This is a genomic window from Nocardioides nitrophenolicus (assembly GCF_016907515.1).
In the GTDB taxonomy this organism is placed as follows: Bacteria; Actinomycetota; Actinomycetes; order Propionibacteriales; family Nocardioidaceae; genus Nocardioides; species Nocardioides nitrophenolicus.
In genome coordinates this window covers 4,277,080-4,332,815 of record NZ_JAFBBY010000001.1, presented here as the reverse complement: position 1 = coordinate 4,332,815, position 55,736 = coordinate 4,277,080, and the positions used below count along the sequence as shown (strand labels likewise).

The 55,736-nt window shown below is 72.5% G+C and carries 53 protein-coding genes (2 of these 53 only partly in view); 29 read left to right on the top strand and 24 right to left on the bottom strand.

The genetic code is table 11. The features are described 5' to 3' along the window. Nucleotides 1–877 carry the 3' portion of a helix-turn-helix transcriptional regulator gene (locus tag JOD66_RS20840; protein WP_204838721.1) on the top strand. The gene continues 83 nt to the left of window position 1, outside the view, so the window shows 877 of its 960 coding nt (coding positions 84–960); the start codon falls outside the window, past its left edge; it ends in the stop codon at nt 875–877. On the opposite strand, the gene JOD66_RS20835 is transcribed toward JOD66_RS20840, so the two are convergent. Further along, nucleotides 858–4,481: an HtaA domain-containing protein gene (locus JOD66_RS20835; protein ID WP_204838720.1), complete on the bottom strand. Its 3,624-nt coding sequence runs from the start codon at nt 4,479–4,481 to the stop codon at nt 858–860. The two genes, JOD66_RS20840 and JOD66_RS20835, sit on opposite strands and share 20 nt — an antisense overlap. Before the next feature lie 79 nt (nt 4,482–4,560). After that, entirely contained in the window at nt 4,561–5,061 is a 501-nt protein-coding gene (locus JOD66_RS20830; RefSeq protein ID WP_204838719.1) for a hypothetical protein, read from the bottom strand. A 409-nt stretch (nt 5,062–5,470) separates the two neighbouring features. Between JOD66_RS20830 and JOD66_RS20825 the strand changes: the two genes are divergently transcribed. The 8 genes from JOD66_RS20825 (at nt 5,471) to JOD66_RS20790 (ending at nt 14,216) form a co-directional block, all read left to right on the top strand. Next, nucleotides 5,471–6,598, top strand: a complete 1,128-nt coding sequence (locus tag JOD66_RS20825; protein ID WP_204838718.1) for a heme/hemin ABC transporter substrate-binding protein — start codon at nt 5,471–5,473, stop codon at nt 6,596–6,598. Beyond that, nucleotides 6,595–7,716, top strand: coding sequence for a FecCD family ABC transporter permease (locus JOD66_RS20820; protein WP_307823633.1), 1,122 nt, complete (start codon nt 6,595–6,597; stop codon nt 7,714–7,716). The genes JOD66_RS20825 and JOD66_RS20820 overlap by 4 nt, the downstream gene beginning before the upstream one ends. Further along, nucleotides 7,713–8,513, top strand: coding sequence for a heme ABC transporter ATP-binding protein (locus JOD66_RS20815; RefSeq protein ID WP_204838717.1), 801 nt, complete (start codon nt 7,713–7,715; stop codon nt 8,511–8,513). Before JOD66_RS20820 ends, JOD66_RS20815 begins: the two co-directional genes overlap by 4 nt. After that, complete coding sequence (locus JOD66_RS20810; protein ID WP_204838716.1) at nt 8,510–9,682, top strand: hypothetical protein; 1,173 nt, start codon at nt 8,510–8,512, stop codon at nt 9,680–9,682. The genes JOD66_RS20815 and JOD66_RS20810 overlap by 4 nt, the downstream gene beginning before the upstream one ends. After that, nucleotides 9,679–11,037 (top strand): hypothetical protein, encoded by a 1,359-nt coding sequence (locus JOD66_RS20805; protein WP_204838715.1) that lies wholly within the window; start codon nt 9,679–9,681, stop codon nt 11,035–11,037. Before JOD66_RS20810 ends, JOD66_RS20805 begins: the two co-directional genes overlap by 4 nt. Next, nucleotides 11,034–12,734: a hypothetical protein gene (locus tag JOD66_RS20800; protein ID WP_204838714.1), complete on the top strand. Its 1,701-nt coding sequence runs from the start codon at nt 11,034–11,036 to the stop codon at nt 12,732–12,734. Before JOD66_RS20805 ends, JOD66_RS20800 begins: the two co-directional genes overlap by 4 nt. 93 nt (nt 12,735–12,827) lie before the next feature. Further along, the gene (locus JOD66_RS20795) at nt 12,828–13,394 is read left to right on the top strand and encodes a TetR/AcrR family transcriptional regulator (RefSeq protein ID WP_204838713.1); all 567 of its coding nucleotides are present in this window, start codon (nt 12,828–12,830) and stop codon (nt 13,392–13,394) included. A gap of 147 nt (nt 13,395–13,541) precedes the next feature. Further along, nucleotides 13,542–14,216 carry a biliverdin-producing heme oxygenase gene (locus JOD66_RS20790; RefSeq protein WP_204838712.1) on the top strand — a complete coding sequence of 225 codons (675 nt, stop codon included), beginning with the start codon at nt 13,542–13,544 and terminating at the stop codon, nt 14,214–14,216. 175 nt (nt 14,217–14,391) lie between these two features. On the opposite strand, the gene JOD66_RS20785 is transcribed toward JOD66_RS20790, so the two are convergent. Genes JOD66_RS20785 through JOD66_RS20775 form a run of 3 tightly spaced genes read right to left on the bottom strand, consistent with a single transcriptional unit; the run spans nt 14,392 to nt 17,269 of the window. After that, nucleotides 14,392–15,321 (bottom strand): alpha/beta hydrolase, encoded by a 930-nt coding sequence (locus JOD66_RS20785; protein ID WP_204838711.1) that lies wholly within the window; start codon nt 15,319–15,321, stop codon nt 14,392–14,394. Beyond that, on the bottom strand, nt 15,318–15,947 hold the full coding sequence (locus JOD66_RS20780) for a TetR/AcrR family transcriptional regulator (protein ID WP_204838710.1): 630 nt from the start codon (nt 15,945–15,947) through the stop codon (nt 15,318–15,320). Before JOD66_RS20780 ends, JOD66_RS20785 begins: the two co-directional genes overlap by 4 nt. After that, nucleotides 15,944–17,269: a flavin-containing monooxygenase gene (locus JOD66_RS20775; protein WP_204838709.1), complete on the bottom strand. Its 1,326-nt coding sequence runs from the start codon at nt 17,267–17,269 to the stop codon at nt 15,944–15,946. The genes JOD66_RS20780 and JOD66_RS20775 overlap by 4 nt, the downstream gene beginning before the upstream one ends. Before the next feature lie 97 nt (nt 17,270–17,366). On the opposite strand from JOD66_RS20775, the gene JOD66_RS20770 reads away from it, so the two are divergent. The 3 genes from JOD66_RS20770 to JOD66_RS20760 are packed head-to-tail and all read left to right on the top strand — an operon-like array spanning nt 17,367 to nt 19,498. After that, the gene (locus tag JOD66_RS20770; RefSeq protein ID WP_204838708.1) at nt 17,367–18,095 is read left to right on the top strand and encodes an SDR family NAD(P)-dependent oxidoreductase; all 729 of its coding nucleotides are present in this window, start codon (nt 17,367–17,369) and stop codon (nt 18,093–18,095) included. Beyond that, complete coding sequence (locus tag JOD66_RS20765; protein ID WP_204838707.1) at nt 18,092–18,895, top strand: SDR family NAD(P)-dependent oxidoreductase; 804 nt, start codon at nt 18,092–18,094, stop codon at nt 18,893–18,895. Before JOD66_RS20770 ends, JOD66_RS20765 begins: the two co-directional genes overlap by 4 nt. A gap of 39 nt (nt 18,896–18,934) precedes the next feature. Continuing rightward, on the top strand, nt 18,935–19,498 hold the full coding sequence (locus tag JOD66_RS20760; protein WP_204838706.1) for a VanZ family protein: 564 nt from the start codon (nt 18,935–18,937) through the stop codon (nt 19,496–19,498). 59 nt (nt 19,499–19,557) lie between these two features. Here the strand turns inward: JOD66_RS20760 and JOD66_RS20755 are convergent, their stop codons facing one another. Next, nucleotides 19,558–19,995, bottom strand: coding sequence for an SRPBCC family protein (locus JOD66_RS20755; protein WP_204838705.1), 438 nt, complete (start codon nt 19,993–19,995; stop codon nt 19,558–19,560). A gap of 32 nt (nt 19,996–20,027) precedes the next feature. On the opposite strand from JOD66_RS20755, the gene JOD66_RS20750 reads away from it, so the two are divergent. From JOD66_RS20750 to JOD66_RS20740, 3 genes are read left to right on the top strand one after another with little or no spacing between them, the layout of a single operon-like run. Next, nucleotides 20,028–20,405, top strand: a complete 378-nt coding sequence (locus JOD66_RS20750) for a MerR family transcriptional regulator (protein ID WP_204838704.1) — start codon at nt 20,028–20,030, stop codon at nt 20,403–20,405. A 34-nt stretch (nt 20,406–20,439) separates the two neighbouring features. After that, nucleotides 20,440–21,429, top strand: coding sequence for an aldo/keto reductase (locus tag JOD66_RS20745; RefSeq protein ID WP_204838703.1), 990 nt, complete (start codon nt 20,440–20,442; stop codon nt 21,427–21,429). A gap of 18 nt (nt 21,430–21,447) precedes the next feature. Continuing rightward, nucleotides 21,448–23,118 (top strand): phospho-sugar mutase, encoded by a 1,671-nt coding sequence (locus tag JOD66_RS20740; protein ID WP_204838702.1) that lies wholly within the window; start codon nt 21,448–21,450, stop codon nt 23,116–23,118. A 12-nt stretch (nt 23,119–23,130) separates the two neighbouring features. Here JOD66_RS20740 and JOD66_RS20735 read toward each other — a convergent pair whose 3' ends face one another. Both JOD66_RS20735 and JOD66_RS20730 read right to left on the bottom strand, forming a co-directional pair. After that, on the bottom strand, nt 23,131–23,697 hold the full coding sequence (locus tag JOD66_RS20735) for an FKBP-type peptidyl-prolyl cis-trans isomerase (protein WP_204838701.1): 567 nt from the start codon (nt 23,695–23,697) through the stop codon (nt 23,131–23,133). Between the two features lie 29 nt (nt 23,698–23,726). Continuing rightward, the gene (locus tag JOD66_RS20730) at nt 23,727–24,299 is read right to left on the bottom strand and encodes a hypothetical protein (RefSeq protein ID WP_204838700.1); all 573 of its coding nucleotides are present in this window, start codon (nt 24,297–24,299) and stop codon (nt 23,727–23,729) included. A gap of 24 nt (nt 24,300–24,323) precedes the next feature. On the opposite strand from JOD66_RS20730, the gene deoC reads away from it, so the two are divergent. The 3 genes from deoC to JOD66_RS20715 are packed head-to-tail and all read left to right on the top strand — an operon-like array spanning nt 24,324 to nt 27,615. Then, on the top strand, nt 24,324–25,307 hold the full coding sequence (deoC, locus tag JOD66_RS20725) for a deoxyribose-phosphate aldolase (RefSeq protein WP_204838699.1): 984 nt from the start codon (nt 24,324–24,326) through the stop codon (nt 25,305–25,307). 2 nt (nt 25,308–25,309) lie between these two features. Further along, on the top strand, nt 25,310–26,746 hold the full coding sequence (locus tag JOD66_RS20720; protein ID WP_239545365.1) for an aldehyde dehydrogenase family protein: 1,437 nt from the start codon (nt 25,310–25,312) through the stop codon (nt 26,744–26,746). Then, entirely contained in the window at nt 26,746–27,615 is an 870-nt protein-coding gene (locus JOD66_RS20715) for an aldehyde dehydrogenase family protein (protein ID WP_204838698.1), read from the top strand. Before JOD66_RS20720 ends, JOD66_RS20715 begins: the two co-directional genes overlap by 1 nt. A gap of 174 nt (nt 27,616–27,789) precedes the next feature. Here JOD66_RS20715 and JOD66_RS20710 read toward each other — a convergent pair whose 3' ends face one another. Next, nucleotides 27,790–28,983 carry a dipeptidase gene (locus JOD66_RS20710; RefSeq protein ID WP_204838697.1) on the bottom strand — a complete coding sequence of 398 codons (1,194 nt, stop codon included), beginning with the start codon at nt 28,981–28,983 and terminating at the stop codon, nt 27,790–27,792. A gap of 30 nt (nt 28,984–29,013) precedes the next feature. Between JOD66_RS20710 and JOD66_RS20705 the strand changes: the two genes are divergently transcribed. Next, complete coding sequence (locus JOD66_RS20705; protein WP_204838696.1) at nt 29,014–29,655, top strand: nucleoside/nucleotide kinase family protein; 642 nt, start codon at nt 29,014–29,016, stop codon at nt 29,653–29,655. Next, nucleotides 29,639–30,157: a hypothetical protein gene (locus JOD66_RS20700; RefSeq protein ID WP_204838695.1), complete on the top strand. Its 519-nt coding sequence runs from the start codon at nt 29,639–29,641 to the stop codon at nt 30,155–30,157. Before JOD66_RS20705 ends, JOD66_RS20700 begins: the two co-directional genes overlap by 17 nt. Here JOD66_RS20700 and JOD66_RS20695 read toward each other — a convergent pair. Next, a complete protein-coding gene (locus tag JOD66_RS20695; RefSeq protein WP_204838694.1) occupies nt 30,136–31,227 on the bottom strand; it encodes an adenosine deaminase in 1,092 nt (363 codons plus the stop codon). The genes JOD66_RS20700 and JOD66_RS20695 overlap by 22 nt on opposite strands. 44 nt (nt 31,228–31,271) lie before the next feature. On the opposite strand from JOD66_RS20695, the gene JOD66_RS20690 reads away from it, so the two are divergent. Beyond that, nucleotides 31,272–31,724, top strand: coding sequence for a MaoC family dehydratase (locus JOD66_RS20690; protein ID WP_204838693.1), 453 nt, complete (start codon nt 31,272–31,274; stop codon nt 31,722–31,724). Nucleotides 31,725–31,789: 65 nt separating this feature from the next. Then, complete coding sequence (locus JOD66_RS20685; RefSeq protein WP_204838692.1) at nt 31,790–32,950, top strand: CaiB/BaiF CoA transferase family protein; 1,161 nt, start codon at nt 31,790–31,792, stop codon at nt 32,948–32,950. Between the two features lie 9 nt (nt 32,951–32,959). On the opposite strand, the gene JOD66_RS20680 is transcribed toward JOD66_RS20685, so the two are convergent. The 5 genes from JOD66_RS20680 to JOD66_RS20660 all read right to left on the bottom strand — a co-directional run bounded on the left by JOD66_RS20680 (nt 32,960) and on the right by JOD66_RS20660 (nt 38,000). Next, the gene (locus JOD66_RS20680; RefSeq protein WP_204838691.1) at nt 32,960–34,198 is read right to left on the bottom strand and encodes a sigma-54-dependent transcriptional regulator family protein; all 1,239 of its coding nucleotides are present in this window, start codon (nt 34,196–34,198) and stop codon (nt 32,960–32,962) included. 32 nt (nt 34,199–34,230) lie between these two features. Next, nucleotides 34,231–35,397, bottom strand: a complete 1,167-nt coding sequence (locus tag JOD66_RS20675; RefSeq protein WP_204838690.1) for an XdhC family protein — start codon at nt 35,395–35,397, stop codon at nt 34,231–34,233. Beyond that, nucleotides 35,390–36,511, bottom strand: a complete 1,122-nt coding sequence (locus JOD66_RS20670) for a vWA domain-containing protein (protein WP_204838689.1) — start codon at nt 36,509–36,511, stop codon at nt 35,390–35,392. The genes JOD66_RS20675 and JOD66_RS20670 overlap by 8 nt, the downstream gene beginning before the upstream one ends. Beyond that, nucleotides 36,508–37,386 (bottom strand): AAA family ATPase, encoded by an 879-nt coding sequence (locus JOD66_RS20665; RefSeq protein WP_204838688.1) that lies wholly within the window; start codon nt 37,384–37,386, stop codon nt 36,508–36,510. Before JOD66_RS20665 ends, JOD66_RS20670 begins: the two co-directional genes overlap by 4 nt. Before the next feature lie 65 nt (nt 37,387–37,451). Continuing rightward, a complete protein-coding gene (locus JOD66_RS20660) occupies nt 37,452–38,000 on the bottom strand; it encodes a nucleotidyltransferase family protein (RefSeq protein WP_204838687.1) in 549 nt (182 codons plus the stop codon). 72 nt (nt 38,001–38,072) lie between these two features. Here JOD66_RS20660 and JOD66_RS20655 point away from each other — a divergent pair, with 72 nt between their 5' ends. After that, on the top strand, nt 38,073–38,672 hold the full coding sequence (locus JOD66_RS20655; protein ID WP_204838686.1) for a TetR/AcrR family transcriptional regulator: 600 nt from the start codon (nt 38,073–38,075) through the stop codon (nt 38,670–38,672). Continuing rightward, nucleotides 38,672–40,471 carry an alpha/beta fold hydrolase gene (locus JOD66_RS20650; protein ID WP_204838685.1) on the top strand — a complete coding sequence of 600 codons (1,800 nt, stop codon included), beginning with the start codon at nt 38,672–38,674 and terminating at the stop codon, nt 40,469–40,471. The genes JOD66_RS20655 and JOD66_RS20650 overlap by 1 nt, the downstream gene beginning before the upstream one ends. A 157-nt stretch (nt 40,472–40,628) precedes the next feature. On the opposite strand, the gene JOD66_RS20645 is transcribed toward JOD66_RS20650, so the two are convergent. Continuing rightward, the gene (locus tag JOD66_RS20645; RefSeq protein ID WP_204838684.1) at nt 40,629–41,285 is read right to left on the bottom strand and encodes a response regulator; all 657 of its coding nucleotides are present in this window, start codon (nt 41,283–41,285) and stop codon (nt 40,629–40,631) included. Then, nucleotides 41,282–42,433 (bottom strand): sensor histidine kinase, encoded by a 1,152-nt coding sequence (locus JOD66_RS20640; protein ID WP_204838683.1) that lies wholly within the window; start codon nt 42,431–42,433, stop codon nt 41,282–41,284. The genes JOD66_RS20645 and JOD66_RS20640 overlap by 4 nt, the downstream gene beginning before the upstream one ends. 168 nt (nt 42,434–42,601) lie before the next feature. Here JOD66_RS20640 and JOD66_RS20635 point away from each other — a divergent pair, with 168 nt between their 5' ends. Then, nucleotides 42,602–43,030, top strand: a complete 429-nt coding sequence (locus JOD66_RS20635; protein WP_204838682.1) for a DUF6326 family protein — start codon at nt 42,602–42,604, stop codon at nt 43,028–43,030. A gap of 27 nt (nt 43,031–43,057) precedes the next feature. Here the strand turns inward: JOD66_RS20635 and JOD66_RS20630 are convergent, their stop codons facing one another. Both JOD66_RS20630 and JOD66_RS20625 read right to left on the bottom strand, forming a co-directional pair. Next, complete coding sequence (locus tag JOD66_RS20630; protein WP_204838681.1) at nt 43,058–43,258, bottom strand: helix-turn-helix domain-containing protein; 201 nt, start codon at nt 43,256–43,258, stop codon at nt 43,058–43,060. Nucleotides 43,259–43,331: 73 nt separating this feature from the next. Continuing rightward, nucleotides 43,332–46,964: a glycosyl hydrolase gene (locus JOD66_RS20625; RefSeq protein WP_204838680.1), complete on the bottom strand. Its 3,633-nt coding sequence runs from the start codon at nt 46,962–46,964 to the stop codon at nt 43,332–43,334. A 267-nt stretch (nt 46,965–47,231) separates the two neighbouring features. Here JOD66_RS20625 and JOD66_RS20620 point away from each other — a divergent pair, with 267 nt between their 5' ends. Next, nucleotides 47,232–48,176: a LysR family transcriptional regulator gene (locus JOD66_RS20620; protein ID WP_204838679.1), complete on the top strand. Its 945-nt coding sequence runs from the start codon at nt 47,232–47,234 to the stop codon at nt 48,174–48,176. Between the two features lie 33 nt (nt 48,177–48,209). Here the strand turns inward: JOD66_RS20620 and JOD66_RS20615 are convergent, their stop codons facing one another. From JOD66_RS20615 to JOD66_RS20600, 4 genes are all read right to left on the bottom strand, one after another. Beyond that, a complete protein-coding gene (locus tag JOD66_RS20615) occupies nt 48,210–48,548 on the bottom strand; it encodes a hypothetical protein (RefSeq protein WP_204838678.1) in 339 nt (112 codons plus the stop codon). A gap of 159 nt (nt 48,549–48,707) precedes the next feature. Further along, the gene (gene groL, locus JOD66_RS20610) at nt 48,708–50,336 is read right to left on the bottom strand and encodes a chaperonin GroEL (RefSeq protein ID WP_204838677.1); all 1,629 of its coding nucleotides are present in this window, start codon (nt 50,334–50,336) and stop codon (nt 48,708–48,710) included. 114 nt (nt 50,337–50,450) lie between these two features. Next, nucleotides 50,451–51,287 (bottom strand): SGNH/GDSL hydrolase family protein, encoded by an 837-nt coding sequence (locus JOD66_RS20605; protein WP_204838676.1) that lies wholly within the window; start codon nt 51,285–51,287, stop codon nt 50,451–50,453. Nucleotides 51,288–51,460: 173 nt separating this feature from the next. Next, nucleotides 51,461–51,928, bottom strand: a complete 468-nt coding sequence (locus JOD66_RS20600) for an OsmC family protein (RefSeq protein WP_204838675.1) — start codon at nt 51,926–51,928, stop codon at nt 51,461–51,463. A 77-nt stretch (nt 51,929–52,005) separates the two neighbouring features. On the opposite strand from JOD66_RS20600, the gene JOD66_RS20595 reads away from it, so the two are divergent. From JOD66_RS20595 to JOD66_RS20585, 3 genes are all read left to right on the top strand, one after another. After that, on the top strand, nt 52,006–53,595 hold the full coding sequence (locus tag JOD66_RS20595; protein ID WP_204838674.1) for an acyl-CoA synthetase: 1,590 nt from the start codon (nt 52,006–52,008) through the stop codon (nt 53,593–53,595). A gap of 94 nt (nt 53,596–53,689) precedes the next feature. Further along, a complete protein-coding gene (locus JOD66_RS20590) occupies nt 53,690–54,049 on the top strand; it encodes a YciI family protein (RefSeq protein WP_204838673.1) in 360 nt (119 codons plus the stop codon). Nucleotides 54,050–54,057: 8 nt separating this feature from the next. Continuing rightward, on the top strand, nt 54,058–55,296 hold the full coding sequence (locus JOD66_RS20585) for an RNA polymerase sigma factor (protein WP_204838672.1): 1,239 nt from the start codon (nt 54,058–54,060) through the stop codon (nt 55,294–55,296). Nucleotides 55,297–55,548: 252 nt separating this feature from the next. Here JOD66_RS20585 and JOD66_RS20580 read toward each other — a convergent pair whose 3' ends face one another. After that, nucleotides 55,549–55,736 carry the final stretch of a helix-turn-helix domain-containing protein gene (locus JOD66_RS20580; protein WP_204838671.1) on the bottom strand. 844 nt of this gene lie beyond the right edge of the window, so 188 of the gene's 1,032 nt are visible here — the last part of the coding sequence; its start codon lies off the right edge, out of view; the stop codon is at nt 55,549–55,551.

The window sequence follows — 55,736 nt, the reverse complement described above, 5'->3', positions numbered from 1 at the left end:
GCTCGAGGTCAGCGACCGCACGCTGCGCCGCGACGTCGACCGCCTCCGCGACCTCGGGTACGACGTCGACGCGGTCCGCGGTGCCGCCGGTGGCTACCAGCTCCGCGCGGGCGGGGCGCTGCCCCCGCTCCTGCTCGAGGACGAGGAGGCGGTGGCGATCGCCGTCGGCCTGCGCACCGCGGCCAACGGCGGCGTGCCCGGCTTCGAGGACACCACGCTGCAGGCGCTGACCAAGGTGATCGCGCTGATGCCGCCGCGGCTGCGGCGCCGGATGGCCGCCCTGCAGTCGCAGACCGAGGGGCTGCCGTGGTCGGGCGGACCGGTGCTCGACCCGGCCGTGCTGACCACGCTCGCCCAGGCCTGCCGCGACGACGAGGTGGTGACCTTCGCCTACACCGCCGCCGACGGCACGGCGAGCACCCGGCGGGTGGAGCCGCACCGGCTGGTCAACCTCGGGCGGCGGTGGTACCTCGCGGCGTACGACCGCGACCGGCAGGACTGGCGCTCGTTCCGCGTCGACCGGGTCGCGGAGGTGCCCGCGACCAGCGGGCAGCGGTTCCGTCCTCGCGAGATCCCCGGCGGCGACGCGGTGACCTACGTGCGCCGCGGACTGAGCACGCAGCCCCAGCGCCACCTGGTCCGGGTCCGGATGGTCGCGCCGGCGGCCGACGTCGCGGCGTACATGGACCGGTGGGGCACGGTCGACGACCTCGGCGACGGCACCTGCCGGATGACGCTCAACACCGACACCCTGGACTGGCCGGTCCTGATCCTCGCCAACTTCGACTGCGACTTCGAGGTCGAGCAGCCGGCCGAGCTGGGCGAGCTGCTCGGCCGGCTCTCCGCGCGGATCGCGGCTAGCGCCTCGCCTTCCTGACCCGCAGCACCACGACCTCGCTGCTCGCCGCCGCGGTCGGGGTGCCGGCGGCCGCGGTCGCGGTGAGGAAGTGCCGGCCCACGCCCAGCCGACGGATCACCCGCTTGCCGAGGGTGAGGGTGACCGGGTCACCCGAGCCGAGCGCGACGACCCGCCGCGCGGCGAGCACCCGGTTGCCCGAGCGGACCACGACCTGCCCGGAGTAGGCCGCGCCGGCGGGCAGCGCGACGCTCACCCGCGCGGTGGCCTTCCGGCCGACCCGGGCCTTGCCCACGGTCAGGGTCACGACCGGTGTCACCGTGGCCGGCTGCTCGCCCGACGTTCCCGGCCCCGGCGCGGGCTCCGGGGCGGCCGCGACCTCCTCGGCGTCGGTGAAGTCGACGACGAAGGGCGCGGGCGCCTTCTTGGCGTCGGCCGCGCCACCCGACGAGTACCAGTACGACTCCAGCCCGGTGGCCAGGTGGACGTCGACGAAGCCCTGCGGCCAGGCGCCCCAGCCGGCGACGGTGCGGTTCTGCGGGGTCGCGTCGGCGGGCAGGTCCACGGCGACGCCGGCGTAGTCGGGGACCACCGTGACCGCGCCGGCCGGGTCGATCTCGACGTCGGCGAAGGTCGCGATCGGTACGTCGGCGACGGCGTCGAGCGGGGTGCGCTGCTGCGGGTCCGCCATGCTGGAGCCGTAGCCGTCGACGTCCGCGGTGAGGGTGCCGGTGCCGTCGGCGGCGACGACGAGCTCCGGGGCGGAGAGCCAGAAGGGCACCAGTCCGCCGTAGAAGTTGACGCTGAAGGTGCCCTGCCAGCGCACCGTGCCCGAGCCGTCGGCGGCGAGCTCGGCGTGCCCGTCCGCGAGCCGCACGAGCTGCTCCACCCCACCGGCGACCGGCGCCGCACGGGTCGCCCAGGTGGCGGGGGCCTCGGTGCCGTCGGCGGTCCGGTGCACGACGGTCACGCCGCCGGCGGCGGCGCGGTAGCTGGTCTGGTCGCCGTCCGAGACGCCGGCGGAGAGGTAGTTGGAGCCGCCGAACGGCGGCGCGGACTGCAGCTCCTCGCTGCCCGACCAGTCGAGGGTCACCCCGTCGAGGGCGAGACCGGCAGCGGGCACCGCCCGCTTCGGCGTGACGGTCAGCTTCGCGGCGGCCGAGTACGTCGTGCCGACCGGGTTGACCGCCTTGGCCCGGAAGAGCGAGCCGGACTGGTCGACATTGGCGTCGACGACAGTGAGCGACGAGACCCCCTCGGCGGTCGCGACGACCACGTTGTCGTCGTCCTCGGGGATGGTCTGCCAGTAGCCGCCGACCCGGCGCTGCCAGACCACCGACGTGAGCGCCGGACCGGCCTGGGCATGAGCGAGGAAGGTCGCGTCCGCGCCTTCGGTGACGCTCTGGCTGCGGGCGTCGAGCACGAACCGCGGCGCATAGGTGACCGCGAGCGCCGCCTCCTCGGAGACCACGGTGCCGGCGTCGTTGGTCACCTTCAGCCGGTACGTCGACCCGCCGGCCGTCGGCGTGGCGGCCACCCGCAGCGTGGCGGAGGTGGCACCCGCGACGTCCTTGAACCGGGCCTCCCCGGGTCCGCGGGCCTGCCACTGCAGGTCCCCGCCGAGGTCGGCGTCGATCGCGGCGGTGACGGCGACCTCGCGGCTCGCCTCGTCCCGGGCCAGCTCGACGGAGACGTCCTCGGGCTGGGTCGTGACCGTGGGCGCGATGCCCTCGAAGACCATCCGCCGGTAGCCGAACTCGCGCGGTGCGGTGTTCGACTGGACCGGCACGTAGAGCGAGCCGTCGACGCCGGTCTCGATCACCATGGCGCCTCCGCCCGTGCCGGTGAACTCCGCGACCCGGTAGCCGGCCAGGGTGCCGGAGTCGTCGACCAGCTTGAGCGTGCGCCCCTCGGGGTCGGCGATGTCGCCGGCCCAGAGCAGGTTCCGCTCGGCGTCGTAGGCCAGCATCTCGGCGGTCCGGGAGGTCAGGATGCCGTACTCGAGGTAGAGCGGGATCGGCTCTCCCTCGACGGCCGGGCGGGCGACGGCCGCACCGTCGACGAGGTCGACGCGCTGGTAGTCGTCGAGGCGCTGGTTGAGTCCGTGCAGGTACGCGGAGCCGTCCGGCCCCGCGCTGGCGGCGGTCCAGCCGTAGGAGACCGTGCCGGTCTCGTCGAAGGGCCGCGCCGTGGTCCCCGCGATGCCGGAGACCTCGACCGCGCCGTCGCCCGTCGGCCGCAGCCGGAACGCGGGCGCGTAGCGGTCGACCCCGTCGACCCGGATGCTGGTGGTGCTCGTCGCCAGGACGTAAGAGTCGTCGCCGAAGGGCGCCAGGGTGGCGCTCATCCCGTTGGACGTGCTGGCCGCGGTGAGCCGCGACAGGTGCCAGCCGCCGGGGAAGTCGCCGCTCTCCGGCCACCGGACCGGTGACCGGCTCACGTCCCACCCCTCGCCCGACGGGTGCACCCGGACCAGCCGGTAGGGCTCCTCCTCGGTCGCGGTGGGGGCCGTCGACACGAGCACGCCGAGCTCACCGGCCGCGTCGTGCCAGACCAGGTTGCCGACCGCAGGAGAGGCGGTGGTCGCGATCACGCCTACCACGCCGGGGACGAAGGCGCCGCTCAGCCGGTCGAAGCGCAGGGTGCGCAGGGTGACCTCGTCCTGCGCGGCGCCGTCCTTGGCGGTCACGTAGAACAGGGTGTCGGTCTCCGGGTCGAGGGCGGTCCGCAGGAAGCGGCCGGTGTTGCCGGTCGCGGTCATCACCTGGGTGTAGGGCGTCCCGACCGGCGTCAGGTCCTGCGCGTCGAGCGCGGTGAAGACCAGGTTCTGGGCGCCGTGGGCCGCGTCGAACTGAATCGCGTAGACGACGTCGCCCCGCGCCGAGACCTCCAACGCGCGCTGGGCGTTGTTGCCGCCGGAGACGGTGCTGCCGCTGGACCAGCGGGCGCCCTCGGTCAGCACCGGTACGCCGGGCTGGTCGAAGCGCTCGGCCAGGTCGGGCAGGCCGCCGGGACCGTCGTACTCGATGCTCACCGGGTCGAAGGTGGTGCCCGGGGCGTACAGCGTCTGCCCCGCCCCACCCTGGCTCGGGATCGCGTCCCAGGCCGTGTGTCCGGCCTCGAAGCTGGTGCCGGCCGCGCCCGCGACGTCGAGCGTCGCCAGGACGACGTCGACGTCCTCGTGCAGCGCGCCGCCCGGGTCGTCCCGGGTGTAGCCGACGTAGGTGCCGCGGATCTCCTGGGCCTCCGGCCCGATCCGCACCTCGAGGTCCTTGAAGGTCGAGTCGAGGGCGTAGCTGCCCGAGTCGTTCCGGTAGGCCCGGAAGCGCACCCAGCCGCCCAGGTGGAGCACCGTCGTCCGGCTCTGGTCGTCGTAGCTGCCCGACAGGACCGGGAAGTCGAAGCCGTCGGGCACATTGCCCGTCACACCGGTGACGGTGGCGCCGTCACCGGTGATCGTGTTGGCGGCGCCGATGTAGCTCCGCCAGGACGCCTTGATCCCCCAGCTCACGGTGCCGGAGGTGAGGTCGGTGGCCACCGCCCGGGCGGTGGGTGCCGGCACGACGGTGGAGAGGCCGGCGAGCGCCAGCACGAGCGAGAGGAGGGTGAGGACGAGGCGTTTCATGCGAGCGGACCTTCGGGAGTCGGAGCGGGCGACCACGGCCGAGGGGTGCGGGCCCGATCCCGCACCCCTCGGCTGCGGGTCAGGAGACGTTGAACTCGGCGCTGTCGCCGGCGTACGAGCCGCTGCTGCCGCTGTGGGTCGGCGTGATGACGACCTCGCACAACTTCGCGGCGCAGTCGATCCGCGCCGGCTGGCCGAACAGGAAGTCGTGCGCGTTGTCGTCCTGGGCCAGCAGCTGGAAGCCGGTGACGGTGAGCACGCCGGAGGCGCTGGTCGTCGTGTCGACCTGGCTGGTCGCACCGCAGGCCGGGATCTTGGCCAGGAGCAGGAAGGAGTAGGTCGTGTACTCGCACACGCTGACCGTGTATTCGGTGCTGGCGGCCAGGCCGGACTGGGTGACCGTCACCGTCTGGGTGTCGGTGTAGCTGCTCGACGCCGGCGACAGCGTGACGTTGTCGGCGTCGCTGGTGTCGGAGGCGTGCGCGGCCGGGGCGGAGACGCCGATCGCGGTGGCCGCGACGGTGGCGGCGAGGACCGAGAGCGCACGCAGCGGCGTACGACGGTTCGAGGTGGACCTCATGGGGTTCTTCTCCTTCTCTAGGATCGGAACCAGCCCGGTGGCCGATTCCCTTGTCCGGCCGTGCGCGAGCGCGGCCGTGGACGGCCGCTGGGTCGGCCGGGGCGCTGTTCCCTGCGAAAGTTCGGCGCCCCGGTCCCCCGTCGCGGCGGAGTACGCCGCGCGGCCGGTTCGCTCGGACGCCGCAGCCGGGTTGGCACCGACCTCGACGCCCGAGTAAGGTAAGCCTTACCGAATTGCCGAGGGTCGTCAAGCGCCTCGTTGACAATTCGTCAGAACCGCGCGCGCGGCGCCGCCCGCTCAGATGTCGCTAAAAGACAGGGTTCTGCGGTCGAGATTAGGTGAGCCTAAGTGCTGTGTTAGGGTCACCTCATCCCGAGATGTTGACACTCTGACAGCAAAGAGCACCTGCATGGTCCCGCGCACCACCCGCCTCGCCCGCACCCTCGCCGCCGTCCTCGGCGTGCTCGCCCTCACCGCCTGCGGGCCGGTCCTCGGCGGCGCCCAGGGAGCTGACGAGGAGCGGCCCGGGACCGCCGTGCCCTCGGTCGCCGACGTCACGCCGCTCGACGACCCGCGCTCCTGGCAGGGCGCGGTCGACGTGAACCTGCCCGAGCCCGAGATCCGGCCGATCGAGGAGAACCCGACGCCGACGCTGCCCGCGACGGTGACCGACGCCCAGGGCACCGAGGTGACCGTCGAGGACACCAGCCGGATCCTCGCGCTCGACATCTACGGCACGCTCTCCCAGACCGTCTTCGAGCTGGGCCTCGGCGACAGCATCGTGGGCCGCGACGTGTCGTCGTCGTACGAGGAGATCGAGGACCGGCCCCTGGTCACCCAGAACGGTCACGAGCTCAACGCCGAGGCGATCCTCGAGCTGGACCCCAGCGTGCTCATCACCGACACCTCCCTCGGCCCGTGGAACGTCGTGCTGCAGGTGCGCGACGCCGGCATCCCGGTCGTGGTCGTCGACGGGGAGCGCAGCTTCGACAACCTCGCCTCCCTCACCCAGGAGGTCGCCGCCGCGCTCGGCGTGCCCGAGCAGGGCAAGGCGCTCGGGCAGCGGATCACCGAGGAGGCGGACGCCGTCCGCGCCCAGATCGCGACCGTCGCGCCGACGGACGTGACCGGCCAGCTGCGGACCATCTTCCTGTACGTGCGCGGGCAGGCGAACGTCTACTACATGTTCGGCCGCGGCTCCGGCGCGGACGCCCTGATCTCCGCGGTCGGCGGCTACGACGTCAGCAGCGAGATCGGCTGGGACGGCATGAAGCCGGTCAACGACGAGGGCCTGATCAAGGCGCAGCCCGACGTCGTGGTGATGATGAGCAAGGGCCTCGACTCGGTCGGCGGCGTCGACGGCCTGCTCGACCAGTTCCCCGCGCTGGCGCAGACGCCGGCCGGCGAGAACCGTCGCGTCATCGCCATGGACGACTCCCAGATCCTCAGCTTCGGCCCCCGCACCGCCGACGTCCTCAACGCGCTCGCCGTGGCGCTCTACGCGCCGGACAGCCTGCCGGCCGAGGACCTGCTGTGACCGCGACGGTGCCCGGACCGGCCGTCCGCTCGGAGCCCGCGACCAGCCGCGGGACCGCCGGCACCCGGCACCTCGACCGGCGCCGGCGGCGCCGCGTCGTCCTGCTGTACGCCGGCCTGGGACTCGCCCTGGTCGCCGCGACCCTGGTCGCCGGCGGATCCGGGCAGCTGCAGATCCCGACCGACGAGATCCTCGGCTCGATCGCGCACCGCCTCGGCCTCGACCTCGGGTCGCTGCCGAGCCATCCGCGCGGCGAGTACACGCTCTGGAACGTCCGCTTCTCCCGGATCGCCATGGCCGTCATCGTCGGCGGATCGCTCGCCGTGGCGGGCGCCGCCATGCAGGGCGTCTTCGGCAACCCGCTCGCCGAGCCGAGCGTCGTCGGCGTCTCGTCGGGCGCCGCGGTCGCCGCCGCGATCGCGATCGTGTTCAGCCTGCGCTTCGCCGGCGACTGGTCGATCCCGATCTGCGCCTTCCTCGGCGGCCTGGTCACCACCCTGCTCGTCTACGCCCTCTCCCGCTCCAACGGGCGCACCGAGGTGGTCACCCTGGTCCTCACCGGCATCGCGGTCAACGCCGTCGCCGGCGCACTGCTAGCGCTGCTGATGTTCGTCGGCGACACCCAGGCCCGCGAGTCGATCGTGTTCTGGCAGCTCGGCAGTCTCAACGGCAGCCGCTGGGCCTACGTCGTCGTGGTGGCCCCGCTCGCCGCCGTCGGCGTCGCCGTCGCGCTCGCCTGCGCCCGCAGCCTCGACCTGCTCGCCCTCGGGGAGCGCTCGGCGCGCCACCTCGGCGTCAACGTGGAGCGGCTGCGGGTCCTCCTCATCGTCGTGGTCGCCCTGCTGACCGCGGCCGCGGTCAGCTTCTGCGGCATCGTCGCCTTCGTCGGCCTGGTCGTGCCCCACCTGGTGCGGATGGTCACCGGGCCCGGCCACCGGGTGCTGCTGGTCGCCTCCTTCCTCGCCGGCGCACTGGTGCTGATCTGCGCCGACACGGTCGCGCGCACCGCGGTCGCCTACACCGACCTGCCGCTCGGCATGCTCACCTCGCTGGTCGGCGGGCCGTTCTTCTTCTGGCTGCTGCGCCGCACCCGTCGTACGTCGGGAGGCTGGGCATGACCGCCGCCCTCAGCGCGCACGGGGTCACCCTCAGCTTCGGCCGACGCCCCGTGCTCGACGCGGTCGACCTGGACGTCCGTCGCGGAGAGGTGCTCGCGCTCGTCGGTCCCAATGGCGCCGGCAAGTCCACGCTGCTCTCGGTGCTGGCCGGCGACATCGCCCCCGACGCCGGCACCGTGCGGCTCGAGGGCCGCGCGCTGGGCGAGTGGAGGCTGCGGGAGATGTCGCGCGAGCGATCGGTGCTCACCCAGGAGCACCGGATCTCCTTCCCCTTCCCCGCCGTCGACGTGGTCCGGATGGGCCGGGCGCCCTGGCGCGGGTGCGCCGAGGAGGACGACGACGACCGGGTGGTGGCCGAGGCGATGGCGATCGCCGACATCGAGCACCTCGCCGGGCAGTCCTTCGGGCTGCTCTCCGGCGGGGAGAAGGGCCGCACCTCCTTCGCCCGGGTGCTCGCCCAGCGCACCGGCGTCCTGCTCCTCGACGAGCCGACCGCGGCGCTCGACATCGGACACCAGGAGTCGGTGCTCGCCCAGGCCCGCAGCCAGGCCGCGGCCGGCGCCGCCGTGGTCGTCGTCCTCCACGACCTCAGTCTCGCCGCCGCCTGGTCCGACCGGGTCGCGCTGCTGCACCACGGCCGGGTCGCGGCGGAGGGTGCGCCCGCCGACGTCTTCACCGCACCCCTGCTGAGCCTCGTCTACGACCACCCGATCGACGTCCTGACCCACCCCGGCACCGGCGACCTGCTGGTGCTCGCCGACCGGCGCGCGCTGGTCACCCGGGAGGAGACCGCATGAACCCGAGCTCCCTGACCCGCCGCCTGCTGGGCCTCGCCCTGGTCGCCAGCGGCCTGGTCGGCGTACTGACGGCGACGACGGCCGCGCCCGCCTCGGCGGCGGCCCGGATCAGCGTCACCAACGACCGGGGCACGGCCGCCGCCGACACGAAGTACCGCACCGAGCTGACCATCAAAGGGACCGGCTTCCAGGTGGTCAAGGGCGGCTTCGGCGGCGTGTACCTGATGTTCGGCTGGGTCGACGACGCACGCGGCGGCTCGTGGAAGCCGTCGAAGGGTGGCGTCACCGGCTCCGACTACCGCTACATCCCCGACGGCGAGAACGCCGCCACCAACCAGGGCTACCTGAAGTTCATCGCCTTCCCCGGCAGCTCGACGGCGACCGAGGCCAACGCGGTCCTCGGCAAGAACGGCTCGTTCACGGTCACCCTGACCGTGCCCGGACCGACCTTCCAGAGCGTCGACCGCACCGGCAAGGTGTCGACGGTCGACTGCACCAAGGTCACCTGCGGCGTGATCACCATCGGCGCCCACGGCGTGAAGAGCCCCGCCAACGAGACGTTCACGCCGGTGCGCTTCACCGATGTCTACGAGGCCGCGCCCGCCGGCCCCTCCGATGCGGCCACTCCCCCGCAGACCACGGACCAGTCCGGTACGGCACCGGAGGCGAGCGGCTCGGCAGCGGCCGCGCCGGAGGCGACGGCACCGGAGGCGGGGGCCCCGGCCGCCGCGGGCGCGCCCACGCTGACGACCGACCGGCTCACCGCCAAGGTCGGCAACACCCTCGCCTTCACCGCCACCGGCTTCCGGCCCGGCGAGCAGGTGCTCGGCGTCCTCGACGACGGCGTCGCCGGCATCGGCCCGATGATCGCCGGGCCCTCCGGCGAGGTGGCCGGCATCCTGCCCCTGCCCGCCGACCTGGCGGCCGGCACCCACGAGCTCCGGCTCACCGGGGCCGCGACCGGCGGCCAGGCCACCGAGCGCTTCGCCGTCCGGCCGGCCGACGCGACCCCCGGCGACCAGGACGCCGTCGCCGCCGACTCCGAGGAGGACGCGAGCGCGAGCCGGGTCTTCCTGGTCCTCGCCGGCTGCCTCTTCCTGCTGGCGCTGGGCGGGCTCGCCGTCCGGCTGCTGCTGCGCCGGCGTACGACCGCGGGAGCCGCGGCATGAGGCGGGTGCTCGCGGTCCTGCTCGCCGTGTGCTGCCTCGTGCTCGGCGCCGGGGCGCTGGTGTCCGCGGCGACGGCGGCCGACGAGCCGACCGAGACCCCGACCGAGACCCCGACCGAGACCCCGACCGAGACCCCGACCGAACCCACGAGCGAACCCACGAGCGAACCCACGACCGATCCCGCCCGGACGGTCACGAACGCCGAGCTCCGATGGGGCGTCAACGACGAGAGCAACAACCGCGCCTTCGCGCCGGGCACCTTCAACTTCCTCTCGGCCGGCAAGGCTCCCGACCCGGGCAAGGGAGGTCAGGTCATCAACGCCGAGGGCAAGTGGCCCACGACCGGCGCCGTCGCCTGGCAGGCGTCGAGCGGCGCGGTGCGGATCGAGAAGATCACGACCTCGGGACGCAGGCAGGCCGACCTCGCCGGCCTGAAGACGGACCGCTACGGCGCCGAGCTCGGCAGCGCGACGAGCGGCCGGTTCAGCGAGCACGAGGTCGTCATCACCGGCGGTTCCGGCCAGGTCGATGCGGCTGCGGGCACGGCCCGGATCTCCTGGAGCGGGGCGTTCACGCTCTTCTACTACTCCGGGATGACCTTCTTCAGCCTCAGCGATCCCGTCCTCACCGTCGATAACGGCACAGCCACCATCGCCGCGACAGCGACCGGCTTCGCCAGCTCGATGGAGGACCAGACGAAGTGGGAGCCACTCACCCCGGAGCAGGTCACCATCGCCGTTCTCGACGGCATCGGGACAGCCCAGCTGTCGGAGGCGCTGGGCTTCACCTCCACGCCCCGGTACCTCGGTGTGGACGTCCGGGGCACCTACCCGCAGGTCGAAGGACCGTACTTCGGCGCCTTCCCCGCGCGCTTCCTGGAGTTCGTCGAGAAGGCCGGCTCGGCCGCCTATTGGTACTCCTCCGGCGGCGCCGGGGATGCCTACAAGGTCGCGAAACCCGTGACGATCAGCTGGGACGCCGGTAGCGCGATCCTGCCGGACGTGCCTGCCGTGGCGCCGCCCAAGGCCGGCAAGGAGCCGAAGAACAAGGCGGGCAAGAAGCCTCCGGCCGCGTCGCCCTCGGGTGCTTCCGCGCCCGTGGCCCAGTCCGCCGCTCCCGCCCTACCTCGTCAGGTCCTGGCGACGGCGGCAGGAGCGCCTGAAGCCGGGGCCCTCCCGACGACCCGCTACCAACCGCCCGTCGCCTACGCCCTCACCTCCGCCCCCGCCTCCGCGGAGCCGACCGGTCCGACCGGTCGCGCCTGGGAGTGGGTCCTCGGATCCCTCCTCCTGCTGGGAGCCGTCGGACTCACCCTGTCCACCCCCTTGATGAGAATCCTGAAAGGAAACCGATGAAGAGCGCACGTAGAGGCATCGCCGGCATCGCCGCCGCTGCTCTCACCGCCACCGGACTGTCCGTCCTCGGCGTCGCCACCGCATCCTCCGCACACGCGGCGGAGGTGAGCGTCGACGACGCCGTCTTCCGCTGGGGCATCAACAAGGAGGCGGGCAGCGCGGGCTTCGCTCCCGGCACCTGGAACCTGATGTCGGCCGGCAAGATCGGCAACCCGGGCGCCGGTGGCGCGACGCTGACCTCCGCCAACAACGGAGCGACCTGGACCAACGGCGCCGCGGCGAACTGGACGAACACCGCGGGCAATGTCACTATCGAGGACCTCCAGGTCGGCGGCGGCTACGCCCCCACCAGCTTCAACGGCACCCGTCAGGACACGACCGGCACCAACGGCACGACCGGCAATGGCGTGTACGGCGAGAACGAGCTGGTCTTCCGCCAGGGCACGGGCACCCTCGACCCGGTTGCCAACACCGCGTCGATCCAGTGGGACGGCGACGCGACCGTCATCTACTACTCGGGCATGACCTTCTTCTACGTGTCCGACCCCGAGCTCACGGTCGCGGCCGACGGCAGCGGCACCGTGACCGCCACGCTCAGCGGCTACGCCACCTCGCAGACGGACATGACCCAGTGGAGCCCGCTCCCGGAGGCCGAGGTCACGCTGGCGACGCTCACCGACGTGGAGGTCACCGAGGACGGACTCACCGTCACGCCCGACTACCTCGGCGTCGAGTACGACGCCCCCGCGGGCGCGGCACCGCAGGCCGGCACTCCGGCGAACCTGGGCTCCTTCCCGCAGGGCTTCGTCGACTGGGTGCAGCAGACCGGCGGCGGTCCGTACTGGTACTCCACCGGTGGCGCGGCTGACGTCCGCAAGCCCGCCCTGCCGCTCTCGGTCTCGTTCGCCGACGCCCCGGCTGTCTCCCTGTCGGCGGAGTCCGTCCCCACTACGGGCGAGCACCAGGTCACGGTGACCGGCACCGGCTTCGACCCGGCCCTGTCGGCCGCGCCGGCGAACCCGTCGGGCCTCTCGAGCGGCGGCGTCTACGTGGCCCTCGGCCGCTTCTCCAACGTGTGGCGGCCCTCGGGCAGCGGTACGGGACGTGACAACCTCACCCAGAAGTGGGCCCTCCCCCCGGCCGACCACACCAACCCGGCGCTCGCCGCGCAGGCCGGCAGCCTCATCCCGCTCGACGCGACCGGACGATTCGAGGTGACGTTCACGGTGTCGAAGGCCGCGTTCGACGCCTTCGCCGCCAACCCCGGCGGTCTGACCGGCGTGTTCACCTTCACCCGCAAGACCGACCTGCCGTCCTTCGAGACCTACTCGCCGATCTCCTTCGCCGACCCGGCCACGGAGCCCCAGCCCGAGACCAAGCCCCAGCCGCAGCCGGCCCCCTCGGCCACCCTCGCGGTGACCAAGAAGCCCAACGCCAAGGGCAAGAAGGGCTCGGTCACCATCACCTCCACCGGTCTCGCCGGGCAGCAGGTGACGGTCGTGGTCAAGCAGACCAAGCCCAAGGCGAAGGGCAAGAAGGCGAAGAAGAAGGCCACCAAGACCATCACGGTGACCGTCGACGCCTCGGGGACCACGACGGTGGCCCTGCCGAAGCTGGCTCCGGGCAAGCACACCGTGACCGTGACCTACCCGGGTGGCTCGTCGGTCACCAAGGTGAAGGTCAAGGCCAAGCGCTGATCCATCTCGCGGCAGGGCCGCCGGTCCCCCGGGCTGGCGGTCCTGCCGTGTCACACCTCAGGTCCCGTCTCCCCGGAAGCCTAGAATCGAACCGTGCCGAAGATCGCCGCTCCGACCGTGCCTGCCCATCGTGACCTGGTCCGACGCAGGATCTTCGACGCCTTCGCGACGCTGATGGACGAGCGGTCCTTCGACGCGATCACGATGGCGCAGATCGCGGCCCGCGCCGACATCGGGCGGACCGCGATCTACCACCACTTCCGCGACAAGGAGGCGGTCGTGGTCGCCTTCGCGACCGAGGAGACGCAGCACTACCTCGCCGACCTGCGCCGCGACCTGGCGCTGGTGCCGGATCCGGTCGCGAAGATCCGGGTCTACCTGCGCCACCAGCTGCAGGCCGGCCAGCAGTTCCACACCGGGATGGGCGGGATCCTCTACCACCTGCTCTCGGAGGAGGCGATGGAGAAGATCCACGACCACGTCGCCGCGGTGGAGGAGGTGCTCGAGGAGATCCTCGACCAGGGCATCGCCGAGGGCGCCTTCCGGGTCTCGGACCGCAAGTCCGCGATCTCGCTGCTGCACGCCGCCCTCGCCACCCGCCAGCTGCCGCTCGCCGCGGTCGAGGAGTTCGTGCTCCGCGGCCTGGGACACATGAGTTGACAGGTCGTCACCAACCGTCGCCCCTGGAAGTTAGGCAAACCTAAGAAAAATCGCGCTCCACGTCTTGACAGGCGACCTCCATCTTCCTGACACTTAGTCAGCAAGATGTCGTCACCACGATTCGCCGTCTCCCGAGGAGCTGCCGCCATGTCCGTCGCCACCACCGTCCGCGACGAGGACCTGACCCTGTCGAGCGCCATGCGCGAGGGCTCGCGCGCCGAGCACGAGGCCGCCGAGGGGTCGACGTTCATGGCCGAGCTGCTCGAGGGCAGGCTCACCGCCGAGGCGTACGCCGACCTGCTGCTCCGCCTGCGCCGCGTCTACGCCGCCCTCGAGGAGGTCCTCGCCGCGCACCGTGACGACGCGATCGTCGCCGCCGTCCACGACCCGGCCCTCGACCGTCTCGCCGCGATCGACGCCGACCTCGCCCACTGGGCCCCCGGCGTGGACCCCGAGTCCGTCGACTCCCCCGCCGCCACGGCGTACGTCGAGCGGATCCGGGCCGGCGCCGCCTGGGGCGGCCTGCTGGTCGCGCACCACTACACCCGCTACCTCGGCGACCTCTCCGGCGGCCAGGTGATCGGCCGGGTGCTGCAGCGCACCTTCGACCTGCCCGAGGACACCGGCGTGCGCTTCTACGACTTCCCGGAGATCCCCAAGCCGAAGCCCTACAAGGACGGCTACCGCGCGCGCCTCGACGGCCTCGAGCTGTCGCCGGCCGAGGTCGCGCGCGTGGTCGACGAGGTCAGGGCGGTCTTCGGCCTCAACCAGGCCCTGTTCGACGAGCTGGGCGGGCAGATCGAGCGCTACCGCGCGGCCTGAGCGTCGGCGGGCCAGCGCCGCTGTAACACGCTGTCCACCCGACTCCCCGGCGCCTTTCCGCAGAAATCAGCCTGGAAACGGCCGGAATCTGCTGAGAACCGGCGGGTAGAGGAGCGGACAGCGTGTTACATGCCGACCCGCCCGGCGCCGCGCGTGCAGCAGGCCGCGGACAGCGTCAGCCTCCGACCGCCTCCGGAGCGTCGGCGGCGCCGAGGCGCGATCCGACCCGGCGCCGCAGGAAGTGCACCGCGTGCTCGACCGCGGCCTCGTGGCACGGCTTGCCGGCGAACAGGTCGAAGTGGTCGCCCGGGTAGTGGCGGACCTCGGCCCGCCCCGCGACCGCCGCCCTCATGGTGGCGTGCGGCGGCGCACTGCGGTCGAAGTCGGCGACCTGCACCAGCCACGGGACGTCCAGCCGGGCCGCGGCCTTGGCAGGGGCCCGGCTGCCGAGCTCGAGGACGACGTCCGCCGCGATCTCGTTGCGCCAGGTGGGGCCGGCGATCGCCAGGTAGTCCTCGTAGGCACCCGGCAGGGTGAGCGCGCCGGGCTCGCCGGGATGCGCCACGACGGGCATCATCACGGGCGCCCGGCCGGCCCTGCGTCGTACGGCGCTCGCGAGGCCGCGCCCGGTCGAGGCGAGCAGCTGTCCGGCGCTGTGGTGCCGGGTGGCGAGCCGGGCGGCGGCCAGGCCGTCGACCATCGGCACGACCGAGACGACGGCCACGATGTCGGAGCGCTCGGCCGCGACCGAGACGACGTGTCCGCCGGCGAGCGAGACGCCCCACAGGACCACGCGACGGACGTCCACGCCGGGCAGCCGCGTCGCCGCGGCGACGGCGGCGTGCAGGTCGGCGACCTGACCCGCGAGCGAGACGACCTGGCGCGGCTCGCCGGCGGCGACCTCGGAGGCGCCGAAGCCGCGGTAGTCGAAGGTGACCGCGTGCAGACCCGCGGCGGCGAAGGCCTCGGCGAACGGGAACAGGCCGGCGTCCTGGGTGCCGGCGAGCCCGTGCGCGAGGACGACGACGGGCGCGCCGTCAGGACCCGCGAAGTGCGTCGCCGCGCAGCGCACGCCGTCGGAGTCGAAGGAGAAGGTGGTGCTCATGCCGGGCTCCCGTAGATGCTCTGGATCCAGATGTGGGTGATCGCGTCGATGTGCGCCTCCCGCTCGGGCGCGACGCCGAGGACGTGGCGCTCGACGCCGTGGTCGTTGAGGTCGAGCAGCACGGCGGCGAGCACGTGCGCGTCGACGCCCTGGGGCGCGCGGCCCGTCGCCCGCTCCCGCCCGATCATCTCGGCCGTCATCTCGGCGAACTCCGCGCGGCCCGCGTCCCACAGCTCGCGGACGGCGGGGCTGGTGGCTCGCGCCTCGAGCAGCGCGCGGTAGGTGTGGGGCGTCCGGTCGACCGAGTCGAACAGGGTCGCCACCACCCGGCGGATCCGGTCGCGGGGCTCGCCCTCGGCCTTGACCAGCAGGTCGGTGGCGTCGGAGGCGTCGTCGTACAGCTCGGCCATCAGGGCCAGGACGGCGGTCGCCTTGCTCTCGAAGTAGAAGTAGAACGCCGACCGGGTCACCCCCGCGCGGCGGGAGATCTCGGCGACGTTGACCTCCTCGAGCGTCTGCTCGCGCAGCAGCTCGTCGAGGGCCGCCAGCAGCGCGGCCCGGCGCTGGTCGCCGCGGTTGACGCTGCGGCGGTCGACCATCCGCGCCCACAGCCGCTCGTCGCTCATCGCAACGCTCCGTTCGCCCGGGCCAGGCCGGCCGGGATCTCCTTGACCCGCAGGTCGTGCTCGTAGAGGAAGTAGTCGAGCTGCTGGGTGTGCCGCGGGCGCTGCACCATGTGGGCGGTGTACTTGTGCTGGTCCTCGTCGATGACCCGCTCCATCTCCGCCTCGTCCGGCGGCGCGTAGCGGCCGACCAGCCAGGCCGCCACCAGCCGGGTCTGGCACTCGACGAACGGGAACAGGGTCGGCGTGGCCTGGGCGAAGCCGACGAACGCGAGGTCGTCGATGCCGGGCTTGAAGATCCGCTTGTAGAGCCGGATGTGGTTCTCCGGCGCGCTGACCAGGTCCTCGTCGAAGAACGGGAAGGTGATGTTGTAGCCGGTCGCGTGGACGACCACGTCGAAGTCCTCGGCGGTGCCGTCGGCGAAGTGGACCGTCGTACCGTCGAAGCTGTCGATGTCGCCCTTGGCGCGCAGGTCGCCGGACCCGAGCCGCAGCGGCAGCTCCACCGACTGCGTGGGGTGCGCCTCGAAGAACCTGTGGTTGGGCGTCGGCAGGCCGTAGTCCTCGGGCCGCCCGGCGGTCATCGGCTGCATGATCTGGACGAACCTGCGCTGCCACGCGAACGGGATGTGCGGCGAGGTCTTGTAGTACTTGTCGGCCGGCTTGCCGGCGAAGTACTTCGGCACGATCCACGCGCTGCTGCGGGTGGAGATGACGACCTCGTTGTCGAGCGTCCTGCTGGACAGCTCGACCGCGATGTCGGCGGCGCTGTTGCCGAGGCCGATGATGAGGATCCGCTTGCCCGTCAGGTCGTACGGCGTACGCGGGTCGATGTAGGCGTGCGAGTGCATCGTCAGCCCGGTGAACTCCCCCGGCTTGTCGGCGAAGCGCGGGTCCCAGTGGTGCCCGTTGGCGACGACGAGCACGTCGAAGCGGCGGGTGCCGGTGCGCCGAGTCTCCAGCTCCCAGCCGCCCTCGGGGTGGCGCCGGGCGTGCACGACGCCGTTCTCGAACTCGATGCGCCGGCGCAGGTCGAAGGCGTCGGCGTAGGAGTCGAGGTACTCCTTGACCTGGGTGTGGTGGGGGAAGTCGGGATAGTGCTCCGGCATCGGGAAGTCCTTGAAGGACAGCTGATGCTTGGACGTGTCGATGTGCAGCGAGCGGTAGGCGCTGCTGTGCCCGTTGGGGTTGCCGAACGCCCAGTTGCCCCCGACCCGGTCCGAGGACTCGAAGGTCGCGAAATCCAGGCCGTAGTCGGCCAGCATCTTGCTCGTCGTGAGCCCGCTGATGCCGGCTCCGATGACGGCGACGGTGGGTCGGTGCATCCGACGTCCTCCTTGACAGATCACGGTGACCGGCGTCACATTAGGCCGGTCATTTGACACGTGTCAACAAACTCAGACGAACGTCAGGAGCAGGGCCATGCAGGTATCGGTCGTCATCGGCGGCGCGTCGGGGATCGGGGCGGCCACCGCCCAGGTGCTGCGCGCGGCCGGCCATCGCGTGGTCGTCGCGGACCTGCCCGGCACGCCGGCCGACGCCGTCGTCGACGTCACCGACGAGGCCTCGGTCGAGGCGCTCTTCGACGGGGTCCTCGCCGAGCACGGCACGCTGCACGGCGTGGTCAACTGCGCCGGTGTGAGCACCCTGGCGCGGGTCGTCGACCACGACGTCGCCGAGTGGCGCCGAGTCGTCGACGTCTGCCTGACCGGCGCCTTCCTGGTCCTGAAGCATGCCGGGCGCCGGGTTGCCGACGGCGGCTCGCTGGTGTCGCTGTCCTCGCTCAACGCCCGGCAGCCCGGCACCGGTCTCGCGGCGTACTGCGCGGCCAAGGCCGGTCTGGTCGCGCTCACCGAGGTGACCGCGCTGGAGCTCGGTCCGCGCGGGGTGCGGGTCAACGCGGTCGCGCCCGGGCTGGTCGTCACGCCGCTGACCGCGCCCGCGATGGACATCCCCGGCGTGCGCGAGGACTACCTCGCCAACACCGCACTCGGCCGCCCCGGCGAGCCGCTCGAGATCGCCGCCGCCATCCGCTTCCTGCTCTCCGACGACGCGCGCTGGATCACCGGGGAGACCCTCGACATCAACGGCGGCGCCCACCTCAACCGCTATCCCGACCTGGTCGGGCTGGTGGAGAAGGCGTTCTCGTGAGGACCGCGATCGTCACCGGCGGCGGCTCCGGCATCGGCGCCGCGCTGGTCCGGGCCCTGGTCGCCGACGGCGCGTACGTCGTGTGCGCGGACCTGGACCCCGAGGCGGCGGCGCTGGTCTCCGGGTCCGCCGGCGGACCGGGGACGGCCGTCGCCCGCCAGGTCGACGTCACCTCGGCGGAGTCCGTCGAGGCGGCCGTGGCGGCCGTGGTCGAGGAGCACGGCCGGCTCGACCTGATGGTCAACAACGCCGGCATCACCTGGCTCGGCGCCACCGAGTCGCTGACCCTGGCGCAGTGGGACGCGATCATCGACGTCAACGTCCGCGGCGTCGTGCACGGCGTGCATGCGGCCTACCCACGGATGATCCGCCAGCGCGGCGGGCACATCGTCAACACCGCGTCGATGGGTGGGCTGATGGCGGCGGGGCTGATGACGTCGTACGTCACCACCAAGCACGCCGTCGTCGGCCTCTCCCTCGCGCTGCGCACCGAGGCCGCCGCGCACGGCGTCGGCGTCACCGTGGTCTGCCCGGCCGCCGTCGACACCCCGATCCTCGACAAGGGCGAGATCGGGCCGTTCAAGGGCCGCGACTTCTACCTCGAGGGCCAGGGCGTCAAGCACCCCGTCGACCCCGACGTGCTCGCCCGCCGGGTGCTCGCCGCCGTCGCCGCGGACGAGGCGATCGTGGTCGAGCCGCGGCAGGCCCGGGTCGCGTGGCGGATCGGCCGGCTGGCACCGGTGCTGGTGAACCGGATGGCGACCAGGTTCGTCGCCAGGCAGCGGGCCCGGGTCGGCTGAGCTGGGGTTGCCGGGCGCGGACGGCTAACGTCTGGGGCCATGGTCACGTTCGGGGGGACCGGCGTGATGCTGCTCGGCATCGGCGTCGCGGGGTTGGTCTGCTGCCTCGTCGCGCTCGTCCTGGCCCGCCCGCTCGGCTGGATCTCCGCGATCGCCATCGCCGGCCTCGTCTGGTCGGTCGTGGTGATCGCGCTGGTCACCCTGGTGCCCACCTCCCCCGACACCGGCTTCGTGCCCGCCGAGACCCGGATGACGACCTGCTCCTGGGACATCGGCGGCCCGGCCCCCGACGGCTTCTGGATCTTCCAGTCCGGCCAACGCACGCTCAACACCGCCCTGTTCGTGCCCTCGGGCGCACTGCTGGTCGTCGCCGTGGCCCGCTGGCGGGCTGGCTGGCTGCTCGCTCCCGCCGGACTGCTCGGACTGGCCGCCTACTCGGCCCTCATCGAGAAGACCCAGCTCGAGCTCGCCCGGATCGACCGCGCCTGCGACGTCACCGACATCATCGACAACGCGACCGGAGCGGCGATCGGGGCGGTCCTGGGGCTGGTGGCCGTGGTCGTGATCCGGGTGGTGTCGTCGCACCCGGCATCCAGGTCGTGATTCGGGCCCGGGGCCGACCCGAATGCCGGGTACGACGGAAGAGCCGGTCCCACCCCAGCTCAGCCCAGCTCCCCGAGCCGCGCCGCCAGGCCCGCTCGGCAGCCCGCCATCATCCGCCGGTGGTTCCACTCCAGCAGCCACCGCCCGCCGTACGACGCCAGGGCGAGCAGCCCGCCCACGCTGACCTCCTGCGCGAAGTCCAGCCGGGTCCGGCCGGGCTCGCCGCTCAGCGTGAACCGGGCGTAGCCGTCGAGGTCGCCGCCGATCGCGACCTCCACCACCGGCGGGGTGCGGGAGACGGCGTCGAGGACCAGGTCGAGGGTGTAGGGCAACGTCGACCGGCAGCGCACCCAGGCGGTGTCGGGGCCGAGCTTGGCGACCGCGCGGACCTGGGGCCACCAGCGCGGGTAGTGCTCGAGGTCGACGAGCGCCGCGGCCACCTCGTCCACGGGCGCGTCGACCACCCAGGTGTCGGCGAAGACGAAGGACCGGCGCACGGGATCATCCTGCACCGAGCAACACTGGGGACATGCCGACCTGCACGATCGCCGAGGCCGCCGAGTCGCTGGGCCTGACGGCCGACACCCTGCGCTACTACGAGAAGGACGGGCTGCTGCTGCGGCCGGTGCCGCGCGACACCAGCGGCCACCGGCGCTACGACGAGGCCGACCTGCGCTGGGTCGAGCTGGTCACCCGGCTGCGGGCGACCGGCATGCCGATCCGCCAGGTCCGCCAGTACGCCGACCTGGTGCGCGCGGGCGCCGGCAACGAGGAGGAGCGGCTGGCCCTGCTCCAGGACCACCGCGCGCAGGTGCTGCGCCAGCTCGCCGAGGTCCAGGCGCACCTGAGCGCCATCGAGCACAAGATCGACCTCTACACCGGCTGCGTCCTGGAGCGCACGGCTTGACCTGGAGCGCACTCCAAGGAGTTGGCTGGTCCCCATGACGAACTCGACCCGCACCCTCGGTACGACGTCCCCGCTCACCGTCTCCGCCCTCGGCCTCGGCTGCATGGGCATGTCGGAGTTCTACGGAGCCCCCGACGAGGCCGCCGGAATCGCGACCATCCACCGCGCCCTCGACCTCGGCATCACCTTCCTCGACACCGCCGACATGTACGGCCCCTTCATCAACGAGCAGCTCGTCGGCAAGGCGATCGCCGGCCGCCGCGACGAGGTCCAGCTGGCGACCAAGTTCGGCAACGAGCGCCTCCCCGACGGCACCCGGGTCGGGGTCAACGGCCACCCCGACTACGTGCGCCGCGCCTGCGACGCGAGCCTGCAGCGCCTGGGCGTCGACCAGATCGACCTCTACTACCAGCACCGTGTCGACAAGACGGTCCCGATCGAGGACACGGTCGGCGCGATGAAGGAGCTGGTCGAGGCCGGCAAGGTGCGCCACCTCGGGCTCTCGGAGGCCTCGCCCGAGACCATCCGGCGCGCGCACGCCGTGCACCCGATCACCGCGCTGCAGACCGAGTACTCGCTGTTCACCCGCGACCTCGAGGACGCGATCCTGCCGACCCTGCGCGAGCTCGGGATCGGGCTGGTCCCCTACTCCCCGCTGGGCCGCGGCCTGCTGACCGGCGCGATCACCGACACCCCGGCCGACGGCGACAGCCGCGCCACGGCGTACTTCCCGCGCTTCCAGGGCGACAACCTGGCGACCAACCTGGCCCTGGTCGACAAGATCCGGGAGATCGCGACGCGGCACGGGTGCACCCCCGGCCAGCTCGCGCTCGCTTGGGTGCTCGCCCAGGGCGACGACGTGGTGCCGATCCCCGGCACCAAGCGGATCCCCTATCTCGAGGAGAACGCCGGCGCGCTCGACGTCGACCTCACCGCCGACGACCTGGCGGCCCTCGACGCGGCCGTGCCGCGCGACGCCGTCGCCGGTGAGCGGTACGGCGACATGAGCACCATCGACGCCTGACCCGGCTACCGTGGCCCGGTGACCACGCCTGACACCGACGTCCTGCTCGCCCGGGCCCAGTCCTGGCTGGCCGAGGATCCCGACGCCCAGACCCGCGACGAGCTGGTCCGGGTGATCGCGGCGGTCGAGGCCGGCGACGCCGACGCGCGCGCGGACCTCGCCGACCGCTTCCACGGCACCCTCGAGTTCGGTACGGCGGGCCTGCGCGGCGCGCTCGGCGCCGGCCCCAACCGGATGAACCGGCTCGTCGTGCTGCGCGCGGCGGCCGGACTGGCGGCCTACCTGCGCGACACCGGGAGCGCCCCCGGCAGCCCCGTCGTGATCGGCTACGACGCCCGCCACAACTCCGACGTGTTCGCCCGCGACACGGCCGAGGTGATGGCCGGCGCGGGCCTCAGGCCGCTGCTCCTCCCCCGCCCGCTGCCGACGCCGCTGCTGGCGTTCGCGATCCGCGAGCTGGGCTGCGCGGCCGGCGTCATGGTGACCGCGAGCCACAACCCGCCGCAGGACAACGGCTACAAGGTCTACCTCGGCGACGGCAGCCAGATCGTGCCGCCCGCCGACACCGAGATCGCCGCGCGGATCGCAGCGGTCGGCAACCTGGAGTCGATCGTGCGGCTGCCGCTGGAGACGACGGGCGGCCGGGTCCTCGACGACGGGATCGTAGACGCCTATCTCGACACCGTCGCCGCGATCGCCGGTGACGGTCCCCGCGACCTCACCATCGTCTACACGCCGCTGCACGGCGTCGGCGGCGGCGCGCTCCCGACCGTGCTGGAGAACGCCGGCTTCGCGACGCCGCAGGTCGTCGCCGAGCAGGAGGCGCCCGACCCGGACTTCCCGACCGTCGCCTTCCCCAACCCGGAGGAGCCGGGCGCCATCGACCGCGCGATCGCGCTGGCCGAGCGCACCGACGCCGACCTGGTCATCGCCAACGACCCCGACGCCGACCGGTGCGCGGCCGCCGTCCCCGGGCCCGACGGCTGGCGGATGCTGCGCGGCGACGAGGTGGGCGCGCTGCTCGCCGACCACCTGCTCCGGGCCGGGCGCGCCGGTGTCTACGCCACCTCGATCGTGTCCTCGTCCCTGCTCGGCACCATGGCCGCCGCGGCCGGCCAGCCGTACGCCGAGACGCTGACCGGCTTCAAGTGGATCGGCCGGCTGCCGGACCTGGTGTTCGGCTACGAGGAGGCGCTCGGCTACTGCGTCGACCCGGTGCACGTCGCCGACAAGGACGGCGTCTCCGCGGCGCTGCTGCTGTGCGAGATCGCCGCCGAGGCCAAGGCCGCCGGCCGCGGCCTGCCCGACCTGCTCGACGACATCGCCGTCGCCCACGGGCTGCACGCCACCGACCAGCTCTCGGTCCGGGTCACCGACCTGGCCGAGATCGCGGCCGCGATGGAGCGGCTGCGCGGCACGCCGCCCACCACGCTCGGCGGCTCGGAGGTCACCAGCGCCGACGACCTCACCGCGGGCTCGGCCGCACTGCCGCCCACCGACGGGCTGCGCTACCGCACCGCCGACGGCAGCCGGGTCGTCGTCCGGCCGAGCGGCACCGAGCCCAAGCTCAAGTGCTACCTCGAGGTCGTCGTGCCGGTCGTCGACGGCGACGTCGCCACGGCCCGGGCCGAGGCGGCGACCCGGCTCACCGCGCTGCGGGCCGACATCGCCGCCGCGGCGGGGATCTGAAGGCGGCCCGGCTCAGCTGATCGAGACGGCGTCGACCACGAAGACCAGGGTCTCGTCGGGGGCGACGCCGTTGCCGCCCTCGCCGTAGCCGAGGTCCGGCGGAATCACGAGCAGGCGGCGGGTGCCCTGCTGGATGCCGAGCAGGCCCTGGTTCCAGCCGTCGATGACCGGGGCGTTGCCGAGGTTCTCGAGCGGGAAGGTCTCGCCGCGCTCGAAGGAGCTGTCCAGCACCTGCTTGTCGGACCAGGTGACCAGGTGGTAGTTGGTCTCGACCGTGGCGCCGGCCTCCGCGGCCGGGCCGGTGCCGGTGACCAGGTCCTTGCTGAGCAGGGTGGCCGGCGGCGTGCAGTCGTCGGGGATGGTGACGCTCGGCGTGCTGCCGAAGTCGCCCTCGACCTGGATGTCGTCGACCGTGCACTCGGCGGTCGGGGCGGACGAGTCGGAGGAGTCGGAGGAGTCGGTCGGGGCGGCCGAGGAGGAGTCGGCGGCCTTCTCCTCCCCGTCGTCGCCACACGCACTGGTGGCGAGCACGGACAGCGACAGGAAGGTGGCGGCGACGAGCCGGGCACGGGTCTGCATGGGGTGCAGCCTACGAACGAGGCGAAGCGTCAGCCGACCAGGGCCAGCACGACGGTCGCCACCGTGAGCACGCCCAGGGCCGTGATCTCGGGCCACGCCCAGGCATGGCGGACCTCGGGGGCCGCGTCGTCCGTCGTACGACGCTCGCGGGCCGCCGCGGCTCGGCGCTCGACCTTGTCCTCGATCAGCCAGGCCGTGGACCGCTTCTCCAGGGGCGTGTCGTGGGCGGCCCGGCCGTCCTGGCGGATGGTGCGGCGGGTGCGGCCGAAGCCGCTGCCGACGTAGCGCTGCTCGCCGACCCGCACGACGGTCACCTGGGCGATCTCGACGCCGGTGATGAGGGCGAAGGGCACCCAGCGGCTGTGCAGCACGTTGCGCAGCTCGAGCTCGTCGCGGTGCAGCCGGATCGCCGGCCGGACCAGGACCAGGTAGGCCAGCAGGCCCAGCAGCAGGCAGAACGGGTAGGCCCACGGTGCGAAGCCGGCCTCGTCGTCGACCAGCCCGTAGACCAGGACGGCGAGCGCCAGCGCCATTCCGATCAGGCCCACGACCAGACCGCCCGAGCTGTAGCGCTCAACCTTGTCGACACCTTCGTTCTGCACGCTTCCAACCCTATGCTGACGAGCATGCCGACCACCGCCCCCGCCGATCCCGCCCCGGGACTCGCGGCGTACTCCGAAGTGACCGCGAGCGAGGCCTCGCTGCGCCGGTTCCTCCACGGCCTCCCCGGCGTCGACCAGGTCGGCGCGGAGGCGCGTGCGGCCGGTCTCGGGACCCGCTCGATCAAGACGACCGCCAAGGAGTGGGCTCTCGACCTCGCCATCCGGATGGTCGACCTGACCACCCTCGAGGGCCAGGACACCCCGGGCAAGGTCCGCGCGCTGGCCAACAAGGCGCTGCGCCCCGACCCCGCCGACCCGAGCTGCCCGTCGGTGGCGGCGGTGTGCGTCTACGGCGACCTGGTGGGCGAGGTGAAGGCGATCGTCGGCTCCGAGGTCAATGTCGCGGCCGTCGCCACGGCCTTCCCGAGCGGCCGGGCCTCGATGGAGGTCAAGCTCGCCGACACCCGCGACGCGGTCGCCAACGGCGCCGACGAGATCGACATGGTCATCGACCGGGGGGCCTTCCTCGCCGGCCGCTACCTGCAGGTGTTCGAGGAGATCGTGGCGACCCGCGAGGCGTGCGTGCGCCCCGACGGCTCCCACGCCCACCTCAAGGTGATCTTCGAGACCGGCGAGCTGCAGACCTACGACAACGTGCGCCGCGCCTCCTGGCTGGCGATGCTCGCCGGCACCGACTTCATCAAGACCTCCACCGGCAAGGTGCAGCCGGCCGCGACCCTGCCCGTCACGCTGGTGATGCTCGAGGCGGTGCGCGACTTCCGCGAGGCGACCGGCGTCCAGATCGGCGTGAAGCCGGCCGGCGGCATCCGCACCGCCAAGGACGCGATCAAGTACCTCGTGATGGTCAACGAGATCGCCGGCGACGACTGGCTCGACCCGGACTGGTTCCGCTTCGGCGCCTCCACGCTGCTCAACGACCTGCTGATGCAGCGCACCAAGCTGACCACCGGCCGCTACAGCGGTCCCGACTACTTCACCCTGGACTGATCATGGCCTTCGAGTACGCCCCCGCACCCGAGTCGCGGAGCATCGTCGACATCAAGCCGTCCTACGGCCTGTTCCTCGACGGCGAGTTCGTCGACGGCCGCGGGTCGTCGTTCAAGACGGTCAACCCGGCCACCGAGGAGACGCTCGCCGAGATCGCCGAGGCGTCCGACGCCGACGTCGACCTCGCGGTCCGGGCCGCGCGTCGTGCCTTCCGCGGCTGGTCGCGGATGTCGGGCAAGGAGCGGGCCAAGTACCTGTTCCGGATCGCCCGGATCATCCAGGAGCGGGCCCGCGAGCTCGCCGTCCTGGAGTCGATCGACAACGGCAAGCCGATCAAGGAGAGCCGCGATGTCGACGTACCCGTCGTCGCGGCGCACTTCTTCTACTACGCCGGCTGGGCCGACAAGCTGGCGTACGCCGGCCTGGGCCCCAACCCCCAGCCGCTCGGCGTCGCCGGCCAGGTGATCCCGTGGAACTTCCCGCTGCTCATGCTGGCGTGGAAGGTCGCCCCGGCGCTGGCCTGCGGCAACACCGTCGTCCTCAAGCCCGCCGAGACCACGCCGCTGACGGCGCTGCTGTTCGCGGAGATCTGCCAGCAGGCCGACCTGCCGCCGGGCGTCGTCAACATCGTCACCGGCGCCGGCGCCACCGGCCAGGCCGTGGTCTCCCACCCCGACGTCGACAAGGTCGCCTTCACCGGCTCCACCGCGGTCGGCAAGGCCATCGCCCGCGCCATCGCCGGCACCGACAAGAAGGCCACCCTGGAGCTCGGCGGCAAGGCCGCCAACATCGTCTTCGACGACGCCCCCATCGACCAGGCGGTCGAGGGCATCGTTGGCGGCATCTTCTTCAACCAGGGCCATGTCTGCTGCGCGGGCTCGCGGCTGCTGGTCCAGGAGTCGGTGGCCGACGAGGTGCTGGCCCGGCTCAAGCGCCGGATGGGCACGCTGCGCGTCGGCGACCCGCTCGACAAGAACACCGACATCGGCGCGATCAACTCGCGCGAGCAGCTCGAGCGGATCCGCGAGCTCTCCGACATCGGCGAGGCCGAGGGCGCCGAGCGCTGGGCGCCGGCGTGCGACCTGCCGTCGTCGGGCTTCTGGTTCCCCCCGACGATCTTCACCGGCGTCACCCAGGCCCACCGGATCGCCCGCGAGGAGGTCTTCGGCCCGGTGCTGTCGGTGCTCACCTTCCGCACCCCCGCCGAGGCGGTCGAGAAGGCCAACAACACGCCCTACGGGCTCTCCGCGGGCGTGTGGACCGAGAAGGGCTCCCGGATCCTCCACATGGCCTCGCAGCTGCGGGCCGGCGTGGTGTGGGCCAACACCTTCAACAAGTTCGACCCGGCCAGCCCGTTCGGCGGCTACAAGGAGTCCGGCTACGGCCGCGAGGGCGGGCGCCAGGGCCTCGCCGCCTACCTGAAGGAGGCCGGAGCCTGATGGCCCGCATCGACGTACGCAAGACCTACAAGCTCTACATCGGCGGCGCCTTCCCGCGGTCCGAGTCGGGCCACTCCTACGAGGTCACCGACAGCAAGGGGAAGTTCGTGGCCAACGCCTCCCTCGCCTCGCGCAAGGACGTCCGCGACGCGGTCGTCGCCGCGCGCAAGGCGTTCGGCTCCTGGTCGTCGCGGACGGCCTACAACCGCGGCCAGATCCTCTACCGGATCGCCGAGGTGATGGAGGACCGCCGTCCGCAGTTCGAGGAGGCCGTGCGCCAGTCCGAGGGCGTCTCCGCCGCGGTCGCGCGCGGCCAGGTCGACGCCGCCGTCGACCGCCTGGTCTGGTACGCCGGCTGGGCCGACAAGCTCGCCCAGGTGATCGGCAACGCCAACCCGGTCGCCGGCCCGTACTTCAACCACACCGCGCCCGAGCCGACCGGTGTCGTCGGCGTGCTCGCGCCGCAGTCGTCGTCCCTGCTCGGCCTGGTCTCGACCGTGGCCCCGGTCATCGTCACCGGCAACGTCGCGGTGGTCGTGTCGTCGTACGAGCGGCCGCTCCCCGCCGTGACCTTCTCCGAGGTGCTCGCCACGTCCGACGTGCCCGGTGGGGTGGTCAACATCCTCACCGGCGACGCCGTGACGCTCGGGCCGTGGCTGGCCGCCCACATGGACGTCAACGCGATCGACCTGTGCGGCGTCGCCGGCGACCCGGAGCTCGCCACCTCGCTCGAGGTCGCCGCCGCCGACAACCTCAAGCGGGTCCGCCGCGCCCCCGACGCGGAGCCGGACTGGGCCGAGGAGCCTGGCCTGTCGCCCATGACCGCGTTCGTGGAGCAGAAGACGGTCTGGCACCCGATCGGGGTGTGAGCTTCGAGTCGGGCGGGCGGCGCGTCGGACCGCTGTAACACGCTGTCCACCTGACCACCTGGCGGTTGTCAGCAGAAACGGGGTCGGATCTGGCCGATCTGTGCGGACAACTGACACCCAGTCAGGCGGACAGCGTGTTACAGCGATCGCGCCCAGCCCCAGCCCGGACGGCGACTACTGCGGCAGCACCGCCCGCATCACCCGCAGCGTGTTCCCACCCATGATCGCGGCGATCTGGTCCGGGTCGTAGCCCCGGTCGACCAGCTCCTGGGTGATCGCGGCGAGGTGGCTGGTGTCCCAGCCGACGGTCGTGGCGCCGTCGTAGTCGCTGCCGAGGGCGGCGGTCTCCAGGCCGCCGACCTGGACGACGTGGTCGATCGCGTCCACGACGGCCTTCGTGGTCAACGAGCAGACGGCGGCGTCCCAGTAGCCGACTCCGACGACCCCTCCGGTGGCGGCGACGCCGCGGATCTCGTCGTCGGTGAGGTTGCGGTTGACGTCGCAGGTCGCCTGGACGCCGCCATGGCTGAGGACGACCGGCCTGGTCGCCGTCGCGAGCACCTCGGCGACGGTCTGGTGGCTGGCGTGGGCGATGTCGACGATGATCCCGCGGCGCTCCATCTCGGCGAAGACCCGCCGGCCGAGGTCGGTCAGCCCGCCCTTCTTCTCGCCGTGCATGGAGCCGGCGACCTCGTTGTCGAAGAAGTGGGTGAAGCCGGCCATCCGCATGCCGGCGTCATAGAGCCGGTCGAGGTTGTCGAAGTCGCCTTCGAGGTTCTGCAGGCCCTCGACCGAGAAGAGTGCGCCGGTGACCTGCGTGCCGGCCTCGCGGTCGGCGACCAGCCGGTCGAGGTCGCTGCGGGAGCGGACCAGGCGCAGCGCGCCCTTCGAGTCGCGGGCGGCCTTCCGCAGCTTCTCGGCGTGGTAGAGCGAGCGCTGCAGCAGCGACCGCCAGGTGCGTGGCGGCTGGAGCTGCGCGAAGGTGAGCAGGGTGATGTTGTCGCTGTCGGCCGAGTTGCTGTCGTAGTTCTGGCCCTTCGGCGACTTCGACACCGACGAGAAGACCTGCAGCGCGACGTTGCCGTCCTCCAGCCGCGGCAGGTCCATGTGTCCTCGCCCGGAGCGGTCCAGGAGGTCACGGTCCCACATCAGCGTGTCGGAGTGCATGTCGACGATCTCCAGCGAGTCGTGCAGCGCCTGCGTCGGCGCGGAGACCTCCGGGAGCTCGGCCGGTTCGACCTTGTTCATCCCGTTCTCCACGATCCGCGGCGCGAAGGTGAAGAAACCCACCGCCGCCACGACCACCAGGACCACCAGACCCACCGACGTACGACGTAGCCAGCGCCGCCCTCCCCTGCCCTCACCCATGCCGGGCAGGTTACGGCAGACTCGACCCCCATGACCTCCCGTGCCCGCGTGATCGTGCTCGCCGGCCCGTCCGGGGCGGGCAAGTCCCGGCTCGCCGAACGCTGCGCGAAGGCGTTCGGCTGGCCGACGCTGCGCCTCGACGACTTCTACCGCGACGGCGACGCGCCCGGCCTGCCCCTCATCGCCGACGGCGCCAACGCGGGCCTCGTCGACTGGGACCACCCCGGCACCTGGAGCCACGAGGACGCGCTCGCCGCCCTCGAGCAACTGTGTACGACGGGCGCCACCGAGGTGCCGACGTACTCGATCTCCGAGAGCCGGCGCACGGGCAGCCAGCGCCTCGAGCTGGGTGGCGCGACCCGGTTCTGCGCGGAGGGCATCTTCGCGACCGAGATCGTCGAGGAGTGCCGCCGGGCCGGCCTGCTCGCGACGGCGTACTGCATCACCCAGCACCCGGCGCTCACCTTCTGGCGCCGGCTGACGCGCGACCTGCGCGAGCACCGCAAGCCACCGTTGGTGCTCGTCCGACGAGGCCTGGCGCTGGCCCGGGCGCAGCGCCAGATCGTGCGCCGGGCGACCGCGGTGGGCTGCCGGGTCGCGACCGGCGACCGGGCCTTCACCGAGCTGCGCGAGGCGCGCGACCAGGAGGGCGACCATGCGGTGGCCGGCTGACCTCGCGCCCAGCAGCCTGCGTCAGCCCGACGCCCGCAGCTGCGGCGCGGCGAGCGTGCTCGGCGCCCGCGCCCTGCTGACGTCGTGGCGACCGGAGGATCCCGAGCACGACATCACCGAGGAGCACCGCCTGCTCACCTCCTCGCGCAGCCCTCGCGACCGCTTCCAGCTGCCGTGGCCGCGCGCCCTCGGCACCCCGCCCTGGGCGGTCGCCAACGCGCTGCGGGCGCTGAGCGGCGAGCAGGTCGCGACGGTGTTCGTGCGCCCCCGCTCCGCGATCGGGTACGACGTGCTGCGCGAGCAGCTGCGCAGCCGTCCGGTCGCGGTCTACCTCGGCAGCCGCTGCCTGCCCCGCCACGTGGTGCTCGCGGTGCGCGCGAGCGCCACCGGGGTCGAGGTGTTCGACCCGGCGCACGGGCGGCTGATCGACGTCCCCGCCGAGAACTGGGCCGGCCAGCGGGTCGGCGTCGCCGGCTGGAACTACTTCTGGTTCGTGGTCTGAGCCGCGTACCACGGCTTGATGGTCTCGGTGATCAGCCGGTACCGCTCGTCGTAGGGGATGAACGCCGACTTCATCGCGTTGACGGTCAGCCACTCCATCTCGGCCCAGCCGTAGTCGAAGGTCTCGGCGAGCAGCCCGAACTCCCGGCTCAGCGAGGTCCGGCTCATCAGCCGGTTGTCGGTGTTGACCGTGACCCGGAAGCGCAGCGACGCGAGCAGCCGGATCGGGTGCTCGGCGATCGACGGCGCGGCCCCGGTCTGGACGTTGGACGATGGGCACATCTCGAGCGGGATCCGCTTGTCCCTGACGTACGACGCCAGCCGGCCCAGCTGCGCGACGCCCGCGTCGTCGACCTTGATGTCGTCGACGATCCGCACGCCGTGGCCGAGCCGGTCGGCGCCGCACCACTGCACCGCCTCCCAGATCGACGGCAGGCCGAAGCCCTCGCCGGCGTGGATGGTGAAGTGGGAGTTCTCGCGCTGGAGGTACTCGAAGGCGTCGATGAACCGGGTGGGCGGGTAGCCCGCCTCGGGGCCGGCGATGTCGAAGCCGACGACGCCGCGGTCGCGCCAGGCGATGGCGAGCTCGGCGATCTCCATGGCCCGGGCGGCCTGGCGCATCGCGGTGAGCAGGTGGCGCACGATGATCCGGCCCCCGGCCGCGGCCATGCCCTCCTCGAAGCCCTGCTGGACCGCGGCGACGACCTCCTCGAGGTCGAGGCCGGACTCGACGTGGAGCTCGGGGGCGTAGCGGATCTCGGCGTAGACGACGCCGTCGGCGGCGAGGTCCTCGACGCACTCGCGGGCCACCCGGGTCAGCGCCGCGGCGGTCTGCATGACGCCGACGGTGTGGGCGAAGGTCTCCAGGTAGCGCTCCAACGAGCCGGAGTCGGCGGCCTCCGCGAACCACCGCGCGAGCGCGTCGGTGTCGGTCGCGGGCAGGGCGTGGCCGACCCCGGCGGCGAGCTCGATGATGGTGGCCGGCCGCAGCCCGCCGTCGAGGTGGTCGTGGAGAAGCACCTTGGGCGCAGCCCGCAGCAGGTCCTCCGGAAGGCCGCGTGTAGGTTCCATGACCGAATCCTAGTGACGAGGCACGAGAGCCAGGAGCAAGAAGCATGCGGGTCTTCACCACCTTCGACGAGCTGATCGCCGCCAACGGCGAGGTGCTCGGCACCGGCGACTGGGTCGAGATCACCCAGGAGCGGGTCGACCAGTTCGCCGAGGCCACCGGTGACCACCAGTGGATCCACGTCGACGTGGCGAAGGCGAAGGACGGCCCGTTCGGCGGCACCATCGCCCACGGCTACCTGACCGTCTCGCTCATCCCGTGGCTCGGCGACTCGGTCTTCGCCCTGGAGACCCCGGGCGCCAAGCTCAACTACGGCATCAACAAGGTGCGTTTCCCCAACCCGGTGCTGGTCGGCAAGCGGATCCGGCTCACGGTCACCCTGGCCGACGTCAGCGAGCTCGCCAGCGGCTACCAGGTCACCCTCAAGCACGTCATCGACATCGAGGGCGAGGACAAGCCCGCCGCGGTCGCGGAGACCGTGGTGCTGCTCCTGCCCTGAGCGGCCCCGATCTCTTGGCAACACCTGCCATGCTCCCCGGCGGCCGTCGTCACTAGGGTCGGACCATGTCCGCGCCGCTTGACGACGTCCTGGTCCTCGACCTCACCCGCGCCCTCGCCGGCCCCCATGCGGCGATGATGCTCGGCGACCTCGGAGCCCGGGTGATCAAGGTCGAGAGCCCGACCGGCGACGACACCCGGACCTGGGGGCCGCCGTTCGTCGACCCCGCGGAGGGCGAGCGCGAGTCCACGTACTTCCTCTCGGCGAACCGCAACAAGGAGTCGATCACCCTCGACCTCAAGGACCCCGCCGACCAGGACGTGCTGGCGCGGCTGGTCGAGCGCGCCGACGTGCTGATGGAGAACTTCCGGGTCGGCGTCCTGGACCGCCTCGGCTTCCCGGTCTCCCGGCTCCACGAGCTCAACCCGCGGCTGATCGTGCTGCAGATCACCGGCTTCGGCCACGACGGCCCGGAGGCGACCCGCTCGGGCTTCGACCAGATCGCCCAGGGCGAGGGCGGGCTGATGTCGCTGACCGGCCTCACCGAGCCCACCAAGGTCGGCGTGCCGATCGCCGACCTGCTCGCCGGCATGAACGGCGCGTACGGCGTGGTCTCTGCCCTCTACGAGCGCGAGCGCACCGGCCGCGGCCGCGTCGTGCACACCTCGCTGCTCGCCGGCATGGTCGGCGTGCACGCCTTCCAGGGCACCAAGTGGACCGTCGCCAAGGAGGTCCCCGGCCTGGCCGGCGGTCACCACCCGTCGATCACGCCGTACGGCATGTTCGCCACCGCGACCGCGCCGGTGCAGATCGCGTGCGGGTCGGAGAAGCTGTGGCACGCACTGTGCGCCGAGCTCGGCATCGACCCCGCGCGCGAGGGGATGGCGACCAACCCCGAGCGGGTCCGCAACCGCGACGCGGTGATCGCGCTCATCGAGGAGCTGCTCGCCCCGCTCGACGCCGAGGACGTGCTCGCGCGCCTCGACAAGGCCGGCGTGCCGGCCGGCAAGGTGCGCTCCCTCGACGACGTCTACGCCTGGGAGCAGACCCGCTCCCAGGGCCTGCTCATCGACGTCGAGCACTCGACGCTCGGCGACATCCAGCTGCCCGGCCCGACCCTGCGCTTCGACGACAACGCGTACGCCGGCGGCCGCGAGCGGCACGTCGCGCCGCCCACGCTGGGCCAGCACAACGACGAGATCCGGGAGTGGCTCGGCCTCGCCTGACCAGCGTGCTCAGGCGTCGGCGACCGCCAGCCGCGCCTTGAGCAGCGGGATCGCGGGATGGCGCAGCCGGCCCTCGCGCCCGAGCTCGGCGAGGCAGGCCTCCAGCACCGCGGTGTCGTAGGGCGCCAGCTCGCTGTAGTGGAGGACCGCGTCGGGCTGGGGGTCGGCGAGCAGCGCCTCGCGGACCGCGACGGCGACGTACTCCCCCATCTCGACCAGCGCCGGGCTCTCGGTGCCGGGCAGCAGGTCGCCGCCGTAGGCCTCGACGGCGGCGGCGACGTCGCCGCGGCGGAGCAGGGCGAGCACGTGGTCGACGTCGGTCGCGATCGGCATCAGGAGTCGATAGGGACGCGAGGCGAGCTGGCCAGACAGCGCGGCGCGCAGGTGGGAGACCTCGGCCTTGAGGGTGGAGAAGGTGACCGCGTGGTCGCCGTAGAGCATGGCGTGCAGCTGGTCGAGCGAGAGACCGTCGGGGTGGAGCGCGAGCAGCGAGAGGATCTCGGTCTGGCGCCGGTTGAGCAGCAGCCGCTGGCCGTCGACCCGGGCCTCGGCGGTGCCGAGCAGGCTGAGCACCAGGCCCGGCTCGCTGGTCTCCTCGGGCGGTGGGGCGCTGTCGTAGAGGTGGGTGCGCGGCAGCGCACCCTCGACCAGCCGGGCCAGCACCCGGGCGGTGGCCAGGCCGATCGGGTGGGTGCGCTCCCAGGTGGTGGAGATGTCGAGGACGCCCAGCTTGGCGCCGCTGACCGGGTCGTGGACCGGCGCGGCCCAGCACACCCAGTTGTGGACGATCGGGGCGTAGTGCTCGGCGCTGAACACCATCGCCGGGCGGTCCAGCCGGTTGGCCAGGTCGAGCGCGTTGGTGCCGACCGAGCGGTCGTCCCAGCGCCCACCCGGCACGAAGTTGACCGTCTCTGCCTTGCGCCGCATCACCCGGCCGCCGTAGGTCCACAGCACCCGGGTGTCGGGGTCGGTGACGGCGAGCACCAGGTCGCCGTCCTCGGCGGTGCGGCGCAGCTCCTCCTCGACCCGCTCGACGGCGATCTGGAGCGGCGAGCCCTGCCAGAAGGAGCGGGTCTCGGACTCGTCGGCGAGCGGCGCCTGGATCACGTCGCGCGCGACGGAGGCCCCCGAGCGGGTCCAGCTGTCGAGGATCTCGGGACGCACCTGGGTCAGGGCGCCGTCGCCCTCCTCCACCCACGTGGTCCAGGCGGCGAGCGCGCGCCGCCGACGCTGGTCGAGCTCGTCCATGAGCGAACCCTACTCCGAGAGTGTGAGCCCGATCACGCGTGGATGCGACCGCTCAGCGCGCCCAGCGGCTCACCCGAGCCGCCCCACCGCCCCGCGACGATCTCGGCGGCGATGCTGATGGCCGTCTCCTCCGGCGTACGCGCGCCGAGGTCGAGGCCGATCGGGCTGTGCAGCCGGGCCAGCTCGGCCTCGGTGACACCCGCCTCGCGCAGCCGCTCCATCCGGTCGTCGTGGGTACGCCGCGAGCCCATCGCGCCGACGTAGCCGACCTCGGGCAGGCGCAGCGCCACCTCCAGCAGGGGCACGTCGAACTTGGGGTCGTGGGTGAGCACGGCGATCACGGTGCGGGCGTCGACCCGGCCGGCCTCCAGCTCGGCGGCGAGATAGCGGTGCGGCCACTCGACGACCACCTCGTCGGCGCCGGGGAACCGGCTGGTCGTGGCGAACACCGGCCGCGCGTCGCAGACCGTCACGTGGTAGCCCAGGAAGCCCCCGACCCGGGCCACGGCCGCGGCGAAGTCGATGGCGCCGAACACCAGCATCCGCGGCGCCGGCGCGAACGCCCACACGAACACCCGCATCCCCTCGCCCCGGCGCTCGCCGTCGGGTCCGTAGGACAGGGTGCCGTTGTGGCCCGCGGCGAGCAGGCCGAGCGCGTCGTCGCGCACGGCGTCGTCGATGCGTCGGCTCCCCAGCGATACTCCCTGCTCAAAAGCACCATTTTCCTGCTTCTCCTGGTGCTTTTGGGCCGGGACTATCGCATCGGGACGGATGACCACCCGCCGGCCGACGTACGCCGGGTCGGGGTGGTCGACGACGGTGGCGACCGCGACCGGCCGGCCGGCGTCGATGTCGGCCGCGATGGCGCCGAGCTCGGGAAAGGTCTCCCGGCTGACCCGCTCGACGTAGACGTCGAGGATGCCGCCGCAGGTCAGGCCGACCGCGAACGCGTCGTCGTCGGAGACGCCGTAGCGCTGCAGGGTGGGCGTCCCGGAGGCGGTGACCTCCAGGGCCAGGTCGTAGACCGCGCCCTCGACGCAGCCGCCCGACACCGAGCCGACCGCGGACGCGTCCGGGCCGACCAGCATCGAGGCCCCCGGCGGGCGCGGGGCGGAGCGGAAGGTGGCCACGACCGTGCCCATCCCGATCGTCTCCCCCGCCTCCCACCAGGCGAGCAGCTGGGGCAGGACCTCACGCACGGCGTACCTCCTCGAGCAGGTCGGCGAATGTCGCCAGCGAGTGGCCGGCGAGGAAGGCGTCGACATGGGGCAGGACGGCGACGATCCCCTGCTGCACCGGGGCATAGCCGTCCTTGCCCCGGTGGGGGTTGACCCAGACGACCTTGTGGGCGAGCCGGTGCAGCCGGTCGACCTGCTCGGCCAGCAGCGCGGTGTCGCCGCGCTCCCAGCCGTCGCTGAAGATCACCACGACCGCGCCCCGAGCCATGCCCCGGCGGCCGTGCCGGTCGACGAACGCCTTCAGGGTCTCACCGAGCCGGGTGCCGCCCGACCAGTCCGGTACGACGTCGCCCGCCGCCGCGATCGCCCGGTCCGGGTCGCGGCGCTTCAGCGCCCGGGTCAGGTGCGTGAGCCGGGTGCCGAGGCTGAACACCTCGACGCCGGGACCCGCGTTGACGACGCGGTGCGCGAGGCGGAGCAGCGCGTCGGCGTACCCGCTCATCGAGCCGGACACGTCGACCAGCAGCACCACGCGACGCGGCCGGGTGGTGCGCCGGCGGCGGTGGATCTCGGCCGGCTCGCCCATCCGCCGCAGGCTGGCCCGCAGGGTCCGGGAGGCATCGACGCCGCCGCGGCGGTGCGGCGTCCGGCGGGCCGTCGGCCGGGTCGGCAGGCTCACCCGGAGGGTGCCGAACATGCCCGCCAGCCGGGCCCGCTCGGCCGGGTCCATGGTCGCGACGTCGCGGTGGCGCAGCACCTCGATCACGCTGGCGGCGGCCTTGATCGGGTCGTCGTCCTCGTCCGGCCCGCTTCCGGAGGCGGACTGCTCGTCGGGCAGCAGGCTCGCCGTCGGCTGCTGCCGTTCGGTGCGCGGTCGCACGGTCGGCGTGGTGTTGTCGCGGTGGAACCACTCGTCGAACACCCGGTCGTGGCGCTCCAGGTCCTCCGGGGTCGCGCACAGGGTCGCGCGCCCCGCGGCCCAGGTCGCCGTACGGTCGCCGAGCCCGACCAGGGCGACCGCGTCGAGGTAGGCCCGGGTCCGGTCCTGGGTGACGGGCACACCGGCCGCCCGCAGCGCCGTCGCGAAGCCGAGCAGGATCTCGTCGGGCTGATGGGTCAGGGTCGCGGTGGTCATCGCGCGAGCATCCGGTCGAGCGCGGCACGCACCCGCTCGGCGTCGTCGCGGTGCTTGACCAGCGCGCCGAGGGTGCGCGCCGCGATCTCGACGTCGAGCTCGGAGGTGCCGAGATGCTGCAGGGCGCGCGCCCAGTCCAGGGTCTCGGCGACGCCGGGCGGCTTGAGCAGGTCGGTGCCGGCCCGCAGCTGCTGCACGACCTCCACCACCTGCTGAGCCAGGGCCGCGCTGACCTCGGGCGCCCGGCTGCGCACGATCGCGACCTCCCGGTCCAGGCCCGGGTGGTCGATCCAGTGGTAGAGGCAGCGTCGCTTGAGCGCGTCGTGCAGCTCGCGGGTGCGGTTCGACGTCAGCACCACCGTGGGCGGCGTGGCCGCCTGCACCGTCCCCAGCTCGGGGATGGTGACCTGGAAGGTCGACAGCACCTCGAGCAGGAACGCCTCGAACTCGTCGTCGGCCCGGTCGACCTCGTCGATCAGCAGCACCGCCGGACTCTGCTGCAGCGCGGCCAGCACCGGCCGCGCGAGCAGGAAGCGCTCGTCGTACAGGCTCTTCTCGGCCTCCTCGACGTCACCCTTGGTCGCGTCCGACAGCGCCTCCAGGGCGCGCAGGTGCAGGATCTGGCGCGGGAAGTCCCAGTCGTAGAGCGCCTGGGTCGCATCGATCCCCTCGTAGCACTGCAGCCGGATCAGCGGCCGGTCCAGGGTCTGCGCGATCGCCTCGGCCAGCGCGGTCTTGCCGGTGCCGGGCTCGCCCTCGAGCAGCAGCGGGCGCGACATCTCCAGCGACAGGAAGAGGACCGTCGCGAGCTCCTCGTCGCAGAGGTACCCCGTCTCCTCCAGCCGGCGGGCGAGATCGGCGACGCGGGTGTCCATGACCTCAAGGCTAGAACCCGGTCGTTGGCGGGAGGTTGGCAACTGTTGCCGAAGTGCCGGGTTGCTCATCGCCGATCGACGTCGGCGCCGGTGGCGAGATCGCCACACTCGACCAGCGCGACCTCGTGCGCGGCGAGGTAGGCCCGCGCACCCTGGTCGCCCACCGCGCTCCGCGCCACCCCCTCCCAGTGCTCGCGACCGATGAGGACCGGGTGACCCGGGCGACCGTCGTACGACGCCCGGGCGAGGGCGGCGGCGTCGTCACCGGCGGCGAGCACCCGGGCGACCACCGCCGCCGTGACGTCCGGCAGGTCGACGAGATGGACGAGCGCCGCGTCCCCGGTGAGCGCGGCGAGGCCGGCGGCCAGCGAGGCGCCCATGCCCGTGGACCAGTCGGCGGAGCGGACCACCGTCACCCCGGGGAGGCCGGCGAGCAGCGGCGCGGCCTGGTCCGCGCCGGCACCGAGCACCACCACCACCTCCGGGCAGCCGCCGTCGACCAGCACCCGGACGGAGCGGGGCAGCCAGGGACCGGCCTCGTCGTGGACCAGGGCCTTGGGCAGGCCCATCCGGCGGCCGGCGCCGGCGGCGAGGAGGAGTCCGGTCGTCGTCACGCTCCGACCCTGTCACATCGGCCGGCGCCCGGACCGACTTGCAGAATATGTAGACCGGTCTATTCTTGATCTATGGCATCCAAGGGAGACCTGACGAAGGCACGGCTCGCCGAGTCCATGCTCGAGCTCATCCAGACCAGCGGCTACAGCGGCACCGGCCTCAACGCCGTGATCGACCACGCCGCGGCCCCCAAGGGGTCGATCTACTTCCACTTCCCCGACGGGAAGGAGGGGCTGGGCATCGCGGCCGTCGAGCTCGCGGCCGAGCGGTTCCAGACACTGATCGCCGACGCCGCGCTCTCCGCGGGCGGCCCCGCCGAGGCTGCTCGCGCCGCGATCGAGACGCTGGCGAGCATCGTCAGCGAGAGCGGCTTCCGGCTGGGCTGCCCGGTCTCGGTGGTCACCTTGGAGATGGGGGCGGAGAGCGAGCGGCTGCGGCAGGCCTGCGCCAGCGCCTTCGAGTCGTGGATCGCGCCCACGGCGTCCCTCCTCGAAGCCAGCGGACTCGGCGCGGACGACGCCCGGTCCCTCGCGACGGTCGTCGTCTCGACCATCGAGGGGGCGGTCATCGTCTCGCGCGCCATGCAGAGCACCCAGCCGCTGGCGGCCGCCGCCGACGTGGTCGCCGATCTCATCGACCAGCGCTGCCCGACCACGGGAGGGACCCGATGATGCCGTCCACCCCCGCCCGGCACGCCCTGGTCTTCGGGGCCTCGGGCCTGATCGGCCGCCACCTGGTCCTCACCCTCGCGCAGGCCGGCGCCGACGTCACCGTCGCGGTCCGGACCGCCGAGTCCGGCGCGCGCACCGAGCGGTGGCTCCGCGACCACGGCCTGACCCAGGCGATCCGTACGGCGATCGTCGACTTCGGCGCCGCCGAGATCCTCGCCGGCGGCGCGGCCGCCTTCCCCGACGTGACCGAGATCCACAACTGCGCCGGGTCCTTCCAGTTCGGGATGAGCGCCGACGAGGCGCGCAGGGTGAACGTCGGCATCGTCGAGAGGCTCATCGACTTCGCCGCCGACCTCCCCGCCCTTCGACGCGTCGTGCACGTCTCCGGCTACCGCGTCGGCGGTCAGGACCCGTCGCTGGTCCCGTGGTCCGACGAGCACCGCGCGGCGGTGTACGCCGAGCTCGGCGGCTACGAGGCCTCGAAGGTGGAGTCCGACGCGATCTTCCAGGCCCGGGCCCAGGAGCGCCGGGTTCCCTGGACCATCGTCAACCCGGCCAGCGTGATCGGCGACAGCGAGACCGGCGAGTCCGACCAGCACATCGGCCTGGCGACCACCATCGAGCAGGTCTGGGACGGCACCGCGGCCGCGCTGCCCGCGGGCTCATCCACCTTCCTCCCGGTCCTCACCGTCGACTACCTCGCCGCGATCATGGCCGCGGCGGCGGTCGACCCGACGGCGGTGGGCCAGGCCTACTGGGTCCTCGACGACGACACCCCGCCGCTGGCCGAGCTCCTCACCCACGTCGGCCGTCACCTCGGCGCGAAGGTCCCGCGGCTGCGGATCCCGGTCGGCGTGATCAAGAGGCTCCCGGCCCGGATCACCAAGGCGGACCCCGAGACGCTCGGCTTCCTGTCGTCCGACCGCTACCCGACCGCACCCATGATCGAGCTCGCCGAGCGCCACGGGATCCGGATGCCCGACGTACGGCTGTCCCTCGAACGTTGGGCCGACCACCTCGCCGCCCATCGCTTCGGCGCCGTCACGACCGGCGGTCGCCGCTTCGTCACCGCGGGTGGCGTGCGGACCTTCGAGCTCGGCACACCAGGCTCTGGCCGGGTGATCCTCCCGGGCCTGCCGGTGAACGCCGACACCTGGGCCGAGGTCGCGTCGGGCATCGACGCCCGCGCCGTCGACCTGCCCGGTCTCGGCCTCAGCGACGGCATCGGCGTACCGGACTGGGAGCGTTGGCTGCCGGCCGTGCTGGCGGAGTCGAGCGACCTCGTCGGGCACTCCATCGGTGCGGCCGCGGCGGTCGTCGCCGCCGACCAGCACCCGACGCGGGTGGCCTCCCTCACCCTGGTCGCGCCCTTCTTCCTGCAAGGCCCCTCGGGTGCCGCGACCCGACTGCGACCGCTCGTGCGCACCTACCTCCGACACACCGACCCGGCCCGGCTCTCCCGCCAGCTGACCGGCTCCGAGGCGAGTGCGGGCGCTCTGGAGTCCAGCGTCGGCGATCTCCGGCGACGCACCGCCGGACGGGTGGCCGTGCAGCTCGCCCTCGCGGGATCGGAGCGGTGGCGCGCCGAGCTGCGGGAGGCACTCGGGCGGTTCCGTGGCCCGATCCGGATCATCACCGGCAGCGAGGACCCCCTCTCCCCCGACGTGGTCGAGGAGCTCGGGTCACGGCCGAACGTGGAGCTGGTCACGGTGGCGGGCGCCGGGCATCATCCACAGCTGACCCACGGTGCGGCCCTCGTCGAATTGCTCGCCGCGCCCGCCGCTCGACGCACCACCTAGGGTGTGTCTCCCAAGTCGGCGCCGTCGCGAGCGGCGTTTCCGGCCGATCTGGCAGGCGGCGGAGCGATGTCGTGCCGGATCGCCCTTCGAGCGACGCCAACGCAGCCAGATCGAGTCGGAAACGTCGCGCAGCAGGCGGGGACTTGGGAGACACGTCCTAGTCGGCGCGAACCCGTCGCGTGTCGTAGGCCCACATCGCGATCTCGACCCGGTTGCGCGCACCGAGCTTGGTCATCAGCGAGGCGACGTGGGACTTGACCGTGCTCAGGCCGACGAAGAGCTCGGTGGCGATCTCGGCGTTGGTCCGGCCCCCGGCGACCAGGGCGAGCACCTCCTCCTCGCGCTCGGTGAGCGGATCGACGGGCTGGGCCGGCACCACCGGTGACCGGTCGGCGAAGGTCGCCAGCAGCCGACGGGTGACATTGGGGGCGATCAGGGCGTCCCCCTTGGCCGCCGCGTGCACGGCCTGGACCAGGAGCTCCGGCCCGGCGTCCTTGAGCAGGAAGCCGCGGGCACCCGCGCGCAGCGACCCCACGACGTACTCGTCGATGTCGAAGGTGGTGATCACCACGACCGCCATCGGGTCGGCCACGTCGGGTCCGGCCATCCGCCGGGTCACCTCGACGCCGTCGAGCCCGGGCATCCGGATGTCGACGAGGAGCACGTCGGGACGCAGCCGGGTCGCCAGCTCGACCGCGGCGAGCCCGTCGGCGGCCTCCCCCACGACCTCGATGTCGGGGTGCGCGCCGAGGATCATCACCAGGCCGGTGCGGACCAGGTCCTGGTCGTCGGCGACGACGACGCGGATGCTCATGCCAGCACCTCCGCCGGCAGCACGGCCTCGACCACCCAGCCTCCCTCCGGCCCCGGCCCCGCGGAGAGGGAGCCGCCGAGGAGCTGGGCCCGCTCGGCCATGCCGAGCAGGCCGAATCCCGGCGCCGGCGCCGGTCCCGGCTCGTGCCGGCCGTCGTCGCTGACCCGCAGCCGCACCGCGTCGCCCTCCCAGCGGACGTCGATCCCGACGCGGGTGGCGTGCCGGGCGTGACGTACGGCGTTGGTCAGCGACTCCTGCGCCAGCCGGTAGACCGCCGCGTCGACGGGTCGCGCCAGTCGGGTCAGCGCGCCGTCCGAGGAGCCGTCGAGCGACACCTCGACGGTCGGCGTCCGGTCGGCGCGCGCCAGGGCCGGCAGGTCCGCGACGCCGCGCTGCGGCTGGTAGGTGGCCGCCTCGGGCTCCCGCAGCACGCGCACCATCGTGCGCATCTCCGCCAGCGTCCGCGACGCCTCGGACTCGATCGAGGCCAACACCTCGGCCGCCTTGTCGGGCTGGAAGGCGGCGACCACGCGACCGGCCTGCGCCTGCACCGCGATCGCCGAGACGTGGTGGGCCACGATGTCGTGCAGCTCCCTCGCCAGCGCGACCCGCTCCTGGTTGCGGATCTCACGCTGTTGCCGGTGCCAGAGGTCCGCGCGGTAGCGGAACACCGCCGCCAGGGCGACGCACAGCAGCAACAGGACGCTCCCGCCGAAGATGTCGGCCCAGCCCGCGGAGGCGGCGTACATCCCGAGCGCGACGACGGCGGCGACGAACGTCGTGCCCCAGGCCAGCTCGCGTCCCGAGCCCCACCGCACCAGGGCGTAGAGCAGGATCAGGTCGGCCATCATGGAGTAGGGGCCGAGGTCCCCGGAGCCGGTGGCCAACTGGAGGAGCGAGAGCAGTCCGGCGACGCCCCAGCCCAGCAGGACGGCGGCCAGGGGCCAGCGGCGGCGCCAGAGCAGCGCGGGCAGCAGCGCCAGGGCGAGCACCGTCACCAGCGGCCGCCAGGTCAGGTCCGGCCGGGCCACGGCCTCGATCGTGAGGGCGAGCGCGAAGGCACCCGCCAGGGCGCAGTCGAGTCGCCCGACGGGCGCGGCGTCAGCGGGCCGCGGCTCGTCGACGATCGAGCGCCGGACGGTGACCACGGCCCCAGCCTAGGGATCGATGCGGCTCGGCGTACCCGCCGAAAGTACGAGACCGACGTCCTGCCATCGGCCGGGTCGACGTCGGCCTCGCGGCCGATGCGACCGGCCGTCGCGCCCGGCGATCGTGGCCCCACCGAACCCCATCACCAGCCCACGACGGAGTCCCCGATGAGCACACCTCGCTCCACCGCCCTGGACGACCAGCCGGTCTCGGTCCGCGCCAAGCTCGCCGCCGCCTGGACCAGCTTCATGTTCCTCTACGCCTACGTCGACATCCTCAACTTCTACACGCCCGGCGTCGTCGACGACATCCTCGACGGCAGGGTCTTCGAGTTCGACCTCTCCCAGACCTTCTCCACCTCGGCGCTCGCCCTGATGGCGGTGCCGATTCTCATGATCGCCCTGTCGACGAGCCTGCCCGCCCGCGCGGCACGCCTCGCCAACCTGGTCGTCGCCGCGCTCTACCTCCCCGTCACGGCGTTCAACCTCCTGGGCGAGTCCTGGGTGCTCTTCTACGGACTCGGCATCGCGCTCGAGCTGGGGCTGCTCGCCCTGATCGCGAGGTACGCCTGGACCTGGCCTCGGATCCGCCGGTGACGGGGCGTCGTTGTCGGTGCCCGTCGCTCAGACGAGCCCGGCCCGCACGGCGACAACGACGGCGCTGATGTCGTTGCTCGCCCCCAGCACCTGCCGGATCCTCCTCACGTCCGCGCGCACGGCACGGACGGTGCGGCCGAGGTCGGCGGCGATGCGCGCGGTGTCCCAGCCCCGCGCCATGCGGTGCAGGAGCGCGATGTCCGAGACCGACAGGTCCGGGATCTCCATGCGACGGGCCTCCTTGGCGGAGTGAGTGGGACGACGAGGGGCCACGCCGCAGCGTGACCCCTCGCCGGCTCGGTCAGCTCGTCTTCCTCCTGACCACCCGCACGGTGGTCGTGACGAGGACCTCGCCCTTGCCGCTGAGCACGCGCAGGACCTTGCGCCCCCTCAGGTTCGCGGGCACCTTGGCGGTCACCGTGGCCTTGCCGCCCTTCACCTTGGCGACGCCCAGTCGCTTGCCGCCGAGCATGACCTTGACCTTGCCGACGGACAGGTCGCGGACGCGGACCTTGATCGTGTCGCCGGCCCTGACCTTGCTCTTGACCGTGACCTTCGGCCCCACGGCCGGGGACGCCGGCATCGGGAGCGGGCCGGACGCCGACGGGCTGTAGGCCACGTCCACGAACGGCACGATCTTCGCCTGCTGGGGCCCGAACGACAGGTACTTCTGGTCGTTGCGCCACCACGGGTTGTTGCGGGCGATGCGCGGCGTCTGCACGGGGACGATGCCACGGTCGAGCTGGACGTTGGAGAGGGCCGAGGAGTACTCGATGACGATCGTGTTCTCGCCGTCGACGAGGTAGTCGCTGATGTCCGCGACGGGCGTGCTCCAGTTGATGCCACCGGTCGAGAGGTCGGTCCCGACCAGGGGGACCTGGTTGCCCCGGCCGTCGTCGATCGTCGCCTTGCCGACGCCACCGACGTCCTTGCGGACCTTGGTCGGGTTGGTCGAGACGTGCCCGCCGACCTTCTCGCCGTTGATCCACACGACCATCGAGTCCTCGAGGTCCTTGCCGAAGTCGACATAGGCGCCGCTCGCGGAGCCGGCGTCCCAGTCGAAGGTCGCCTCGTAGTGGCCCTTGCCGGAGACCGCCTTGCCGACCTCCGGGATCTTGTCCCACGTGGTGAGCTTGTCGAGCTCGACGTCGATGTCGGTGACGACAGTGGAGGTCTTGCGGTTGGTCGTGGTGAGGCCGTCGATCGTCTCGGTACGGGTCAGGTCGCCCTGGGTCGGGCTGGGGCGCCACGACTCGACGGTGAGGTCCCAGTCGGTGATGTCGTAGGCGGGTGGCACCTCCACGGCCTGGTCGACGAGCGTGCCGTCGCTGAGCCGCGCCGTCACCGTGCCCGACGCCGACGTCCGCAGGGCGACCCCGCCGTCGGTGGCGTACGCCGAGTCGGCGTTCGTGTCGAGGACGTGGAGCTGGGCCTTGTCGACCTTCTCGAAGGCGAGCAGGGCGATGTTGTCGTAGTCCAGGTCGATCGGGACGACGGTCTTGCCGTTCTCCCAGCGGTAGTCGGCGAGCTGGGTGGTCTCGCCGGTCCACGCGTCGATCGCGTAGGGCACGAACAGGCCGTCCTGCACGATGTCGGTCGTGATGTTCTGGCCGTGCTTGGCGTTGCGGACGCTCGCCTTGTGGCTCTTGTCGAGGTAGTCGGCCGGGTCGTAGTTGTAGACGTAGAGGTACTGGTTGCCCTGCTGGTCCTCTCGGGTCTGGGTCAGCAGCTGGAGGTTGGGCTCGCTGAACCCGCTGTAGGGCTCGACGCCGAGCTCCTGCAGCTTCTCCAGGACGTTGTCGTCGTAGCCGCCGGCCTGCGCGCTGAAGTAGTCGATGTCGTCGTAGACCGTCGCCTGACGCACCGTCGGCAGCGACTTCAGCTCGTCCATCACCTTCTCGAGCGCACCGTCCTTCCCGTCGTTGAACGGCGTCCGGGACGCGGCGTTCTCCAGGACGACGACCTTGAGGCCCTGCTTGGCCCACTTCATGATCCGGTTGGCGGCCTCCAGGTCCAGCCAGTCCTGGTAGAGGACGATGGCCTTGTAGCCCGCCTTCTCGATCGTCTTGGTCTTCTTGTCGAAGTGGACGTCGTCGTCGAAGAGGAACTTCGGGCTGAAGTAGTCGTAGGTGTAGCCGTTGTCCTGCAGCTCGGTCGAGCGGTAGTAGACGCCCTGGTGCGCGTACTGCCAGTTCATGTTCCCGTTGTCGTTGCCGATGCCGGCGTTGTAGGCGACGCCGTGGACCCACTTCTGGTTGATGAATCCCACGTCCGTGCGGCTCTTGCCGGTCTGGACGAGCTGTTGGACCCGGCCGAGGTGGGCGTTGAACTCGTCGTAGTCGGAGTAGCCCGGGTTGCGGGTGCCGAGCTGCCGGAAGCCGGTGGCGTTGTGCCCGGGCCAGGCGAAGCTGCCGTAGCTGTAGCCCGCGCCCCACACGTGCCAGACCATGCGCTGGAAGCCGGCGGCGTACTGCGCGTAGGCGTCGTGCAGGTCCATCTGTCGCGTGCCGTTGTACGCCGGGAGCTGGGCACCGGTCTCGCTGGAGAGGACCTTGTTCTCGAGCTTGGCGCCACCGGTCCACAGCCGCAGGATGTCGACCTGGTCGTACTGGTTGAAGTTCTCGGCCTCGGGATAGTCGACGTCCATCGCCGGCTCCGACATCTCCAGCGGGCGGCCGTAGGAGATCTGCGCGCGCGTCTCGATGCCGACGCCGTTGAGCCAGGTCTTGAGCGGCTGCAGCAGTCGTTCGCGGTAGAGCTGGGTCAGCACGTCCTGGTAGTCGTTGATGATGCCCTGCCGGCGGCGCTCGCCGCCGTCGAGCTTGTAGGTGCCCGTGTTGCCGGTCTCGTGGTACGGCGTGAACGGCGTCGCGGCGACACCGCTGATCAGGAAGAGGTAGGGCGTGATGTCGTAGCCCTTGCGCTTCTTGAACTCGGCGGCCATGTCCTCAGCCCACCAGGTGAAGCCGGTGCCGGTGTTGATCTCGAGGGAGTCCATGAACAGCTGGACGTCGCCCTTGGCGATCTTCGCGCGCAGCGCCGGGTCGGCCAGGTAGTGCTCCTCCCAGTAGGCCTTGAGTGCCTCGACGCCGCGCTTGTCGAAGTAGTTGGTCGCGTAGGCGGGCTGCGCCGACGGGCTCGACGCGTGGTAGGTGCCCTGGGTCCACAGGCCGAAGACGCGGTAGGTGCCGTCGGCGGGCGCCGTCCAGCTCAGGTTCTGGGTCCAGGCGTCGGCGCCCTGGGTGATCTGCGACTTGAGGTCGACGTAGCTGTCCGGGTCGACCGTGTCGCCGTCGGTCACGCGGTAGGCGTAGGCGGTGACGAAGGTGGCCCCCGCCTTGCGGGCCGAGGCGGCCGGCGCGGTCAGGGTGGTCAGCGTCTGGCCGGCGTCGACCGTGCTCGTGCCGAGCGTGAGGTTCTGCATCGCCTGCTGGCTGGCGGGGTCGAGCCCGGGGACGTTGGAGGTGGCCCAGTTGGTGCCCGAGGTGAGGTAGACCGCCATGCCCAGGTCGAGCAGCTTGTTCATCATCAGGTTCCACTTGTGGGTCCACATCGGGGACCCGTAGGCGTACTGAGCGTCGGGCGCGCCGCTGTCGCTCTGCATGCACAGCTCCACGCCGCGATAGCCCGCGTCGTAGAGCGCCTGGATCTCCTCGAGGAGGGACTCGTCGGTGTTGGCGGCCTCACCGAGCCACCACCGGACGTCGGTGCTGTAGACCCGGTCGGGGTCGACGTACTTCTTCTCCAGCTGCTGGGCGAACGCCGAGCTCTTCTTCACCGCCGGCGACCTGAGCACCACGCCGGCCTGCGCCGGAGCGGGCTCGGCGTGCGAGGCCGGTGCCGGGGCCAGGAACACCGCCGGCGCCGCGACGCCCAGGGCGAGCGCCGCCGAGAACAGGCAGGCGACCGGCCTGCCCCTCAGAGTGATTCCCACGTGTCCTCCTTCGTCCGGAGCGCAGGTGACGACTCCGAATTGAAACGATTCATACTTTCGTCCACCTACTGTGTCGGTCGTCACACGAGGTCCGCAAGGCTCCGGAGGACGCTTCGGGCACATCGCTGCCGATACCGCCTATCGACGCAAGACATAGTCCGAGGGACCGTGCCGACCCGCCGGCGTTGATACGTTCCAACCACCCCTGATCGCCGGCCGAGCGTCATGATCGGAGAGCCCTACGACCCATACCCTCAGGAGGCCGCCGTGGTCGACCATCATCGACTTCGTCGCCTCGACCTCAACCTGCTCCACTCCCTCGACAGCCTGCTCCGCGAGCGGAACGTCTCGCGCGCGGCCGCGGCCGTCGGCGTGAGCCAGCCCGTGATGAGTGCGGCCCTGGGCCGGCTGCGTCGGCACTTCGACGACGAGCTGCTGGTGCGGAGGGGCAACCGCTACGAGCTGACCTCGCTGGCCAAGCAGCTCGGCCCGGCGGTGACCGACGCCCTGCGCGCGGTCGACCGCGTCATCGCCGCCCGGACCCGCTTCGACCCGACGCTGGAGCACGAGTTCACCGTCGTGTGCGGCGAAGTGCTCGCCGCGATGCTGCTGCCGCGTCTCTGCCTCGCCATGCGGGCCGCCGCCCCCGCCACGACCCTCCGGGTGGTCGAGCCCGGGCAGCTCCACGGCGCCGACATCGCCGACCACCTGGCGGCGAGCGCCGACGGGGTCTTCCTCGCGCACGGCTGGCTCTCGGGCCTGGAGAGCATCGACGTCCTCGACGACCAGTGGGTCTTCGCCGTGTCGGCCGACGACCCCGCCGAGCGGCTGAGCGCCGAGGACCTCGACCAGCGGCCCTGGGTGGTGGCCCAGGTGGGTCAGGGCAACACGGTGGCGCGGGGCATGCAGCAGATCCTGGCCGCCGGCGTCCGCCCCCGTGCCGAGGTGATCGTCAGCGGCTCGATGAGCATGCCGTTCTTCCTGCGCGACAGCGACCGGATCGCGGTGATGGGCCGACGACTGATCACCGAGATGGGCCACCTCTACGGGATCCGGGAGATCCCCGGCCCGTGGGAGCTCGACAGCCTGCGGACGGCGTTCTGGTGGCACCCGAGCAGGCGCGACGACCCCGCCCACCAGTGGCTGCGGGGCCTGCTCGAGAACCTGCTCGACGAGGACGCCGAGTCGACGCGGGACGCCGGCTCCCGATAGCTCGGGCGACGCCCCGGCCGGCGGTGCGCGCCGTCAGCGACGTACCGCGCCGACGACCTTCTTCACCGCCCCCGCGCCCGCGCCGACACCGCGGGCGAGCACCCGGTGCGGCTTGCGGTTCGCGAGGTCCAGGACCGAGTCGGCGATGCCCCAGGTGAGCTTGCCCTCGGAGAGCTCGACCAGGGTCTCCAGCGGGAGGCCGACGGTCATGTCCTCCAGCTCCTGACGCTCCTTCTCGGTGGCCGTCGGCGGGAGCTGACGGACGATGAGCGACTTGAACGCGCGTCCGGGCAGCGTGGCGGCCAGCTCGAGGACGGTGGACTGGCGGGTGAAGGGCCGGGCGGTCTTCGACTGGCTCGGGTCGTGGGACATGGCGTCTCCTGTCAGGGGCGATGGACCGCGGAGCGGCCGCGCGCAACGTACCGCGCATCCTGCCCGACGAACCGCTCGCCTGCCTTCATGCCCGGGAAAATGCCTCAGGGCCCCCGCCGCAGCGGGGGCCCTGAGGGTGAAGCGGTGGAGCAGCGGGACTCAGAAGTCCATGCCGCCCATGCCACCGGTCGGGTCGCCGGCGGGGGCGGCCTTCTCCGGCTTGTCGGCCACGACGGCCTCGGTGGTGAGGAAGAGCGCGGCGATGGACGCGGCGTTCTGCAGCGCCGAGCGGGTCACCTTGGCCGGGTCGATGATGCCCTCGGCCAGCAGGTCGACGTAGTCGCCCGTGGCGGCGTTGAGGCCCTGGCCGGCGGGGAGGTTGGCGACCTTCTCCGCGACGACGCCGCCCTCGAGGCCGGCGTTGATGGCGATCTGCTTCAGCGGGGCCGAGACCGACGCCTTGACGATCTGGGCACCGGTGGCCTCGTCGCCCTCGAGCTCGAGCTTCTCGAACGCGGTCGCGGCGGCCTGGACCAGCGCGACGCCACCACCGGGGAGGATGCCCTCCTCGACGGCCGCCTTCGCGTTGCGGACGGCGTCCTCGATGCGGTGCTTGCGCTCCTTGAGCTCGACCTCGGTGGCCGCGCCGACCTTGATGACGGCCACGCCGCCGGCCAGCTTGGCGAGGCGCTCCTGCAGCTTCTCGCGGTCGTAGTCGGAGTCCGACTTCTCGATCTCGGCGCGGATCTGGTTGACCCGGCCCTCGATCTGGGCCGCGTCGCCGGCACCCTCGACGATGGTGGTCTCGTCCTTGGTGATGACGACCTTGCGGGCCTGGCCGAGCAGCTCGAGACCGGCGGTCTCCAGCTTGAGGCCGACCTCCTCGGAGATGACCTGGCCGCCGGTGAGGATCGCGATGTCCTGCAGCATGGCCTTGCGGCGGTCACCGAAGCCCGGCGCCTTGACGGCGACGGACTTGAAGGTGCCGCGGATCTTGTTGACGACCAGGGTCGACAGCGCCTCGCCGTCGACGTCCTCGGCGAGGATGACGAGCGGCTTGCCCGACTGCATGACCTTCTCCAGCAGCGGCAGCAGGTCCTTGACGTTGCTGATCTTGCTGTTGGCGATCAGCACGTAGGCGTCCTCGAGGACGGTCTCCATGCGCTCCGGGTCGGTGACGAAGTACGCCGAGATGTAGCCCTTGTCGAAGCGCATGCCCTCGGTGAGCTCGAGGTCGATGCCGAAGGTGTTCGACTCCTCGACCGTGATCACGCCCTCCTTGCCGACCTTGTCCATCGCCTCGGCGATGGCGTCGCCGACGGTGGCGTCGCCACCGGCGGAGATGGTGGCGGTGGCGGCGATCTGCTCGCGGGTCTCGACGTCCTTGGCCATGCCGAGCAGCTGCTCGGAGACGGCGGAGACGGCGGCCTCGATGCCGCGCTTGAGACCCATCGGGTTCGCGCCGGCGGCGACATTGCGCAGACCCTCGCGGACCAGCGCCTGGGCGAGGACGGTCGCGGTGGTCGTGCCGTCACCGGCGACGTCGTCCGTCTTCTTGGCGACCTCCTTGACCAGCTCGGCGCCGATCTTCTCGTAGGGGTCCTCGAGCTCGATCTCCTTGGCGATGGAGACACCGTCGTTGGTGATCGTGGGGGCGCCCCACTTCTTCTCCAGCACGACGTTGCGGCCCTTGGGGCCCAGGGTGACCTTGACGGCGTCCGCGAGCGTGTTCATGCCACGCTCGAGACCGCGGCGGGCCTCCTCGTTGAAAGCAATCAGCTTCGACATAACTCCTGCGATTCCTTCGCGATGTCCGTTGTCACTCTCAAGGCGAGAGTGCCAGCATCATGTTTAGCACTCGACCATGGCGAGTGCAAGGAGAAGGGGCCTCCCGGAGGGAGCTCAGGCGCCGACGCCGGGCGGCGCGTGGTGCCCGAACGGCACCCGCTCCGCATGCCCGAGCGCCAGCAGCACCGACGGCAGCAGCGCCTTGGCGGTGCGCTTGTAGCCCAGCGCGCTGGGATGGAAGCGGTCCAGGCTGAACATCTCGTCGGGGTTGGTGATGAAGAACGGCCCGACCACATGGGCGAGCGAGACCGCGTGCGCGCCGTTCCGTACGGCGACCTCGGCCTGGGCCGCCGCGAGCTGGCGTGACATCCGGGAGCCGAGCGAGCGCAGTGGCTGCGGCACCGGTCGCAGCGCGCCGAGGTCGGGGCAGGTCCCGACGACGACCTCGCTCCCCTGCCCGCGCAGCCGGGTCACCGCCTCCTCGAGGTGCGCCGCCGAGGTCGCGACCGGGACCCGGTGGGTGACGTCGTTGCCGCCGACGACGATCACGGCGACGTCGGCGCGATACCCGGCCGGCAGCCCGTCGAGCTGACCGGCGAGCGCCGAGCTCTCCGAGCCGACCACGGCCGCGGTGCGCAGCGCCACCGGCCGGCGCAGCTCGCCGGCCAGCCCCCGGGCGACCCGGGCGCCGAGGGTGTCCTTGGCACGCTCGGCTCCCAGCCCGGCGGCGATCGAGTCGCCGAGGACGAGCAGGTGCAGCGGCGGGCCGTCGTACGACTTGCGCTTCCACACCTTGTCGGCGGGGATCGCCTGCTCCCCCAGCGGCTTGCCGATCCGGGCCCGGGCGATCGCCGCCTGCCGGCGCAGCAGCTCCCGCCCACCTCCGGTCGTGACGCCGATGCCAGCGAGGGCGAGACCGGCGGCGACGAGGGTGGTGCGGGTGCGGCTCATGGCTGCTTTGAACCAGACCGGACTGAACGGACCGTGGCCTCCCGGTTTCGCCACGGTGGCGGGTAGCGCGTCTCACCCGGCATTCCGGTCGGGTTTCGGGCGATTTCACGACCGGCATGCCGGGTACGAGGCGCCCCCACCCTCGCCCCCACCCTCGGCCGCGCCCTGCGCGATCAGCCGGCGACGAGGGTGGTCGGCTCGTGGCCGACGGGGAAGCTCACCGACGCGGCGATGAAGCAGTTCGCGCTGGCCTCCGCGTGGATCGCCTGCGCGACCTCGGCCATCGCGGCCTCAGCGACGCTGACCCGGGGTCGGAGGGTGACCGAGGTGAACCGGCCGCCCTGCCCGACCTGGGCCATGGTGCCGACCGGGCTGTCGTCGTACGCGACCACGACGACGCCGTGGTTGACCGCCGAGTGGAGGTAGGACAGCAGGTGGCACTGGGCGAGCGCGGCGAGGAGCAGCTCCTCGGGGTTCCAGCGCGCGGCGTCGCCCCGGAAGGTGGGGTCGGCGGAGCCGAGCAGGTCGGGCTTGCCGGCCGCGGTGAGCAGCACGTCGCGGCCGTAGTCGCGGTAGCCGGAGGTGCCGGAGCCGCGGTTGCCCTGCCAGACCAGGTCGAGCGCGTAGTGGTGGTCGGTCACCCGCCCATTGTGGCCCGGCGCGCACTGACCGGGAGAGGCACTAGCAAGAACCTGTTCTAGTTTGGCACTCTTCTCCTGTGACCCCCACCACAGCGACCACCGCGCGCCCGATCAACCTCGCCGACGTCCTCGAGGCGATGGCCGACGCCCTGCCCGACCGCGCCGCCGTCCACACCGGCGACCGGGTGTGGACCTTCGCCGAGATCGACGAGCGCGCGACTCGCCTGGCCAACCACCTGGTGGGGCTCGGGATCCGGCCCGGCGAGCACGTCGCGGTGCACTCGACCAACCGGATCGAGTGGGTCGACGCGCTCTACGGCTGCCTCAAGGCGCGGGCGGTCCCGATCAACATCAACTACAAGTACCTCCACGACGAGCTGGCGTACCTCTACGACAACGCCGACTGCGTCGCGGCCATCGTCGCCCCCGAGTACGTCGACGCGCTGGCCGGGCTCGACCTCCCCACACTGCGGCACACGATCGTCCTCGGCGAGGAGTACGACGCCGCGCTGGCCGCCTCCTCCCCCGAGCGACAGGTCACCGGCCGCAGCGCCGACGACCACTACGTGCTCTACACCGGCGGCACCACCGGCTACCCCAAGGGCGTCGTGTGGCGCAACGAGGACCTGATCCGCGCCGCCCTCAACGCGGCCCGGTACGGCGCCCCACTGGACTCCGTCGAGCAGCTGGTCGCCGAGGCGAGCGCCACCGAGAACCCGATGGTGCTGCTGGCCTGCGGCCCGATGATGCACGGCGGCAGCCAGTGGATCCTCGGCAACGCGCACGTCGCCGGCCAGACCGTCGCGCTCTACACCGAGCCGCACTTCGACGCCGCCACCATCCTCGACCTCGTGGAGAAGGCGAGGGTGGTCTCGCTGACCTTCCTCGGCGACGCGATGGGCCGCCCGGTCGCGGAGGCGATCCTCGCCGAGCCGGACCGCTGGGACCTGTCCAGCCTGGCCGCGGTGTCCAACGGCGCGGCGCCCCTGTCGGACGGCGTACGCGAGGAGATCCGCCGCGCCCTGCCCGGGCGGTTCATCCTGGACTCCTACGGCTCCTCCGAGTCCGGCGCCGCCGGGTCCCGGATGGACGACGGCACCGACGGCGGCCAGAGCGCGCCGCGGTTCACGGTCACCGACCAGGTCGAGGTCTTCGACGCGGACTTCAAGCCCTGCCCGGTGGGCGTCGACGGGATGCTCGGCCGCTGCGGGCCGGTCCCGCTCGGCTACTACAAGGACCCGGTCAAGACGGCCGCGACCTTCAAGGAGATCGACGGCGTGCGCTGGGCGATCCCGGGCGACTTCGCGCGCCGCGAGGAGGACGGCTCGGTGACCGTGCTGGGCCGCGGCTCGGTGTGCATCAACACCGGCGGCGAGAAGGTCCACCCCGAGGAGGTCGAGGCGGTCCTGCTGCGTCACGACGACGTCTTCGACGCGGTCGTCGTCGGCACCCCGCACGAGCGCTGGGGCCAGCAGGTCACCGCGCTCGTGCAGCGCCGCGCCGGCGTCGACCTGAGCGAGGACGACGTCCGCGACCACTGCCGCGCGCTGATCTCCAACTACAAGGTGCCCAAGACGGTGCTCTTCGTCGACGAGGTGCCGCGGACGCCGGTCAGCAAGGTCGACTACCCGGCCAGCGCCGCCCTGGCGGCCCAGCTGCTCGGCTGAGGTCGGGCGGGCTTCGCGGGGGCTGTCGATTCGGCACCGGCTCGCCCGTCATCGGGGTGGAAGACTCAGCACACCCCACGAGGAGATGATCCCGATGACTCAGTACGCCGTCCTCCTGATCGGCAGCGAAGCGGCCTGGGCGGCCGCGACCCCCGCCGAGCAGGCGGCCGTGTTCGCGATGCACGGCGAGTTCAGCCGACTGCTGGAGGAGCGTGGCCACCAGATCAGCGGCGGTGCCCAGCTCGACAGCACCCGCACCAGCCGGGTGCTGCGGATGTCCGACGCCGACGTCGTCACGACCGAGGGGCCCTACGTCGAGTCGGTCGAGCAGCTGGGCGGCCTGTACCTCGTCGAGAGCGACGATCCCGATGACCTGCTGGAGATCTGCGAGATCCTCGCCAGGACCGGCGACACGGTCGAGGTGCGCGCCTGCCTGGCGCCACCCGCCGAGTAGCCCGCCTGGTGGAGCAGCTCGAACGCGCCCTGCGCGACGAGTGGGGCCGGCTCCTGGCCCTGCTCGCCGCGTGGTGCCGTCGGGTCGACCTGGCCGAGGATGGACTCGCGGACGCGTTCGAGGCGGCTGCCCGCACCTGGCCGACGGCGGGGCCGCCGGCCAACCCGGCCGGCTGGCTGCTGACGACGGCTCGGCGACGGATCACCGATGCCCTGCGCAGCGAGGCCGTCGCGGCGCGCAAGGAGCCGCTGCTCGAGGTCGAGGCGTCCCTGCAGCAGGAGGCGCGACGGGTGGTCGCCGCCCCGCCGGAGTCGGAGGTCGTGATGGACGAGCGCCTGCGCCTGGTGCTGCTGTGCGCCCACCCGTCGTTGTCCCGCGAGGCCTCCGCCGCGCTGACCCTCCGGCTGGTCCTCGGCGTCACGACCGAGGACGTCGCGCGGCTTTTCCTGGTGCCGACCGCGACCATGGCCGCCCGGCTGACCAGGGCCCGCAAGAAGCTGGCCGGCGCCCGCTTCACCGTCCCGTCCCCGGACGAGCTGGACACGCGGGTGGGCACCGTCGCCGACATCGCCTACCTGGCCTTCACCAGCGGCTACGCACCCGGCTCGGGCGCTGACGTCCTGCGCGCCGACGTAGCCGGCGAGGCCCTCCGCCTGGTCCGGGTGCTGCGCGCGGTGCTCCCGAGCACGTACGACGAGCTCGACGCGCTGCTGGCCCTGATGGTCCTCCAGCACGCCCGCCGCGACGCCCGCGCGGTCGGCGGCCGGCTGGTGCTGCTGCCCGACCAGGACCGGAGCCGCTGGCACCACGACGAGGCGCTCGAGGCACTCGACCTGCTCCGCCCCCTGGTCGGCGCACCCCCGGCGCCGTACCTGCTCCAGGCGTTGATCGCCGCCGAGCACGCGATCGCGCCGACGCCGGCCGACACGCGGTGGGACCGCATCGTGGAGCGCTACGACGAGCTGCTTCTACTGCGCGACTCCCCGGTCGTGCGGCTCAACCGCGCGGTCGCGGTCGCCGAGCTCGACGGGCCGGCCGCTGGGCTGGCCGCGCTCGAGGGGGTCGCGCTGGCCGGGCACCGGCTGCCCGCCGTACGGGCGGAGCTGTCGGCCCGGCTGGGTCGGACCGACGAGGCGCGACGTGCCTACGACACCGCGCTCGCGCTGTGCCGCAACGACGCCGAGGCCGCCCACCTGCGCGGACGGCGCGCGCTCCTGCGGGCGGGACCGTCGTCGGCGTCACCGTGATCAGGAGCGGTGCCTCGCTCGCCCTCGGGTGCGGCACCTACCGGGAACGGTCCGGCCCAGGTGGTCCCCGTCGTGCCGTCCGGGAGGCGGCGGTGTCGGCGCCGTTGCCGTTGCTGTCCTTCTCGACGACGGTGATCTCCGGCTTCGGCTTGACGAACCCGAGGGCCAACGGGGATCACGATCCCCATCGCTGACCAGGTCACCCGTCCAACCGGTCGAAGGTGGAAGGGGTTCGCACGGAGGGTCGGGACGTCACCTGGTCGAGCCCGCAGCGCTCCGGTCGTAGCGCTCGAGGTTCGTCAACAGCTCTCCGGCCTGGCCCGACCCGCGCGGGGGTGTCTGGGGTCGGTCGGCCTGGTCGCGCCGCCACCGGTGCGGCGGCGTACCGAAGTCGCGGGCGAAGGCGCGCGCGAAGGTGTTGATGTTGGTGAAGCCGACCT

Bases quoted from the DNA above. Each gene is read 5' to 3' on its own strand.
- JOD66_RS20805 (WP_204838715.1), top strand. From the start codon at position 9,679: ATGAGGCGGGTGCTCGCGGTCCTGCTCGCCGTGTGCTGCCTCGTGCTC.
- JOD66_RS20745 (WP_204838703.1), top strand. From the start codon at position 20,440: ATGACGAACTCGACCCGCACCCTCGGTACGACGTCCCCGCTCACCGTC.
- JOD66_RS20590 (WP_204838673.1), top strand. From the start codon at position 53,690: ATGACTCAGTACGCCGTCCTCCTGATCGGCAGCGAAGCGGCCTGGGCG.
- JOD66_RS20695 (WP_204838694.1), bottom strand. From the start codon at position 31,227: ATGGAACCTACACGCGGCCTTCCGGAGGACCTGCTGCGGGCTGCGCCC.
- JOD66_RS20710 (WP_204838697.1), bottom strand. From the start codon at position 28,983: ATGGGTGAGGGCAGGGGAGGGCGGCGCTGGCTACGTCGTACGTCGGTG.
- JOD66_RS20800 (WP_204838714.1), top strand. From the start codon at position 11,034: ATGAAGAGCGCACGTAGAGGCATCGCCGGCATCGCCGCCGCTGCTCTC.
- JOD66_RS20705 (WP_204838696.1), top strand. From the start codon at position 29,014: ATGACCTCCCGTGCCCGCGTGATCGTGCTCGCCGGCCCGTCCGGGGCG.
- JOD66_RS20655 (WP_204838686.1), top strand. From the start codon at position 38,073: ATGGCATCCAAGGGAGACCTGACGAAGGCACGGCTCGCCGAGTCCATG.
- JOD66_RS20685 (WP_204838692.1), top strand. From the start codon at position 31,790: ATGTCCGCGCCGCTTGACGACGTCCTGGTCCTCGACCTCACCCGCGCC.
- JOD66_RS20775 (WP_204838709.1), bottom strand. From the start codon at position 17,269: ATGCACCGACCCACCGTCGCCGTCATCGGAGCCGGCATCAGCGGGCTC.
- JOD66_RS20700 (WP_204838695.1), top strand. From the start codon at position 29,639: ATGCGGTGGCCGGCTGACCTCGCGCCCAGCAGCCTGCGTCAGCCCGAC.
- JOD66_RS20720 (WP_239545365.1), top strand. From the start codon at position 25,310: ATGGCCTTCGAGTACGCCCCCGCACCCGAGTCGCGGAGCATCGTCGAC.
- JOD66_RS20645 (WP_204838684.1), bottom strand. From the start codon at position 41,285: ATGAGCATCCGCGTCGTCGTCGCCGACGACCAGGACCTGGTCCGCACC.
- JOD66_RS20630 (WP_204838681.1), bottom strand. From the start codon at position 43,258: ATGGAGATCCCGGACCTGTCGGTCTCGGACATCGCGCTCCTGCACCGC.
- JOD66_RS20615 (WP_204838678.1), bottom strand. From the start codon at position 48,548: ATGTCCCACGACCCGAGCCAGTCGAAGACCGCCCGGCCCTTCACCCGC.
- JOD66_RS20790 (WP_204838712.1), top strand. From the start codon at position 13,542: ATGTCCGTCGCCACCACCGTCCGCGACGAGGACCTGACCCTGTCGAGC.
- JOD66_RS20780 (WP_204838710.1), bottom strand. From the start codon at position 15,947: ATGAGCGACGAGCGGCTGTGGGCGCGGATGGTCGACCGCCGCAGCGTC.
- JOD66_RS20680 (WP_204838691.1), bottom strand. From the start codon at position 34,198: ATGGACGAGCTCGACCAGCGTCGGCGGCGCGCGCTCGCCGCCTGGACC.
- JOD66_RS20785 (WP_204838711.1), bottom strand. From the start codon at position 15,321: ATGAGCACCACCTTCTCCTTCGACTCCGACGGCGTGCGCTGCGCGGCG.
- JOD66_RS20835 (WP_204838720.1), bottom strand. From the start codon at position 4,481: ATGAAACGCCTCGTCCTCACCCTCCTCTCGCTCGTGCTGGCGCTCGCC.
- JOD66_RS20760 (WP_204838706.1), top strand. From the start codon at position 18,935: ATGGTCACGTTCGGGGGGACCGGCGTGATGCTGCTCGGCATCGGCGTC.
- JOD66_RS20825 (WP_204838718.1), top strand. From the start codon at position 5,471: ATGGTCCCGCGCACCACCCGCCTCGCCCGCACCCTCGCCGCCGTCCTC.
- JOD66_RS20635 (WP_204838682.1), top strand. From the start codon at position 42,602: ATGAGCACACCTCGCTCCACCGCCCTGGACGACCAGCCGGTCTCGGTC.
- JOD66_RS20605 (WP_204838676.1), bottom strand. From the start codon at position 51,287: ATGAGCCGCACCCGCACCACCCTCGTCGCCGCCGGTCTCGCCCTCGCT.
- JOD66_RS20830 (WP_204838719.1), bottom strand. From the start codon at position 5,061: ATGAGGTCCACCTCGAACCGTCGTACGCCGCTGCGTGCGCTCTCGGTC.
- JOD66_RS20665 (WP_204838688.1), bottom strand. From the start codon at position 37,386: ATGGACACCCGCGTCGCCGATCTCGCCCGCCGGCTGGAGGAGACGGGG.
- JOD66_RS20690 (WP_204838693.1), top strand. From the start codon at position 31,272: ATGCGGGTCTTCACCACCTTCGACGAGCTGATCGCCGCCAACGGCGAG.
- JOD66_RS20770 (WP_204838708.1), top strand. From the start codon at position 17,367: ATGCAGGTATCGGTCGTCATCGGCGGCGCGTCGGGGATCGGGGCGGCC.
- JOD66_RS20650 (WP_204838685.1), top strand. From the start codon at position 38,672: ATGCCGTCCACCCCCGCCCGGCACGCCCTGGTCTTCGGGGCCTCGGGC.
- deoC (WP_204838699.1), top strand. From the start codon at position 24,324: ATGCCGACCACCGCCCCCGCCGATCCCGCCCCGGGACTCGCGGCGTAC.
- JOD66_RS20715 (WP_204838698.1), top strand. From the start codon at position 26,746: ATGGCCCGCATCGACGTACGCAAGACCTACAAGCTCTACATCGGCGGC.
- JOD66_RS20750 (WP_204838704.1), top strand. From the start codon at position 20,028: ATGCCGACCTGCACGATCGCCGAGGCCGCCGAGTCGCTGGGCCTGACG.
- JOD66_RS20670 (WP_204838689.1), bottom strand. From the start codon at position 36,511: ATGACCACCGCGACCCTGACCCATCAGCCCGACGAGATCCTGCTCGGC.
- groL (WP_204838677.1), bottom strand. From the start codon at position 50,336: ATGTCGAAGCTGATTGCTTTCAACGAGGAGGCCCGCCGCGGTCTCGAG.
- JOD66_RS20810 (WP_204838716.1), top strand. From the start codon at position 8,510: ATGAACCCGAGCTCCCTGACCCGCCGCCTGCTGGGCCTCGCCCTGGTC.
- JOD66_RS20815 (WP_204838717.1), top strand. From the start codon at position 7,713: ATGACCGCCGCCCTCAGCGCGCACGGGGTCACCCTCAGCTTCGGCCGA.
- JOD66_RS20735 (WP_204838701.1), bottom strand. From the start codon at position 23,697: ATGCAGACCCGTGCCCGGCTCGTCGCCGCCACCTTCCTGTCGCTGTCC.